The 54,695-nt window shown below is 72.0% G+C and carries 59 protein-coding genes and 1 pseudogene (1 of these 60 running past the window's edge); 16 read left to right on the top strand and 44 right to left on the bottom strand.

The features are described 5' to 3' along the window. The 6 genes from rnr to MFF40_RS28820 all read left to right on the top strand — a co-directional run. A protein-coding gene (rnr, locus tag MFF40_RS06270; protein ID WP_238259958.1) for a ribonuclease R crosses the window boundary here: on the top strand, positions 1-2,144 show its 3' portion. The gene continues 184 nt to the left of window position 1, outside the view; the window shows 2,144 of its 2,328 coding nt (coding positions 185-2,328); the start codon falls outside the window, past its left edge; it ends in the stop codon at positions 2,142-2,144. Between the two features lie 23 nt (positions 2,145-2,167). Next, entirely contained in the window at positions 2,168-2,638 is a 471-nt protein-coding gene (locus MFF40_RS06265) for a DUF983 domain-containing protein (RefSeq protein WP_147856616.1), read from the top strand. After that, positions 2,589-3,338 (top strand): NUDIX hydrolase, encoded by a 750-nt coding sequence (locus MFF40_RS06260; RefSeq protein WP_147856617.1) that lies wholly within the window; start codon positions 2,589-2,591, stop codon positions 3,336-3,338. Before MFF40_RS06265 ends, MFF40_RS06260 begins: the two co-directional genes overlap by 50 nt. Continuing rightward, positions 3,335-4,525, top strand: coding sequence for an MFS transporter (locus MFF40_RS06255; protein ID WP_238259956.1), 1,191 nt, complete (start codon positions 3,335-3,337; stop codon positions 4,523-4,525). The genes MFF40_RS06260 and MFF40_RS06255 overlap by 4 nt, the downstream gene beginning before the upstream one ends. Positions 4,526-4,631: 106 nt before the next feature. Then, complete coding sequence (gene rpmG / locus MFF40_RS06250; RefSeq protein WP_020092568.1) at positions 4,632-4,799, top strand: 50S ribosomal protein L33; 168 nt, start codon at positions 4,632-4,634, stop codon at positions 4,797-4,799. 228 nt (positions 4,800-5,027) lie between these two features. After that, positions 5,028-5,156: a hypothetical protein gene (locus MFF40_RS28820; RefSeq protein WP_283206090.1), complete on the top strand. Its 129-nt coding sequence runs from the start codon at positions 5,028-5,030 to the stop codon at positions 5,154-5,156. 12 nt (positions 5,157-5,168) lie between these two features. On the opposite strand, the gene MFF40_RS06245 is transcribed toward MFF40_RS28820, so the two are convergent. The 13 genes from MFF40_RS06245 to MFF40_RS06185 form a co-directional block, all read right to left on the bottom strand. Beyond that, positions 5,169-6,098 (bottom strand): LysR family transcriptional regulator, encoded by a 930-nt coding sequence (locus MFF40_RS06245; RefSeq protein WP_147856608.1) that lies wholly within the window; start codon positions 6,096-6,098, stop codon positions 5,169-5,171. A 91-nt stretch (positions 6,099-6,189) separates the two neighbouring features. Further along, positions 6,190-7,851, bottom strand: coding sequence for an OFA family MFS transporter (locus tag MFF40_RS06240; RefSeq protein ID WP_147856607.1), 1,662 nt, complete (start codon positions 7,849-7,851; stop codon positions 6,190-6,192). Positions 7,852-8,149: 298 nt separating this feature from the next. Further along, entirely contained in the window at positions 8,150-8,443 is a 294-nt protein-coding gene (locus MFF40_RS06235) for a formate dehydrogenase subunit delta (protein WP_058192067.1), read from the bottom strand. 4 nt (positions 8,444-8,447) lie between these two features. Continuing rightward, entirely contained in the window at positions 8,448-11,309 is a 2,862-nt protein-coding gene (fdhF, locus tag MFF40_RS06230) for a formate dehydrogenase subunit alpha (protein WP_147856518.1), read from the bottom strand. Between the two features lie 11 nt (positions 11,310-11,320). Beyond that, a complete protein-coding gene (locus tag MFF40_RS06225) occupies positions 11,321-12,880 on the bottom strand; it encodes a formate dehydrogenase beta subunit (RefSeq protein WP_147899027.1) in 1,560 nt (519 codons plus the stop codon). Further along, positions 12,877-13,362, bottom strand: coding sequence for a formate dehydrogenase subunit gamma (locus tag MFF40_RS06220; RefSeq protein WP_147857421.1), 486 nt, complete (start codon positions 13,360-13,362; stop codon positions 12,877-12,879). Before MFF40_RS06220 ends, MFF40_RS06225 begins: the two co-directional genes overlap by 4 nt. Positions 13,363-13,619: 257 nt before the next feature. Next, entirely contained in the window at positions 13,620-14,276 is a 657-nt protein-coding gene (locus tag MFF40_RS06215) for a glutathione S-transferase family protein (protein WP_147857422.1), read from the bottom strand. 96 nt (positions 14,277-14,372) lie between these two features. Next, positions 14,373-14,813: a cytochrome c-type biogenesis protein gene (locus MFF40_RS06210; protein WP_147899026.1), complete on the bottom strand. Its 441-nt coding sequence runs from the start codon at positions 14,811-14,813 to the stop codon at positions 14,373-14,375. Between the two features lie 227 nt (positions 14,814-15,040). Then, a complete protein-coding gene (locus MFF40_RS06205; protein ID WP_147899051.1) occupies positions 15,041-17,047 on the bottom strand; it encodes a heme lyase CcmF/NrfE family subunit in 2,007 nt (668 codons plus the stop codon). A gap of 9 nt (positions 17,048-17,056) precedes the next feature. After that, positions 17,057-17,572: a cytochrome c maturation protein CcmE gene (ccmE, locus tag MFF40_RS06200; RefSeq protein ID WP_147899050.1), complete on the bottom strand. Its 516-nt coding sequence runs from the start codon at positions 17,570-17,572 to the stop codon at positions 17,057-17,059. Between the two features lie 157 nt (positions 17,573-17,729). Further along, a complete protein-coding gene (gene ccmI / locus MFF40_RS06195) occupies positions 17,730-19,229 on the bottom strand; it encodes a c-type cytochrome biogenesis protein CcmI (RefSeq protein WP_147899049.1) in 1,500 nt (499 codons plus the stop codon). Between the two features lie 175 nt (positions 19,230-19,404). Beyond that, a complete protein-coding gene (locus MFF40_RS06190) occupies positions 19,405-20,823 on the bottom strand; it encodes a sensor histidine kinase (protein WP_147899048.1) in 1,419 nt (472 codons plus the stop codon). A 30-nt stretch (positions 20,824-20,853) separates the two neighbouring features. After that, a complete protein-coding gene (locus MFF40_RS06185; protein WP_147856457.1) occupies positions 20,854-21,078 on the bottom strand; it encodes a hypothetical protein in 225 nt (74 codons plus the stop codon). 114 nt (positions 21,079-21,192) lie between these two features. Between MFF40_RS06185 and MFF40_RS06180 the strand changes: the two genes are divergently transcribed. Further along, on the top strand, positions 21,193-21,762 hold the full coding sequence (locus tag MFF40_RS06180; RefSeq protein WP_238259955.1) for a GNAT family N-acetyltransferase: 570 nt from the start codon (positions 21,193-21,195) through the stop codon (positions 21,760-21,762). A 242-nt stretch (positions 21,763-22,004) separates the two neighbouring features. Here the strand turns inward: MFF40_RS06180 and MFF40_RS06175 are convergent, their stop codons facing one another. From MFF40_RS06175 to MFF40_RS06145, 7 genes are all read right to left on the bottom strand, one after another. Further along, positions 22,005-23,234 carry a 2-methylaconitate cis-trans isomerase PrpF family protein gene (locus MFF40_RS06175; protein WP_238259954.1) on the bottom strand — a complete coding sequence of 410 codons (1,230 nt, stop codon included), beginning with the start codon at positions 23,232-23,234 and terminating at the stop codon, positions 22,005-22,007. Next, entirely contained in the window at positions 23,231-23,908 is a 678-nt protein-coding gene (locus MFF40_RS06170) for a response regulator transcription factor (protein ID WP_007565778.1), read from the bottom strand. Before MFF40_RS06170 ends, MFF40_RS06175 begins: the two co-directional genes overlap by 4 nt. Before the next feature lie 35 nt (positions 23,909-23,943). Further along, positions 23,944-24,315, bottom strand: coding sequence for a PepSY domain-containing protein (locus MFF40_RS06165; protein WP_147856021.1), 372 nt, complete (start codon positions 24,313-24,315; stop codon positions 23,944-23,946). A 248-nt stretch (positions 24,316-24,563) separates the two neighbouring features. Further along, positions 24,564-24,767, bottom strand: coding sequence for a hypothetical protein (locus MFF40_RS06160; protein ID WP_147856022.1), 204 nt, complete (start codon positions 24,765-24,767; stop codon positions 24,564-24,566). Further along, positions 24,764-25,084 carry a hypothetical protein gene (locus MFF40_RS06155; RefSeq protein WP_147856023.1) on the bottom strand — a complete coding sequence of 107 codons (321 nt, stop codon included), beginning with the start codon at positions 25,082-25,084 and terminating at the stop codon, positions 24,764-24,766. The genes MFF40_RS06160 and MFF40_RS06155 overlap by 4 nt, the downstream gene beginning before the upstream one ends. Positions 25,085-25,213: 129 nt before the next feature. Next, positions 25,214-25,741, bottom strand: a complete 528-nt coding sequence (locus MFF40_RS06150; protein WP_147899047.1) for a hypothetical protein — start codon at positions 25,739-25,741, stop codon at positions 25,214-25,216. Beyond that, the gene (locus MFF40_RS06145; RefSeq protein WP_147899046.1) at positions 25,738-26,289 is read right to left on the bottom strand and encodes a phage tail tip lysozyme; all 552 of its coding nucleotides are present in this window, start codon (positions 26,287-26,289) and stop codon (positions 25,738-25,740) included. The genes MFF40_RS06150 and MFF40_RS06145 overlap by 4 nt, the downstream gene beginning before the upstream one ends. Positions 26,290-26,344: 55 nt before the next feature. On the opposite strand from MFF40_RS06145, the gene MFF40_RS06140 reads away from it, so the two are divergent. After that, positions 26,345-26,908 (top strand): GDSL-type esterase/lipase family protein, encoded by a 564-nt coding sequence (locus MFF40_RS06140; RefSeq protein WP_238259953.1) that lies wholly within the window; start codon positions 26,345-26,347, stop codon positions 26,906-26,908. Between the two features lie 86 nt (positions 26,909-26,994). Here the strand turns inward: MFF40_RS06140 and MFF40_RS06135 are convergent, their stop codons facing one another. Next, positions 26,995-28,251 carry a DUF2793 domain-containing protein gene (locus MFF40_RS06135; protein ID WP_238259952.1) on the bottom strand — a complete coding sequence of 419 codons (1,257 nt, stop codon included), beginning with the start codon at positions 28,249-28,251 and terminating at the stop codon, positions 26,995-26,997. Positions 28,252-28,520: 269 nt separating this feature from the next. Then, positions 28,521-32,417, bottom strand: a complete 3,897-nt coding sequence (locus MFF40_RS06130) for a baseplate multidomain protein megatron (protein ID WP_238259951.1) — start codon at positions 32,415-32,417, stop codon at positions 28,521-28,523. 97 nt (positions 32,418-32,514) lie between these two features. Between MFF40_RS06130 and MFF40_RS06125 the strand changes: the two genes are divergently transcribed. Together MFF40_RS06125 and MFF40_RS06120 are read left to right on the top strand one after the other, a co-directional pair. After that, complete coding sequence (locus MFF40_RS06125; RefSeq protein ID WP_147857503.1) at positions 32,515-32,853, top strand: type II toxin-antitoxin system RelE/ParE family toxin; 339 nt, start codon at positions 32,515-32,517, stop codon at positions 32,851-32,853. After that, the gene (locus MFF40_RS06120; RefSeq protein ID WP_147857502.1) at positions 32,853-33,134 is read left to right on the top strand and encodes a helix-turn-helix domain-containing protein; all 282 of its coding nucleotides are present in this window, start codon (positions 32,853-32,855) and stop codon (positions 33,132-33,134) included. The genes MFF40_RS06125 and MFF40_RS06120 overlap by 1 nt, the downstream gene beginning before the upstream one ends. 121 nt (positions 33,135-33,255) lie before the next feature. Here the strand turns inward: MFF40_RS06120 and MFF40_RS06115 are convergent, their stop codons facing one another. The 3 genes from MFF40_RS06115 to MFF40_RS06105 form a co-directional block, all read right to left on the bottom strand. Continuing rightward, complete coding sequence (locus MFF40_RS06115) at positions 33,256-33,804, bottom strand: NlpC/P60 family protein (RefSeq protein WP_147857501.1); 549 nt, start codon at positions 33,802-33,804, stop codon at positions 33,256-33,258. Continuing rightward, positions 33,801-34,676, bottom strand: a complete 876-nt coding sequence (locus MFF40_RS06110; RefSeq protein ID WP_147899064.1) for a phage/gene transfer agent baseplate hub protein — start codon at positions 34,674-34,676, stop codon at positions 33,801-33,803. The genes MFF40_RS06115 and MFF40_RS06110 overlap by 4 nt, the downstream gene beginning before the upstream one ends. Before the next feature lie 214 nt (positions 34,677-34,890). Further along, a complete protein-coding gene (locus MFF40_RS06105) occupies positions 34,891-35,532 on the bottom strand; it encodes a DUF2460 domain-containing protein (RefSeq protein WP_238259950.1) in 642 nt (213 codons plus the stop codon). Positions 35,533-35,772: 240 nt separating this feature from the next. Here MFF40_RS06105 and MFF40_RS06100 point away from each other — a divergent pair, with 240 nt between their 5' ends. Next, the gene (locus tag MFF40_RS06100) at positions 35,773-36,681 is read left to right on the top strand and encodes a TauD/TfdA dioxygenase family protein (protein ID WP_147857225.1); all 909 of its coding nucleotides are present in this window, start codon (positions 35,773-35,775) and stop codon (positions 36,679-36,681) included. 81 nt (positions 36,682-36,762) lie between these two features. On the opposite strand, the gene MFF40_RS06095 is transcribed toward MFF40_RS06100, so the two are convergent. The 9 genes and pseudogenes from MFF40_RS06095 to MFF40_RS06055 form a co-directional block, all read right to left on the bottom strand. Next, a complete protein-coding gene (locus tag MFF40_RS06095; RefSeq protein ID WP_147899067.1) occupies positions 36,763-37,335 on the bottom strand; it encodes a GNAT family N-acetyltransferase in 573 nt (190 codons plus the stop codon). After that, entirely contained in the window at positions 37,307-37,504 is a 198-nt protein-coding gene (locus MFF40_RS06090; RefSeq protein ID WP_147899068.1) for a hypothetical protein, read from the bottom strand. The genes MFF40_RS06095 and MFF40_RS06090 overlap by 29 nt, the downstream gene beginning before the upstream one ends. A 109-nt stretch (positions 37,505-37,613) precedes the next feature. Next, positions 37,614-38,192 (bottom strand): phage tail tape measure protein, encoded by a 579-nt coding sequence (locus tag MFF40_RS06085; protein ID WP_147899069.1) that lies wholly within the window; start codon positions 38,190-38,192, stop codon positions 37,614-37,616. A 103-nt stretch (positions 38,193-38,295) separates the two neighbouring features. Next, positions 38,296-38,463 (bottom strand): annotated as a pseudogene (locus MFF40_RS06080) (phage tail assembly chaperone); the annotation flags it as partial. 59 nt (positions 38,464-38,522) lie between these two features. Beyond that, positions 38,523-38,855 carry a gene transfer agent family protein gene (locus MFF40_RS06075; RefSeq protein WP_147899070.1) on the bottom strand — a complete coding sequence of 111 codons (333 nt, stop codon included), beginning with the start codon at positions 38,853-38,855 and terminating at the stop codon, positions 38,523-38,525. A 3-nt stretch (positions 38,856-38,858) separates the two neighbouring features. Further along, on the bottom strand, positions 38,859-39,269 hold the full coding sequence (locus MFF40_RS06070) for a phage major tail protein, TP901-1 family (protein ID WP_147857901.1): 411 nt from the start codon (positions 39,267-39,269) through the stop codon (positions 38,859-38,861). Between the two features lie 102 nt (positions 39,270-39,371). After that, positions 39,372-39,788, bottom strand: coding sequence for a DUF3168 domain-containing protein (locus MFF40_RS06065; RefSeq protein WP_147899071.1), 417 nt, complete (start codon positions 39,786-39,788; stop codon positions 39,372-39,374). Next, on the bottom strand, positions 39,785-40,138 hold the full coding sequence (locus MFF40_RS06060; RefSeq protein ID WP_147899072.1) for a head-tail adaptor protein: 354 nt from the start codon (positions 40,136-40,138) through the stop codon (positions 39,785-39,787). The genes MFF40_RS06065 and MFF40_RS06060 overlap by 4 nt, the downstream gene beginning before the upstream one ends. Before the next feature lie 41 nt (positions 40,139-40,179). Then, positions 40,180-40,740, bottom strand: a complete 561-nt coding sequence (locus tag MFF40_RS06055) for a head-tail connector protein (protein ID WP_147899073.1) — start codon at positions 40,738-40,740, stop codon at positions 40,180-40,182. A 28-nt stretch (positions 40,741-40,768) separates the two neighbouring features. Between MFF40_RS06055 and MFF40_RS06050 the strand changes: the two genes are divergently transcribed. The 3 genes from MFF40_RS06050 (at position 40,769) to dps (ending at position 43,463) form a co-directional block, all read left to right on the top strand. Continuing rightward, the gene (locus tag MFF40_RS06050) at positions 40,769-41,518 is read left to right on the top strand and encodes a trypsin-like serine protease (protein ID WP_147899074.1); all 750 of its coding nucleotides are present in this window, start codon (positions 40,769-40,771) and stop codon (positions 41,516-41,518) included. Positions 41,519-41,847: 329 nt separating this feature from the next. Next, entirely contained in the window at positions 41,848-42,744 is an 897-nt protein-coding gene (locus MFF40_RS06045) for a S1 family peptidase (protein ID WP_147857306.1), read from the top strand. A 173-nt stretch (positions 42,745-42,917) separates the two neighbouring features. Then, positions 42,918-43,463, top strand: a complete 546-nt coding sequence (gene dps, locus MFF40_RS06040) for a DNA starvation/stationary phase protection protein Dps (protein ID WP_147857305.1) — start codon at positions 42,918-42,920, stop codon at positions 43,461-43,463. Positions 43,464-43,707: 244 nt separating this feature from the next. On the opposite strand, the gene MFF40_RS06035 is transcribed toward dps, so the two are convergent. The 7 genes from MFF40_RS06035 to MFF40_RS06005 all read right to left on the bottom strand — a co-directional run bounded on the left by MFF40_RS06035 (position 43,708) and on the right by MFF40_RS06005 (position 50,366). Continuing rightward, the gene (locus MFF40_RS06035; protein WP_147899631.1) at positions 43,708-45,003 is read right to left on the bottom strand and encodes a phage major capsid protein; all 1,296 of its coding nucleotides are present in this window, start codon (positions 45,001-45,003) and stop codon (positions 43,708-43,710) included. Then, positions 45,000-45,539 (bottom strand): HK97 family phage prohead protease, encoded by a 540-nt coding sequence (locus MFF40_RS06030; RefSeq protein ID WP_238259949.1) that lies wholly within the window; start codon positions 45,537-45,539, stop codon positions 45,000-45,002. The genes MFF40_RS06035 and MFF40_RS06030 overlap by 4 nt, the downstream gene beginning before the upstream one ends. A 329-nt stretch (positions 45,540-45,868) precedes the next feature. Beyond that, on the bottom strand, positions 45,869-47,059 hold the full coding sequence (locus MFF40_RS06025; RefSeq protein ID WP_238260049.1) for a phage portal protein: 1,191 nt from the start codon (positions 47,057-47,059) through the stop codon (positions 45,869-45,871). A gap of 535 nt (positions 47,060-47,594) precedes the next feature. Beyond that, positions 47,595-47,786, bottom strand: a complete 192-nt coding sequence (locus tag MFF40_RS06020; protein ID WP_147857707.1) for a hypothetical protein — start codon at positions 47,784-47,786, stop codon at positions 47,595-47,597. A 166-nt stretch (positions 47,787-47,952) separates the two neighbouring features. Beyond that, positions 47,953-49,176 (bottom strand): DNA-packaging protein, encoded by a 1,224-nt coding sequence (locus MFF40_RS06015; RefSeq protein ID WP_498043398.1) that lies wholly within the window; start codon positions 49,174-49,176, stop codon positions 47,953-47,955. Then, positions 49,107-49,964, bottom strand: coding sequence for a hypothetical protein (locus MFF40_RS06010; RefSeq protein ID WP_238259947.1), 858 nt, complete (start codon positions 49,962-49,964; stop codon positions 49,107-49,109). Before MFF40_RS06010 ends, MFF40_RS06015 begins: the two co-directional genes overlap by 70 nt. Positions 49,965-50,078: 114 nt before the next feature. Further along, positions 50,079-50,366, bottom strand: coding sequence for a DUF3761 domain-containing protein (locus tag MFF40_RS06005; RefSeq protein ID WP_147857426.1), 288 nt, complete (start codon positions 50,364-50,366; stop codon positions 50,079-50,081). Positions 50,367-51,232: 866 nt separating this feature from the next. Here MFF40_RS06005 and MFF40_RS06000 point away from each other — a divergent pair. Together MFF40_RS06000 and MFF40_RS05995 are read left to right on the top strand one after the other, a co-directional pair. Next, entirely contained in the window at positions 51,233-51,487 is a 255-nt protein-coding gene (locus MFF40_RS06000) for a hypothetical protein (protein ID WP_147898984.1), read from the top strand. A 133-nt stretch (positions 51,488-51,620) separates the two neighbouring features. After that, positions 51,621-51,965: a hypothetical protein gene (locus tag MFF40_RS05995; RefSeq protein ID WP_147898985.1), complete on the top strand. Its 345-nt coding sequence runs from the start codon at positions 51,621-51,623 to the stop codon at positions 51,963-51,965. A gap of 15 nt (positions 51,966-51,980) precedes the next feature. On the opposite strand, the gene MFF40_RS05990 is transcribed toward MFF40_RS05995, so the two are convergent. The 3 genes from MFF40_RS05990 to MFF40_RS05980 are packed head-to-tail and all read right to left on the bottom strand — an operon-like array spanning position 51,981 to position 54,416. After that, the gene (locus MFF40_RS05990; RefSeq protein WP_147898986.1) at positions 51,981-53,078 is read right to left on the bottom strand and encodes a protein-glutamate methylesterase/protein-glutamine glutaminase; all 1,098 of its coding nucleotides are present in this window, start codon (positions 53,076-53,078) and stop codon (positions 51,981-51,983) included. Beyond that, complete coding sequence (locus tag MFF40_RS05985; protein ID WP_147857523.1) at positions 53,075-53,920, bottom strand: CheR family methyltransferase; 846 nt, start codon at positions 53,918-53,920, stop codon at positions 53,075-53,077. Before MFF40_RS05985 ends, MFF40_RS05990 begins: the two co-directional genes overlap by 4 nt. A 22-nt stretch (positions 53,921-53,942) precedes the next feature. Further along, a complete protein-coding gene (locus tag MFF40_RS05980; protein ID WP_147857524.1) occupies positions 53,943-54,416 on the bottom strand; it encodes a chemotaxis protein CheW in 474 nt (157 codons plus the stop codon). Between the last annotated feature and the right edge of the window lie 279 nt (positions 54,417-54,695).

The raw sequence follows: 54,695 nt of genomic DNA, 5'->3' as shown, positions 1-54,695 counted from the left end.
AGGAGGATGGCGGCCTCGATCGTGGGCGCGGCGGCCTTGCGACCGCCGGCCGCCTGCCGCCGGTGGTGCTGAGCGACATCCGCTCGCGCGACCGGCACGGCGACTTCCTGGCGGTCCCGGTGGAGTGGACCGGCACCGGCAAGCCGCCGGCAATCGTGCTCACGCAGAGCCGCGGCCCGCGCAAGGGCAACCGCCCGGCCGCCGGGATCGGCGACCGGGCCCTCGTCCGGGTCGAGCGCGACGCCGAGGGCGGCTATACCGGCCGGGTCATCAAGGTCATCGGAAAGAACAAGGCCGAGATCATCGGCGTCTACCGCGCCGGCGCGCAGGGCGGCCGGATCGTCCCCGTCGAGAAGCGCTCACAGGGCCGCGAGATCCTGATCCCGCCCGGCGAGGAGGGTCAGGCCCGGGACGGCGACCTCGTCAGCGTCTCGCTGGAGCGGGAGACGCGCTTCGGCCTGCCGCGGGGCCGCGTGCGGGAACGGCTCGGCTCGCTCGGCTCCGAGAAGGCCGTCAGCCTGATCGCGCTGCACCTGCACAACATCCCGCACGTCTTTTCGGACGCGACCCTGGCCGAGGCCGACGCTGCGGCCCCTGCCTCGCTCAAGGGTCGCGAGGATTGGCGCGATCGCCCGCTGCTGACCATCGATCCGCCGGACGCCAAGGACCACGACGACGCCGTGATGGCGGAGCCCGATTCCGACCCGGCCAATCCGGGCGGCTTCATCGTCACGGTCGCGATCGCGGATGTCGCGGCCTATGTCCGCCCCGGCTCGAGCCTCGACCGCGAGGCGCTGGAGCGGGGCAACTCGGTCTACTTCCCCGACCGCGTCGTGCCGATGCTGCCGGAGCGGATCTCGAACGATCTCTGCTCCCTGCGCGAGGGCGAGGACCGTCCGGCCATCGCGGTCCGGATGGTGGTCGCCGCCGACGGGGTGAAGCGCCGCCACACGTTCCACCGGGTGATGATGCGCTCGCGCGCCAAGCTCGCCTACGCGCAGGCGCAGGCCGCCATCGACGGGCAGGCGGACGCCGCAGCCGCGCCGCTGCTGGAGACGGTGCTGCGCCCGCTCTGGGCGGCCTACGCGGCCCTGCGCGAAGCCCGGGACCATCGCGGGCCGCTGGCCCTCGATTTGCCCGAGCGCAAGGTGCTGCTCTCGCCCGAGGGCGCGGTCGACCGGGTGATCGTGCCGGAACGCCTCGACGCGCACCGGCTGATCGAGGAGTTCATGATCCAGGCCAACGTCGCCGCCGCTGAGACCCTGGAGGCGGCCAAGCAGGCGCTGATCTACCGGGTGCACGACGAGCCGGCGCAGGAGAAGATGCAGGCGCTCGGTGAGGTCCTGGCCTCGGTCGGGATCAAGCTGCCCAAGGAAGGGGCGCTGCGCCCCGCCCTGTTCAACCGCATCCTCGGGTCGGTGGCCGGCAGCGAGCACGCGACCTTCATCAACGAGGTGGTGCTGCGCTCCCAGGCCCAGGCCATCTACGCCTCCGAGAATCTCGGCCATTTCGGGCTGAACCTGCGCCGCTACGCGCATTTCACCTCGCCGATCCGCCGCTACGCCGACCTGATCGTCCACCGGGCGCTGATCAGCGCCTGCCGCCTCGGCGCGGACGGCCTGCCCGCGGAGGTGTCGGCGGGCGAACTCGCGCAGATCGGCGAGCAGATCTCGGCGGCCGAACGCCGCGCCATGGCGGCGGAGCGGGAGACCATCGACCGGCTGATCGCGCACCATCTGGTCGACCGGATCGGAGCGACCTTCACGGGCCAGATCGCGGGCGTCACCCGGTCCGGCCTGTTCATCAAGCTCGACGAGACCGGGGCGGACGGGTTCGTGCCGATCTCGCAGCTCGGCGCCGACTATTTCCGCCACGAGGAGGCCCGGCACGCCCTGGTGGGCGAACGCAGCGGCGAGACCTTCCGATTGGGCGACAGGGTCGAAGTCCGCCTGGTCGAGGCCGCGCCGGTGGCCGGTGCGCTCCGGTTCGAGCTGCTCAGCGAGGGCAAGACCCGTTCCGGGCCCGGCGGAAAGGATGGCGGCGGCCGGAAGCCCGGCGGCGGCCGCCCGTTTAAGGCCGCTCCCTCCGGGCGCCCGCCCGGCATCCGCAACTCCGGTACGCGCCATCGCGGCTCGCGCCGGTGACCCGCCCGGTGTAGACCCTGGTCATGGCCACCGACGCGATTCCCATGCGCACCCGCCTGATCCCCGCGATGGCGCGCGGCTTCATCGGCCGCTGTCCGCATTGCGGGGAGGGCCGGATCTTCGGGCGCTTCCTGAAGGTGCGTCCGGAATGCGACGCCTGCGGGCTGGAACTGCACCATCACCGCGCGGACGATCTGCCGCCCTACGTGGTGATCTTCATCGTCGCCCACATCGTCGGCTACCTGATCCTGGAGACCGAGACCGCCTACGATGTCCCCTTGTGGGTCGAGATGGGCGTCTGGCCGGTCTTCACGCTCCTGTTCGCTCTCGCGTTGCTCCAGCCGGTCAAGGGTGCCGTCGTCGGGTTGCAATACGCCCTTGGCATGCACGGCTTCGCCACGTTACCGCGGGGCCGCCCCGTTTCGGGGTTGAAGGAGACACGCCTTGCCGCAGCCGGAGCCGCAGCAGGAATCCGAGATCGCGACCAGCGCTGAGCGGCCGCCGTCCCCGGCGCGCCTGCGCCCGCGGGACGCCGCAACCCTGATCGTGCTGGACCGGCGCGGAAAGGGCGGCCCGAAGGTCCTGATGGGCCGCCGCAACCCACGGCTCGCCTTCATGCCCGGGCAGTTCGTGTTCCCCGGGGGCCGGATCGAACTCGGCGACCGCCACATGCCGGTGGCCGGCGCCCTGCCCGACTATGCCGAGGCCGCGTTGACCCGTCAGGTCTCCCGGCAGCCGCACCATCTCGGCCGGGCGCTGGCGCTGGCCGCCATCCGGGAGACCTACGAGGAGACCGGCCTGCTGCTCGGTACGAGCGAGCACGGCCCCCCGGAGAGCGCCCCCACGGGCTGGGAGGCCTTCGCCCGGCACGGGATCCTACCGGACCTGGAGGCGCTGCACTTGGTGGCCCGGGCGATCACCCCGCCCAAGCGCGTGCGCCGGTTCGATACGCGGTTCTTCGCTGTCGATCGCCGCATGGTCGCGGCCGAGGAGACCGGCCGGGTCAGCCCGGAGGCCGAGTTCACCGAACTCGCCTGGGTCCGCCTCGACGCGGCGCGCAAGCTCGACCTGCCCTTCATCACCCGCGCCATCCTGGACGATCTGGAGGCGCAGATCGCGGCCGATTTCGCGCCGCACCGGATGATCCCTTTCCACTACGAGCGCTACGGGCGCCGGGAACGAGTCGCTCTGTGAATGTTTCGGAAAGACCGGACCGGATCGTCGCGCCAAGCGGGATCGGGCCGGACACCGTGGCGGCGATCACCGCCGCCATCGCCTGCGTCACCGTGGTCGGGATCGGCCTCAGCCTGTCGATCCCGCTCCTGTCGATCGAGCTGGAGCGGCGCGGCGCGTCGAGCACGCTGATCGGGCTCAACACCGCGGTCGCCGGCATCGCCAGCATCTGCACGGTGCCGTTCGTGCCGCGGCTCGCGTCCCGGATCGGCGTCGCGCGGCTGCTCTGCCTGGCGCTGGTCGTGGGGGCGGTGAGCCTCGCCGCCTTCCCGATGGTGCCGGGCATCGCCCTGTGGTTTCCGCTGCGCTTCGTGTTCTCGGCGACGCTCGGCGCGCTGTTCGTGCTGTCCGAGTACTGGATCAACGCCGCCGCCCCGCCGGAGCGCCGCGGCCTGGTGATGGGCATCTACGCCACCGTGCTGGCGGCGGGCTTCGCGGTGGGCCCGGCGCTCCTGGCGCTGGTCGGGACCGAAGGCTTGCCCCCCTACCTGACCGGTGCCGCCCTGATGCTGGCCGGCGGCCTTCCGATCGTCCTCGCCCGGGGGCTATCGCCGACCATCGAGCACGGCTCCGGGCGCAGCATCCTCGCCTATCTCCGGTTCGCCCCCGGGGCGCTGCTCGCCGCCCTCGCGTACGGGGCGGTGGAGACCGGGATCTTCGCGATCCTGCCGCTCTACGGCCTGCGCCTGGGCTACGACGCGCAGGGCGCGGCCGGCCTCGTCAGCCTGATCGCGCTCGGCAACGTGCTGTTCCAGATCCCGTTCGGCTGGCTCGCGGACCGCGTCGACCGGCGCGCGGTGCTCCTCGGCGCGGGCCTCGCCGGGGCGACGGGCTCAGCCCTGATCCCGCTGGCCTCCGGGTCGCCGATGGCGCTCGGCCTGGTCCTGTTCGCCTGGGGCGGCATCGCCGGGACGCTCTACACGGTCGGCCTGACCACATTGGGCGACCGGGTCCCGGCCTCCGACCTCGCGGGCGCCAACGCGGCCTTCGTGGTGCTGTACAATGTCGGCCTGATGCTCGGGCCGCCGCTGATCGGCGGCGGGCTCGACCTGGTGCCGCCGCACGGCTTCGCGTGGGCGCTGCTGGCGCTGTTCCTGGCCTTCTCGCTGAGCCTCGCCACGATGGAGCGATCGGCCGCGCGGTCTTGACCTGCCGGGTCCGATCGGGCATTGACCGGCCCGTATTCGGCCGGGCCTTCCCGGCCATTTGCGTTTCGCTCACGCGGAATGCCGCACCCTGCAGGAGCGCCGCGCCATGGCCAAGGCCGTCACCGTCAAGATCAAGCTCGTCTCCACCGCCGACACGGGCTATTTCTACGTCACCAAGAAGAACTCCCGCACGCAGACCGAGAAGCTGACGATGCGCAAGTACGATCCGGTCGCGCGCAAGCACGTCGACTTCAAGGAAACCAAGATCAAGTAAGCCCGCGGGACCCATCCCGGTCCAGCTGCTACCGCAAGGCCGCTCCGGAGACGGGGCGGCTTTTTTCGCGCCGTGCCGGGACGGGGTGACGAACGATCCTGCCCGGCGCCGTGGACGGCGCCGGGGCGACGCCGGACCATAGTCTCGCCGCGTTCCGGGCGCTGCCTGACCCGGCGCCGGGATTCGTCTCCCTCCGCACTGGCCGGACCGGCCACGGGAGCGCGCACGGTGTTCAGAATTCTGCTGACGATCCTGACCGTCCTGACGGTGCTCACGGCCCGCCTCGTCCTCAAGCTGCCGCTGATTCCCTATCGGGCCGTCCGCGGGCTGGTGCGGGGCCTGTTCGCGCCGGCCTGAACGCGCCCCCTCTCACGCATCCGGCGCCGCGCCGGAGAAGCCGGAGAGCTCCGGATCCAGCGTCCGCGCCAGGGTCCGGGCGATGGCGACCAGGGCGGTCACCATCGGGGTCGAGGGCTCACGGCGCGGGGCGACGAGGCCGATCGTGTGCTCCAGGTCCGGGGCGGTGATCGGGATCGCCCGCACCCCCGCCATGGGCCCGAGGGCATCGACCAGAATCTCCGGCATGATCGAGGCCCAGCGCAGGGTGCGCACGTGGGTCATCAGCACGATCATCGAGTTCGATTCGAGGGTCGCGGCCGGATCGGCGCCTGCGTCCCGGATCTGCTGGTCGATGATCCGCCGGTTCTGCATGTTCGGGGTCAGCAGGCAGAGCGGCAGGCGGCCGGTCTCCGCCCAGGTGACGCTGGCGCGGCCGTCGAACGGGCCGCCGTCCGCCGTGACCAGGCGGTAGCGCTCCCGGTAGAGCGGCACCGACACGACCCGGCCGAGCGGCTCGTTGTCGAGGTAGGTCAGCCCGGCATCGGCCTCCAGGTTCTCGATCAGCGAGAAGATGTCGGCGGAGGCAGCGGATTCGACCGTGAGCCGCACGCCCGGGTGGCGCTCGCCGTAGGGGGTGGTCAGGCTCACGATCATCGGCAGGGCCGTGGGGATCGCGGCGATGCGCAGGTGCCCGGTCAAGCCGCGGCGCAGGCCCGTGACCTCCTCGTGCATCGCCCGCGCGTCGGCCACGATGCGGCGCGCCCATTCGAGCACCCGCTCGCCCTCCGGGGTGAAGCCCTGGAAGCGCGAGCCGCGCAGCACGAGCTGCACGCCGAAGCGGTTCTCCAGCTGCTTCACGCCGGCCGAGAGGGTCTGCTGCGTCACCCCGCAGGTCTCGGCCGCATGGCCGAAATGCTGCTCGCGGGCGAGCGCGAGCAGGAAGTCGAGCTTGTCGATCACGGAGGCATTCCGAGCGGTGCGCGCCCCGCAGGTTGGGATGCCGAAACCTAGTGGCCCGCCCGTCCGGCCACAACCGGCGGCGGGCGCACGCTCAGCGGAACAGGATGAACGCCTTCGACAGGGTGATGCCGATCCCCCAGAGGATCGGAATGCCCACCACCGCCCAGGCCAGTGCAGCCGCGGCGCTGAACCCGCCCCGGTCGATGCCGAACGAGCCCGACGACCGGACGGCAGGGGCGGCGCCGCGGACGTCGAGGGCGGCGCGCTCGGAATCGGACATGAACCACCGCCCGGCGAGCGGCCGGATCAACAGGTTGCAGACGAACCCGGCGGCCAGGAACGCGGCCAGCACGTACATGGTCCGCCCGTAGAGGTCCGCGCCCTGAACGCCGGCTGCGGCCTGCGCTTCCCGGATCTTGGTGACCACGAACGGCCCGACGATGCCGGCGGTCGACCACGCGGTCAGCAGGCGGCCGTGGATCGCGCCGACGAACTGCGTGCCGAACACGTCGGCGAGGTAGGCCGGGATCGTCGCGAAGCCGCCGCCATACATGGACAGGATCACGCAGAAGAACGCGACGAACAGAGCTTGCGAGCCGATCCCGGCGGCCCAGGGGGCGGCTGCGTAGAGCGCGCCGCCCAGGGCGAAGAAGATCGCGTAGGTGAGCTTGCGGCCGATCCGGTCCGACATCGAGGCCCAGAAGAACCGGCCCAGGATGTTGAACAGCGACAGCAAGCCGACGAAGCCGGCCGCGATCGCGGCGATCTGGGTTTTCTGGCCGGCGTCGAGCGCAGCGAAGCCGGTGCCGGGCAGCCCGATCAGGGAGCCGCCGAAGATCTCCTGGAGCATCGGCGAAGCGAGCGCCAGCACGCCGATCCCGGCCGAGACGTTGAGGCAGAGCACCAGCCAGATCATCCAGAACTGGAAGGTCTTGTGCGCGTCCCGCAGGTGGACGTGACCCGAGGCGATCATGGCGTTCCTGGATGCGGGCGGCGTCCAGCCGGTCGGACGCCAATTGGCGGGCGGGACCCGGTAGCCGAAGGCGCCGCCCAGCATGAACACGATGTAGCCGACGCCCATCACGGCGAGCGTCTGCCAGACGCCGACGGAATCGGCGCTGCGGAAGGTCTTGATCAGGCCGTCGGCCAGGGGGGAACCGATCATCGCGCCGCCGCCGAAGCCCATGATCGCCATGCCGGTGGCCATGCCGCGCCGGTCGGGGAACCACTTGATCAGGGTCGAGACCGGGGAGATGTAGCCGAGGCCCAGCCCGATGCCGCCGATCAGGCCCATGCCGAGCCAGACCAGCCAGAGCTGGTGGAGGTAGACGCCCAGCGCGCCGATCAGGAAGCCGCCGCCCCAGCACAGGGCGGCCACGATGCCGGCCTTGCGCGGACCCGCTCGCTCCAGCCAGCCACCGAACAGGGCGGCCGACAGGCCGAGCACCACGATCCCGATGGAGAAGACCGTGACCAGGTCGCTGACGCGCCAGTCGCAGGTGGTGGTGAACAGCGCCGTCATCACGCCCATGTCGGGGCAGGCGGCGGGGGCAGGCTGGCCGACCGAGAGGGCCCGGCTCAGCGGCAGCCAGAACACCGAAAGCCCGTAGGCCATGCCGATGCAGAGATGGATCGCCAGGGCCGCGGGCGGAACCAGCCAGCGGTTGAAGCCCGGTTTGGCGACGATGCGCTCACGGGACAGCCAGCCGTGATCGCTCCCGGGCGCGACCGCGCCCGCCAGGTCTGAACGCATCGAGATTCCTCCGGACACGACTTCGTTGCGTGAGTCGTGTTGCTGAGGAAGCTTAGTCGTTCAACTTGGCCGGTGCCAGCGCGCGAACGGCGTCCGACCTGTCATCGGTACCGGTTCCGCATACAACTCGAGGGCGACGTATACGGAGATACCCAAATCGGCGTGCCCTGCATTCATTCAAAGGGCCGGCGCGCAGGGTGTAAGCCCTCAGGCACTCTTCGGGGGAGTCGCCGCCCCGCTCAGGGCGACCGCGTTCGACCGGTGCCCGGATGGGCCGATCGAACGCCACGATGGCGGTTCAGCCGGCGTCGCTGGCGCCCTCGCCGAGCTTCTGCGGGTCGCGGGTCGCCGGGCGCACCGGGCTCTCGGCCTGGGGCTCGGCCCCGCGCAGGGCCTGCTGCACCAGGCTGTCGGCCCGGTCGCCCATCTCCGGCAGGGCGGCCTCGAGCTTCGAGACCATCTTGGGCGTCCAGAACGCCGTGATGTGCTTGTGCACCCCGGCCACCGCCTCGTCCTCCGGGTAGGACCGGAAGAACGTGGCGATCTGGTTCGCCATCCGGAGGAGCTTGTCCTCCTGGGTCTGTGCGCTCATCGATTCACTCCGCCGCGTCGAGGCGCTGGGCGATGCGCGTCAGCGAGAAATCCTCCTCGTAGAACTTCGCCTGCCAGTCGGACGGCCGGTTTGTCCGCCGGATCTGCACCGCCGTGACCTTGTACTCGGGACAGTTGGTCGCCCAATCCGAGTAGTCGGTGGTGATCACGTTGGCGCCGGTCTTGGCGTGGTGGAACGTGGTGTAGACCACGCCGGGCTGCATCCGCTCCGAGACCTTGGCCTTCAGGGCGATGTCGCCGGACCGGCTCTCCAGGGAGACCAGGTCGCCGTCGACGATGCCGCGCAGTTCCGCGTCGAACGGGTGGATCTCCAGCACGTCCTCCTCGTGCCAGCGCGAGTTCTCGGTGCGCCGGGTCTGCGCGCCGACATTGTACTGGGACAGGATCCGGCCCGTGGTCAGGATCAGCGGGAACTTCGCCCCCGTGCGCTCCTCGGTGGCCACGAACTCGGTGATCATGAACCGGCCCTTGCCGCGGACGAAGCGGTCCACGTGCATCATCGGCGTGCCGAGCGGCGCCTTCTCGTTGCAGGGCCACTGCACCGAGCCCAGCTCGTCGAGCTTGGCGTAGGACACGCCGGTGAAGCTCGGAGTCAGGCCGGCGATCTCGTCCATGATCTGGGACGGGTGGCTGTACTCCATCTTGTAGCCCAGAGCATTGGAGAGCAGCACCGTGCCCTCCCAGTCACCGTAGCCGCCCATCGGGGGCATCACCTTGCGGACGCGGGAGATGCGACGCTCGGCGTTGGTGAAGGTGCCGTCCTTCTCGAGGAACGAGGCGCCTGGCAGGAAGACGTGGGCGTATTTCGCGGTCTCGTTCAGGAACAGGTCCTGGATGACGATGCATTCCATCGCCTTGAGGCCGGACGTGACGTGGTGCGTGTCGGGATCCGACTGCGCGATGTCCTCGCCCTGGATGTAGAGGCCCTTGAAGCTGCCATCGACGGCCTCGTCCAGCATGTTGGTGATGCGCAGGCCCGGCGCGCCGTCGAGCTTGGCGCCCCAGAGGGCCTCGAAGCTCTCACGGGTGGCGTCGTCCGAGACGTGGCGGTAGCCGGTGAACTCGTGCGGGAACGAGCCCATGTCGCAGGAGCCCTGGACGTTGTTCTGGCCGCGCAGCGGGTTCACGCCGGCCCCGAGCTTGCCGATGTTGCCGGTGGCCATGGCGATGTTGGCCATGCCCATCACCATGGTCGAGCCCTGGCTGTGCTCGGTGACACCGAGGCCGTAGTAGATGCCGGCCGCGCCGCCCGTGGCGTAGAGCCGGGCGGCAGCCCGAACCTCCGCCGGGTCGAGGCCGGTGAACGATTGCTGGTTCTCGGGCGAATGCCGCTCCTCGGCGATGAACCGGGCCCAGGACTCGAACTCGGCGAGGTCGCAGCGCTCGCGGACATACGCTTCGTCGATCAGCCCCTCGGTGACGATGACGTGCGCCAGCGAATTGATGAAGGCGACGTTGGAGCCGGGCTTCAGGGGCAGGTGGTGATCGGCCTTGATGTGGGGCGACTTCACCAAGTCGATCTTGCGCGGATCGGCGACGATCAGCTTGGCGCCCTCGCGCAGGCGCTTCTTCATGCGCGAGCCGAAGACCGGGTGCCCGTCGGTCGGGTTGGCGCCGATCACCAGGATCACGTCGGACTGCTCGACCGACTTGAAGTCCTGGGTGCCGGCCGAGGTGCCGAGCGTCGACATCAGCCCGTAGCCGGTGGGCGAGTGGCAGACGCGGGCGCAGGTGTCGACGTTGTTGTTGCCGAAGGCGGCGCGCACGAGCTTCTGGACGAGGTAGGCCTCCTCGTTGGTGCAGCGCGACGAGGTGATGCCGCCGACCGAATCCTTGCCGTAGGTCGCCTGGATCCGCTTGAACTCGGAGGCGGCGTGGCCGATCGCCTCCTCCCAGGACACTTCGCGCCACGGATCCGTGATCTTGGCGCGGATCATCGGCTTGGTGATGCGGTCCTTGTGGGTGGCGTAGCCGTAGGCGAAGCGGCCCTTGACGCAGCTATGGCCCTCGTTGGCCTTGCCGGCCTTGTACGGCACCATGCGGACGACGCGGGTGCCCTGCATCTCGGCCTTGAAGGAGCAGCCGACGCCGCAATACGCGCAGGTCGTCACCTCCGCGTGCTCGGGCTGGCCGAACTCGTGGATCGACTTCTCCTGCAGCGTGGCCGTGGGGCAGGCCTGCACGCAGGCGCCGCAGGAGACGCACTCCGACTCCATGAAGTTGGTCGGGCCCGCCGCCACGCGGCTGTCGAAGCCGCGGCCCGCGATGGTCAGCGCGAAGGTGCCCTGCACCTCCTCGCAGGCGCGGACGCAACGGTTGCAGACGATGCACTTCGACGGATCGTAGGTGAAGTACGGGTTCGACTCGTCCTTGGGCAGGTACTTCTCGGCGCTCGGCACGACATGGTTGTCGCCCTCGTAACCGTAGCGGACGTCGCGCAGGCCGACGACGCCGGCCATGTCCTGCAATTCGCAATCGCCGTTGGCCGCGCAGGTCAGGCAGGTCAGCGGGTGATCGGAGATGTAGAGCTCCATCACGCCCTTGCGGAGCTTGTGGAGCTTGTCGGTCTGCGTGCGCACGACCATGCCGTTCTCGGCCGGGGTGGTGCAGGAGGCCGGCGTCCCGCGCCGTCCCTCGATCTCCACGAGGCAGAGCCGGCAGGAGCCGAACGGCTCCAGGCTGTCGGTGGCGCACAGCTTCGGGATCTGCGTGCCGGCATGCATCGCCGCCGCCATCACCGAAGTGCCGGCCGGCACGGTCACGTCCATGCCGTCGATCGTCAGGGTGACGGTCTGCTCCGCCACGCGGATTGGCGTGCCGTAGTCGATCTCCTTGATCAGGCCCATCGACGTCTCCTTCACTCGGCCGCGACCGGCAGATCGCCGGCGCGCCTGAAATCTTCAGGGAAGTGGGTGATCGCGCTCATCACGGGCATCGGCGTGAGCCCGCCCATGGCGCAGAGCGACCCATCGGTCATGACCTCGCAGAGGTCCTCGATCAGCTTCAGGTTCGTCTCCGGCCGGATGCCGGCGATGACCTTGTCCATGGTCTCGACGCCCCGGGTCGCGCCGATCCGGCAGGGGGTGCACTTGCCGCAGGATTCGGTGGCGCAGAACTCGAAGGCGAAGCGGGCTTGGCTCGCCATGTCGACGGTGTCGTCGAACACCACGATGCCGCCGTGGCCGACGAGGCCCTTCTTGGCCGCCATCGCCTCGTAGTCGAGGGGCGTGTCGAGCAAATGGTCGGGGAAGTAGGCCCCGAGCGGCCCGCCGACCTGCACGGCCCGGACCGGCCTCCCCGAGCGGGTGCCGCCGCCGTAATCCTCGATCACCTCGCGCAGGGTCACCCCGAAGGCGAGTTCGATCAGGCCGCCGTGCTTGATGTTGCCGGCAAGCTGGATCGGCAGCGTGCCGAGCGAGCGGCCCATGCCGTAATCGGCGTAGGCTCCGGCGCCGTTCTCGAGGATCCACGGCACGGCCGTAAAGGTCATGACGTTGTTGACGAGCGTCGGCTTGCCGAGGAAGCCCTTGAGCGCCGGGATCGGCGGCTTGGCCCGCACGATGCCGCGCTTGCCCTCCAGGCTCTCCAGCAGCGACGTCTCCTCGCCGCAGATATAGGCGCCCGCCCCGAGCCGGACCTCCAGGTGGAAGGCCTTGCCCGAACCCAGGATATCGGCGCCGAGCACGCCGGCCTCGATGCCGTTGGCGATCGCCTCCTTCAGGGTGGCGAAGGCCTGCGGGTATTCGGAGCGCAGGTAGATGTAGCCCCGGGTCGCGCCGGTCGCGATCGCCGCGATGGTCATGCCCTCGATGAGGTTGAAGGGGTCGCCCTCCATCATCATCCGGTCGGCGAAGGTGCCGGAATCGCCCTCGTCGGCGTTGCAGACGACGTATTTCTGCTCGCCCTTGGCGAGCATCACGGTGTTCCACTTGATGCCGGCCGGGAAGCCGGCGCCGCCGCGGCCGCGCAGGCCGGAATCGCGCACCGCCGCGACGATGCCCTCGGCGTCGAGCTTCAGCGCCGCCTCGAGCCCGCGATAGCCGCCATGGGCCCGGTAATCGGCCACCGAGACCGGATCGACAACGCCGCAGCGGTGGAAGGTCAGGCGCTGCTGACGGGCGAGGAACGGGATCTTTTCGGGGTCGCCGAGGCGCAGGGCATGCGCGCCGCCGGTGGCGAGCCCGGCATCCAGCAGGGCATCGACATCCGAGACCTTGACGGGACCGTAGGCGACCCGGCCCTCGGGCGTGGCGACTTCCACCATCGGCTCCAGCCAGAACAGGCCGCGCGAGCCGGTGCGCACGATGGTCACGTCGAGGCCGCGGCGCTCCGCGCCCGCGAACAGGGCCCGGGCGACCTTGTTGGCGCCGAGGCCCAAAGCCACGGCGTCCCGGGGGACGTAAAGGGTGACGCTCACTGGCGGGTCTCCCGCTTGGTTTCGGCCAGCGCCTCGTCGAGGCCGTCGGCGGTCAGGTGGGCCACCGGCTCGCCGTCGATCAGGGCCGCGGGGCCGTTGGCGCAGAGGCCGAGGCAGTAGACCGGCTCGACCGTGGCGCTGCCGTCGGCGGTGGTCTCGTGCCAGTCGCAGCCGAGGCGGCCGAGGATCTCGCGGTGGATCTTGTCCGAGCCCATGGCCTGGCATGCCTCGGCCCGGCACAGCTTCACCTCATGGCGGCCGGCCGGATGGGCGCGGAAGTCGTGGTAGAACGTGATGCAGCCATGCACCTCGGCGCGCGACAGGTTCAGCGCGTCGGCGATGAGCGGCACGGCGCCGCCGTCGACGTAGCCGAAGGTCGCCTGCAGCGCGTGCAGGATCGGCAGCGTCGCGCCTTCGAGATGGGTATGCTCAGCAATGATCCCGGTGGCGCGTTCCGCGCTCCAGGGCTCGTGACGCGTCATGGTTTCCAGCCCAGTCTGTTCCTTTTCTAATGCGAAGTGGAACAGAAATGCCGAACACCATCAATCGTGCAGTCCGGTCGCCTGACAAAGGATCCCTGTCAGACTGTCACCCGCGGTGGCCCGCCAGGCGACCCCTGCAGTAAGCCTTTCTCAACGCATCGGTTTCCGCCGCCTGGAAGCCGTCTAAAAAACTTGCGTGCGGCGCAACATCGTCTTGTGCCCTGCAAGAAAGTTCATCTGCCGTGTGGTCCGGAGCATCAGAACTCCATGTCGAGCTCTTCGATCTCGTCCGGCTCGTCGGCGGCGGCCTCGGCCCATTCGATCATCAGCGGCCAGTGCAGGATCGCGTCCCGGTAGGCTGCGGCCCGGGGCGGCAGCGCGACGTCGTAGGTGCGGAAGCGCGTGCAGACCGGGGCGTAGAGCGCGTCGGCGAGGCCGGGGCGGTCACCGAACAGGAACGGTCCGTCGTAGCGGTCGAGGCAATCGTCGAAGATCGTGACGATGCGCTCGATATCGGCCTTGGCGCCGTTGAACACGCGAAAGCCCGGATGGAACGCCCGCAGGTTCATCGGCAGCGCCGAGCGCAGGTTGACGAAGCCCGAATGCATCTCCCCGGAGATGGAGCGGCAATGGGCGCGCTCGGCCACCTCGCGCGGCAGCAGGCCGGCGTCGGGAAAGGTCTCGCTGAGGTATTCGGCGATCGCCAGGATGTCCCAGACCACCACGTCGCCATGCCGCAGGCGCGGCACCAGGAAGGATGGGGACAGGTGCAGCAGCTCCGCCCGGCTGGTGGCGTCCGTGCCCGACAGGACTTCGGTGTCGAAGGCGAGACCCGCCATCCGGCAGATCAGCCAGCCCCGCAGGGACCAGGAGGAGTAGTTGCGGCTGGAGATGGTGAGCGTGGCGGCGGTCATCGTCTTCACCCCGGGCGCGTCGCCGATCATGCGATCTGCGCCGCCGGATCCAAGACTCGTGCCGGATCGGACTGGCGAATCGCAACGCGCCGAAGACTACTCCCGACGGAGCAGCGCGGCGACCTCCGCCTGCTCGGCCGGGGACAGGGTCCGGACCGGCGCGGCCGGCCGCCGGCGCGCGAGGCGCCAGATCCCGAAGGCGCCGAGCAGGACCGCCAGGATCGGGGTCAGCCACAGCAGCAGGGTGTGCAGGGCGAAGACCGGACGCAGCAGCACGAACTCGCCGTAGCGGTCCACGACGTAGCGCAGCACCGCCGGGTCGCTGTCGCCCTTCTGCAGGCGCTCGCGCACGATCACGCGCAGGTCCTTGGCCAGCGGCGCGTCGGAATCGTCGATCGACTGGTTCTGGCAGACGAGGCAGCGCAATTCCGAGGAAATCTCCCGGGCGCGATGCTCCAGCGCCGGATCCTTCAGCACCTCGTCGGGCTGGACGGCGTGGGCCGGGGCGGCGAGCGTAACAAGCAGCGCAAAAGCCAAACAGGCACGAACGCGCGCCCTCCCTCCCCCCTCTGCGGGGGAGGGTACCCTGCGCAGCAGGGGGGGAGAGGGGCAGCGCGACGGTCGAGGATGGGACTCCCGGCGCGACCTCTCCGGATACCGCGCTCCCCTCTCCCGACCCGGCCTGACGGCCGGCCCACCCTCCCCCGCAGAGGGGGGAGGGACTGCGCAGCGGCCGATGGCGCCCAAGGTCATGACCCAGGCCCTCACTCGGCCGGCACCACGGCCGCGTTCGGCATCGCCCGCGCCCGCGCCTTGGCCGGCACGCCGACGCGCATCCGGCGGTCGGTGAGGGACAGCCCCCCGCCCAGAGCCATCACGACCGCGCCGAGCCAGATCATCAGCACCAGCGGCTTGTAGTAGAGGCGCACGCCGACGCCGCCGTCCTGGCCGATCTCGCCGAGGCTGGCATAGACCTGGCTCGCCCCGATGGTCAGCAGGCCGGATTCCGTCACCGACATCTTGCGGCTCGGGTAGAAGCGCTTCCCGGTCTCGACGCGGCCGACCTCGTCGCCGGAGCGGGTTCGGATCGTCAGAAAGGCCGCGGCCTCCTCGTAGTTCGGGCCGGCCCGGGGGGCGACTCGGTCGAGGGTCGCGGTGTAGGGGCCGGTCGACAGGGTCTGGCCGGGCTTGAGCGTCGCCAGCCCCTCGGTGGCCCACCCTTGCGCGGCGATGCCGATCACCACCACGCCGACGCCGGCATGGGCGAGCGCCGTGCCCCAGGCCGAGCGCGGCAGGCCGATGGCCCGGCGGCCGATCTGGCCGACGTCGCGCGTCCGGCTGGACCCGAAGCCCCGGGCCCGGGAGACGATTTCCAGAGCCGAGCCGATCAGCAGGTAGGCGCCGAGCCCGATCCCGACCGGCGCCATCACGGGGCCGCCCCAGGTCAGCGCCAGGACCGCGAAGCCGACCACCAGGGCGACGGCGAGCGCCGCGAACAGGCGCTGCGAGGCCGCGAGCACGTCCCCGCGCTTCCAGGCGAGCGCCTGACCGAAGGGCACGATCAGCAGGAGCGGGATCGCCAGCGGGATGAAGGTCGCGTTGAAGAAGGGCGGCCCGACGGTGATCTTCTCCCCGGTCAGCATCTCCAACAGGAGCGGATAGAGCGTCCCCACCAGCACCGTGGCGCAGGCGGCCACCAGGAACAGGTTGTTGAGGACGAGCGCGCCCTCCCGGGAGATCGGCGCGAACAGGCCGCCCTGCCGCAGCAGCGGCGCCCGCCAGGCGAACAGCGTCAGCGAGCCGCCGATGAACAGGATCAGGATCGCGAGGATGAAGACGCCGCGGGTCGGGTCGGTGGCGAAGGAATGCACCGAGGTGATCACCCCGGAGCGGACCAGGAAGGTGCCGATCAGCGACAGCGAGAAGGTCAGGATGGCGAGCAGCACCGTCCAGACCTTCAGGGCGTCGCGCTTCTCCATCACCACGGTGGAGTGCAGCAGCGCCGTGCCGGCGATCCAGGGCATCAGGGAGGCGTTCTCGACCGGATCCCAGAACCACCAGCCGCCCCACCCGAGCTCGTAATAGGCCCAGTAGGAGCCCATCGCGATGCCGAGCGTCAGGAACGACCAGGCGGCGAGCGTCCAGGGGCGCACGGCCCGCGCCCAGACCGCGTCGATCCGCCCGTCGATCAGGGCGGCGACCGCGAAGGCGAAGCTGATCGAGAAGCCGACATAGCCGACGTAGAGGAGCGGCGGGTGGATCGCCAACCCGACATCCTGCAGCAGCGGGTTGAGGTCGTTGCCCTCGAGCGGCGCCGGGACCACGCGACTGAACGGGTTCGAGGTCGTGATGATGAACAGCACGAACACGAAGGTGATCAGCCCCTGCACGCCGAGCGTGTTGGCCCGCAGGCGCGGCGGCACGGAATTCTTGGCCACGGCCACGCAGGCGCCGAACAGGGTCAGGATCAGGACCCAGAGGAGCATCGAGCCCTCGTGGTTCCCCCAGACGCCGGAGAACTTGTAGATCAGCGGCTTCTGCGTGTGCGAGTTCTCGACGACGTTCTGGACCGAGAAGTCCGAGGTGACGTGCGCCCAGGTCAGGGCCGCGAAGGCGAACAGCACGCACGCGAAGGCACCCAAGGCCGCCTGCGAGGCGGCCTGGCGCAGGGCCGGGTCGCCCGAGCGCGCCGCCCAGACCGGCATCACCATCTGGACAAGGGAGATCGCCAGCGCGAGCGCAAGCGCGAAATGGCCGGTCTCGACGATCATCCGGTTTCCTTACCGCTCACTGCGGGGGCCGAGGGTCCCGCCATTCGAGGCGGTGACGGGCTTCGGCGCAACCTTGGCGCCGCCCTTCGCGCCACCCTCCTGCCAGCGCCCCTGTGCCTTCAGGGCGTCGGCGACCTCCCGGGGCATGTACGATTCGTCATGCTTGGCCAGCACGGTGTCGGCCCGGAACCGGCCGCCCGGCTCCAGCATGCCCTCGGCCACCACGCCCTGTCCCTCGCGGAACAGGTCGGGCAGCAGGCCCTTGTACTGGACCTCGACGGTGGCGTTGGTGTCGGTCACGGCGAAATCCACCGTCTGGTCGGGCCCGCGCCGAAGCGAGCCGTCCTTCACCAGGCCGCCGAGCCGCATCCGGGTCCCGGGGGGTATGGCCTGCTGGGCGATGTCGGTGGGCGAGCGGAAGAACACGATCGAGCCGCTCATGGCGAACAGGATCAGCCCCACGGCGAGCGCGAGCACGCTGCCGCAGGCAGTGATCAGGATCAGGCGGCGGCTCTTGCGCGTCACGATTCTTCCACCCCGGGATCCGACGGGCTTTGGCCCGAGCAGACCTAAACCGTTCTCATTCCAGCCTGCAGGGTGTCGGCCCGGCAGCCGCGCCGGTCAAGGGCGTCGGGCAGGACCGATTGTCGTACGAACAGCCGCGAGGAGCCCCTCGGCGCCGTCAGGGATTGGATTTGGCGGTCAGATCGAGCTCCCGGGCGAGCCCGTCGAGCCGGCTCACCGCCTCGGCGTTGGTGGCGAGCGCCATCCGGGCGCGGTCGAGGGCCTTGATCGCCTGATCGCGATCGCCGAGTGCGCTGTAGGAGCGCACGAGCCGCAGCCACTCGTCCGGTGTGCCGCCCCGGGCCGCGAGACGCCGGTCGAGCCCGTCGACCATGCCGCGGATCGCGGCGTCGCGCTCGGCCGGCGATAGCGCCTGCATGGCGGCGGCCGCCGATTCGGTGTCCGACCGCGGCGCGGGTCCGGACATGGAGCCGGCCATGGGACCGGGGGCCGCCGGAGGCGCCGGCTTGCCGGGATCGAGACCCAGGATGCGGGCGCCCTCCTCCACCTGCGCGAGCCCCTGCGGATTGCCGGCCAGCGCCACCCGGGCACGGGCCAGGGCATCGATCGCCTGGTCGCGCTCGCCGAGCACCGCCCGGGAGCGGGTGAGCCGCAGCCACTCGTCCGGCGTGCCGCCGCCCGCCTTGAGCCGGGCGTCGAGCCCATCGACCATGCCGCGGATCGCCGCCTGCTGCTCGGCCGGGATCTTCGGGGGAGCCAGAGGCGCGGCGGCCGGCGCCGCCTCGCCCTTGAGCCGGGCCAGGTTCTGCCGGACCAGCCCGAGCCAGGGCGCGTCGGCGGGGCTGGCGGCCTCCAGGGCGGAGAGCTGGCGGATCGCCTCGGCGGTATCGCCGGCCTGCTCGGCCGCGCGCGCGAGATAGAAGCGGGGCTTCGGCGCGTTCTGGTCCTTGGCCTGGGCCTTCTCGAACAGGGCCTTGGCCTCGGGGGTGACGGTGCCTTCGCCTGCCGCCGCCAGAGCCTCGCCCCAATCGGACAGGACGTCGGCGGTCTCGCCTTTCAGCCGGGCGATGTTGGCGAAGGCGCGGGCCGCGTCGTCGAACCGGCCGGTGCGCATGTAGACCGGGGCGAGCACGGCCCAGCCTCGGGCGTCGTTCGGGTCGCGGGCGAGGCGGGCCTCGATCTGGCCGACCGCCTTCATCAGGTCCTCGGTGCCGCCGCGGGCGGCCTGCCGGTCGGCGTCGGTCTGCGCCGGCAGCTCCGGCGAGCCGTAGAGCCCGTAGGCGATCAACGCGACCAGGGGAATCGTGGACAGCGCGAAGGCGGAGGCCGCCCGGCGCCGGCGCAACCGCGGCTCGGCGGGACGCGCGGCCTCGTCCGCGCCGGCATCCTCGGCGTCGCGCCGCGCATCGCGGCTGGCCCGCAACAGCCGCCGGGCAGCCTCGGCGCGGGCGGTCTCGGCCTCGTCCGGAGCGATCAGGCCGCGGTCCAGATCGCAGTCGATCTCGGCGATCTGATCCTCGTAGAACGCGGTCTCGGTATCGACGCTGGAACTGCCGCCCTCGCCGACCGGAACGGCCGTGCGCCGCGACATCGGCCAGAGCAGGCCGAGCACGGCCGCAGCGGTCATGCCCGCCAGGATGAACCAGATCGCCGTCATCGAACCTTTGCCAGCGAGCCCGACCGACCCGCATGTCTCCACGCCATGTGGAGCCAGCCGCGGGACGCCACGACGCCCTCCGGCGGCGCAACGGTGTCACGCAACTTAGGCACGATGACAAGAGGCGGGATCAGGCCATGAAGCCGCGTTCTGCGACGTGAAAACGTCCACCGGATCAATGGTTGGCCGGCCCGACCGGCGCGTCGCCCGGCACTTCCAACACCGCCCGCAGGCCGCCGAGGGCCGCCTCCTCCAGGGTGAAGCGCCCCCGGTACAGGGCGGCGAGGTCCGCCACGATGGACAGGCCGAGGCCCGAGCCGGGCTTCGACTCGTCGAGGCGCCGGCCCCGGCCGAGCACGGCCTGGCGGGCCTCCGGGGGCAGGCCGGGGCCGTCGTCCTCGATGGCGACCACGAGATGGGGATAATCGTTCCGGGCCACCGCCTCGGCCCGGATCGCAACCCGGCCGTGGGCCCATTTCGAGGCGTTGTCGACGAGGTTGCCGACCATCTCCTCGAAATCCTGGCGCTCGCCCCGGAAGCGCAGGCCCGGGGGAACGTGGACGTCGTAGGCGATGTCCTTGTCCCGGTAGATCTTTCCGAACGTGCGCACGAGGCCGGCCAGAGCCGGCTCGACCTCCGTGGAGGTGCCCAGCGTACCGGCGAGCGCGGCCGCGCGGGCGCGGTCGAGGTGATAGTTCACCTGGTCGCGCATCACCGCCGCCTGCTCGCGGATCTTCTGCGACAGCTCCTCCGGGGCGTCCGAGGCGCCGACCTCGTTGACGATGATCGAGAGCGGCGTCTTGAGCGCGTGGGCGAGGTTGCCGACCTGGGTGCGGGCGCGCTCCAGGATCTCCCGGTTGGTCTCGATCAGGAGGTTCACCTCGCCGGTGAGCGGGGCGATGTCGCGCGGGTAGGTGCCGGTGATCCGGTCGGCCTCGCCGCGGCGGACGGCGCCGAGCGCGGCGCGCATCTTCTTCAGGGGCGCCAGGCCGAACCGGATCTGCAGCAGCGTCGTGATCGCCAGCGACAGGCCGAGCAGCCCGAACGTGATCGTCAGCGAATTGCGGAACCGGTCGACGTCGTTGACGATCTCGTCCGCCGGGCCGGCCACCCGCACGGTGTAGCGGCCCTCCTCGCCGAGATCGACGTCGCGCTCCATGATCCGCAGCAGGCGGCCGTCCTGACCCTTGCCGTAGCCCTGGCGGATCTGGCCGACCCCGACCTTGCCGTCGGCATCGGTGGCGGGCCCCAGCGGCACGCCGACGAGCGAGCGCGAGGTGCGCAGGTCCCGGGGCTTCGCGTCGGGCTTGCCGACCTGCCAGTACCAGCCGGACAGGGGCAGATCGAAGCGCGGATCGCCGAGCGAGAAGGTCCGGCTCTCGGGATCGTTGGGGGAGACCAGGTCGGTGGCGAGGTTGTTGGTGAAGACCAGGAGCCGGCTGTCGAAGGCGCGCTCGGTGGTCTCCCGGTAGAGGGTCGTGAGGATCCAGGCCGCGATCAGCAGGATCGCCGAGCTCGACAGGAACGCCGACACGGCCAGCCGCACCGCGATCGAGCGGCGGCGCAGGGAGAAGAGACCGATCAGGGTTTTCATCGACCCGAGGCTGGCTGGGGATGTGATGGGCTAGTCCCGCTTGATCGATTCACGCACCGCCCCGTGCGCGATCACGCCGCGCAGATCGTCGCCGATGCGGCGAGCGTCACCCCGCAGGGCCTCGGTCTCGTCGCGATGCGGATACCGGATCGGCTCGTATCGGAAGGACCAGAAGGACGCCAAGGCATCCAGGCGCGTCCACGGCTTGAACCGGCGTGTCCGCGACGCCGGACCGCGTCTGTCGGCGGGTGTCATAGCGAGGGGCAAATCCGTGGGGCGCAGACTGGCCTCATGTAGAACGATTGACGACAGCGCGACAACAACCGCACGCTCGGAGAAAGGACGACGCAAGACGTGGAAGTGATTCCTATGGAAACGCGGGATCTTGGGTTGGAGGAACCCCCTCCCCTCGGCCCCCTCGAACGATTGACGGAAGAGCATGAGCTGATCGGCTTCGCCGGAGGATCCGACGACGTCGGCGATCAGGCCGGTTGGCTCAGGAGCCAAGCTCTTGCGAACGATCGCGAGGGCTACACGCGCGCGTTCGTCGCCTGCTTTCCAGGCACCAAGCGCGTTGGAGCGTTCTTCGGACTGTCATCCGCTGTGGTAGCCCGAAGCAATCTCCCCAAGCGGGCGCAACCGCACGGAACGCCCAGAGTCGTGCCCGCGGCCTTGATCGGGCGCCTCGCCCTTCACGCGGACCTGCAAGGGCGCCGGTTGGGCCTAGAAATTCTCATCGCCGCGATCGAGCAATGCGTCGTGGCGTCCGAGCAGATCGCTTTCCGGTTGATCATCGTCGACGCCGCAAGCCCCAAGGCTCGGAGGCTTTATGAAAAAGTCGACTTTAGGCCGATCGCCAATCTGGAGCTTCCGAACCGGTTATTCTTACCGGTCAAAACAGCGACGGCGATGATCAAGCCTAAAACTGAGAAGCAGTAGCGCGTTCTGCTTGTGCCTAGCGTCGCCATGAGCGTGCGCGCGCAACAGCCTGCCTAGCGCCCTCCGAAGGTGCCGGCGGCGTATCGAGGACATCCGTCAGGGCATCGAAAGCGGCCTTCGACAGCAGTACAAGATGCGGATCATGCGCCGTCTGACGATAAGCGCCGACAGGCGCAGGCACGGTCTTGTCAACGCCGACGCGGCCGCTGACGAACGGCTTCACGGATCGCTGCCGATGGGTGCTATCTTTGACCGGTCGCTTGTTCATGAGACTCACCACCTGAAAGTTTAGCGCGTGTCCTCTCCATTTGCACCTGCGTGCGAGGCTCATAATACACCGCGCCCCGCATCAGTGGCCGCGCGGTGCGGAAGAACGCGCCGCGCTCCGCCCGCCAACCGTCCCCATCCCGCGAAACGGTGGCGTCCGCGGTGAGGATGCCCGAAGGCATGCCGACGCGCAGGGCGCCATCGCCGGTGGCGCGCGCGGCCTCGTGGACCAGGCTGCCCGCGATCCGGGCGGCCACCGCGAGGCACAGGGTGGCGGTGAGCGGCAGGGCCTGGTGCGGCACCCCGTTCGAGATCACCCGGGCGGTCAGGTCGACATCCCCGGCGCGGATCGCCGCCCCGGACAGGCTGGACGCATCCAGCGGCGGCGCGACCAGGCCGACGAACGGCACGTGGACGATCCGGGCTGCGGCGTCGAGATCCGGCGCGATGCCCATCGCCACCGAGGCGGCCCGGCGGATCCGCGCCAACCGGTCGAGGAGGCCGGGCACGGCGTCCAGGGCGGCGGGCAGCTCGGTCCCGGCGAGCCCGAGATCGGCGGCGCGGACGAACACGCAGGCGTTGGCCGCGTCCACCAGCGAGACCTCAACGGGGCCGAGGCCCGGCACGTCGAGGGTTTGCCGCACCGAGCCGGTGGGGAGCAGCAGCCCGGTGGTGGCGCCGCCCGGATCGACGAAGTCCAGGCGGATCGGCGCCCCGGTGCCGGTGACGCCGGGGATGGCGAGGTCGCCGCGGTAGACGGTCCGCCCGTCCCGGACCTCGAAGCCGGCTTCGATCCGCTTGGCGGTGTTGGTGTTGTAGATCCGTAGGCGCACCGGGCCGTCGGCAACCTCCACCAAGCCCTCGTCCACCGCGAAGGGACCAACGGCGGAGAGCATGTTCCCGCAGTTGCCGGACAGGTCGATCCGCCCGTCGCGGACCACGACCTGCACGAAGGTGTAGTCGATGTCGGCATCCGGCCGGCGCGACCGCTCCACGATGCAGATCTTCGACACCGAGGAGACGCCGCCGCCCATTCCGTTGAGCTGGCGCCCGAACGGGTCGGGGCTGTCCATCGCGGACAGGAAGGCCGGCTCCCAGGCGGCGAGGTCGCCCGGCACGTCCCGGCGATGCAGCATCAGCGCCTTGCTGGTGCCGCCGCGCATGAACACGGCCGGCAGCATGCCGGACGCCGGCACCGCGGTCACACCCGCGCCGGCGGCTGGTTGGGATCCACAAGGTAGCCCAGCCCGCGCACGGTCTGGATCAGGTCCACGGCGAGCTTCTTGCGCAATCGCCCGACGAACACCTCGATGGTGTTCGAATCCCGGTCGAAATCCTGGTCGTAGAGGTGCTCGGTCAGCTCGGCCCGGGAGACCACCCGGCCGGTATGATGCATCAGGTAGGAGAGCAGCCGGTATTCGTGGCTGGTGAGCTTCACCTGGGCGCCGTCCACGAACACCTTGCCGGAGCGCGTATCGAGGGTGACCGGCCCGCAGGCGATCTGGCTGGAGGCGTGCCCCGCCGCCCGGCGCAGGAGCGCCCGGACCCGGGCCATCAACTCCTCCATGTGGAACGGCTTGGTGACGTAGTCGTCGGCGCCGGCATCGAAGCCGTCGACCTTGTCGGACCAGCGGTCCCGGGCGGTGAGGATGATCACCGGGGTCTTCACCCCGGCCCGCCGCCACTTCTGCAGCACCGAGACGCCGTCGGCCTTCGGCAGGCCCATGTCGAGGATGATCGCGTCGTAAGGCTCGCTCTCCCCGAGATAGCCACCCTCCTCGCCGTCATAGGCCTTGTCGGCGACGTAGCCGGCCTCCTCCAGCGCGGCGACCACCTGCCGGTTGATGTCCCGGTCATCCTCCACGACGAGCAGTCGCACGGCTCACTCCATTCCACTGCGGGTGTGAAGCCCGGTCAGTATTGGCCCGCGACCTTGCCGGTGCGGGCATCCACGATCACGTGCACGAAATGCCCGTCCCGGCGCAAGGCGGTCAGCATGTAGACGAGCCCGTCCTCGTGGCGGCACAGGCTCGCGCGCTGGATCTCGGCCCGGGGAATCACCGTGCGGGCCGCCCGGATCGCCGCCACCGGGGCGATCACGCGCCGCTCGCCGACCTCCTCGCGCATGTCGGCCGGCGACAGGCAGGACTCGATCCGCTGGGGCGTCGGATCCGCCACCTGGGCCGTCTGCGGGGCCGGTCCGTCATCGGCCATGGAGCCGAGGCCGCTGGCGGCGAGGGCCGCGGCGGTCAGGCTGATGGCAACGAGGGCGATGGCGTAGCGCATTGCCAGGAGATTTGCGCCGAGGGCACTGAATGCGCCCTGAATACGTAGCTGTAATTGCCCCGACGCGAGTTCGGACTGGCGCCCGCAACGGTAAGATGTGAGCTGTTTCGTTGTGGATGCCATCGTGCCGGCACTACGGCCGACGGGCTTTTCGGGTTCCACCGCCGAGGTCGCGCCGCACAGGCGATTGCGCACGCCGAAGTGCCCGATCCAGAGCGCTCGCGGCCGCAGAGGAGACCGGTTCGACGTCAGCGAGCGCGTCGAATCAGGGACTGAGAGCCGTCCCGGCATACGGACGGCACCGAAGCGGCGGCCTGCGCGGACAGGACGGCGTCGATCGGCCAGGGGCGCGCCCCGAGCCGCGCACCCAGCTGGAGCGTGACGGCGATCACCGCCGCCCCCGACAGGGTCAGCCAGACGCGGTCGAGGACCCGATCCCGCCGCAAGCTCATCGTGAACCTCCCGTGATCAGCGACCAGAACGCCCGCAGGGCCGGCATGCGCTCGACCAGCCAGGCGATCTGGTCCGAGAACCAATGCGCGGCCGCCGCCGCGGTGACGAAGGTGAACAGGGCCGCGTGCCTGAGGCGCCGGACATAGCGGCGCAGCACCCGCCGCTCGACATGCGCGTCCACGAGTTCGTCGAGGACCGCCAGGCGCGGCGCGGTCTGGCGGGCGACGTAGGCCTGCCAGAACGGCGGGAACCGGATCGTCCGCGCCCGACCACCGGGGCCGGGCGCGTCCTCGGGGGAATGGTGGCCCGCGTTCATGGCTTCCTCCCCGGACCCACTCCGGCCCCGCACGATGCCGCGCGCCTGCCGCCTCATGTCCCGGCTCGCCCCATCCGGGACAGGGGGCCCGCGCCCCCGTGTTGAGACGGGTGAGGTCGGAGAACGCCGTCAGGCCCGATGCGCCGCGTCCCCCTCCCGGAGCGCCCGCAGCGCCGGCGCCAGGACGTTGCCGGCGCTGGCCTGCGGGTCGAGCGGCAGGGCCCGGAAGATCCGGGCGGCGACGCCCTCGGCACCGCCCGCGCTCCGGACGACGTGGGCCGGCGCGGTCGCGACGACGTGCCGGACGCCGGCCGCCACCACCGCGGAGCCGAGATCGACGCTCACGGTCCGGCCCCGCGCGGCGCCGGCCACGGCGTTCTGGCCGTACTCGGCCCCGGCCCGGATCGCGGCCTCGACCCGTTCCCGGGTCAGGAGCGAGGCCGCCCACGGCGCGACCCGGGCGATCCCGGCCGTGACCGCCGCGGCGGCGACCGGCACCAGGACGGCCGAGACCGGCTGCAGCAGCCCGACCAGCCAGTCGCCCCAGGGGATCGCCACGCCGCCCGCCTGGGCGGAGGCTAGAGCCGGGCAGACCAGAGCGACGAACGGGATCGCGGCGCCGGCCAGCGCCAGCCCGGCACGGAAGAGGTGCGTCATGATCGATCTCCGGAGTTGCGCGCGCGGCGGACCCGGCCGGCTCGGGATTCGGGGTTGAGCGGCCCGGCGGCGCCCGCGCGCAGGGCCGAGAGCGCCCGGCGGGCCCAGGCCAGCCGGCTCGCCAGCGCGATCACGCCCGGCCGCTCGAAGTGCCGGCACACGCTCTCGGTGGCGGCCTCCAGGGTCGGAGCCTGCCGCAGGGCTGCGAGCGCCGCCGCCTCGGTGGTGCGCAGCTCCGTGCAGAGGTAGCCGTACTGGGCCTCGGGGGCGGCCGGATCGAGGGTGTGCGCCCGGCACCAGGCCTCCATGGCCACGCGCCGGGGGCCGGTCCATTGCGCCAGGCCCCAGCCGCCCCGAGACCCGGCCACCGCCGGGGCGACCTCCTGGAGCTGGCGGAAGCCGCCGCTCTCGTGGCCGAGATTGCCCAGGAGCCCGGCGGCCTGCAGATCGGTGAGGCCGAGATCGCGCATCAGGCGCGGCCCCAGGCTCCGGCAGCCGGCCGCGAAGGCGTCGCCCGGCCCCCGGGCCGGACCAGTGGTTGCGGACATCGGGACTCTCCGGGCATGGGTCCGCGCGACGCGGACGGGGGACGGATTGGGCCACGTGGGACACGGACAGGACCGGCCGCTGGTGTTCATCGGCGATTCGATCACCGCCGGCTGGGGCGCGGCCCGGGCCGAGACCTTCGCGCGGCACGGCTTCGTGGCCCGGGGCGTCCCGGGTCAGACGAGCGGTGAGATCCGCGCCCGCTTCCTCCGCGACGCGGCCGGCGCCCGGGGCGTCCACCTGCTGTGCGGGATCAACGACATCGCCGAGATCGGCGGCCCGGTCTCGGACGGGGCGATCCGCGACAACATCGCCGCCATGGCGCGGCTGGCCTTCGAGGCCGGGCTGCCGCTGTGGATCGGCACCGTGATGCCGAGCGATTTCCGGGGGTGGCGCCCCGAACTCAGGCCCGTGGCGCGCATCCACGCCCTGAACCGCTGGATCCGGGCTCATTGCGCCGCCAGCGCCGCGGCGCGCATCGACTATCACACGCCGCTCGCCACCCCGTCGGGCGCGCTCCGGCCGGACTTCACCGCGGACGGCATCCACCTCAACGGAGCGGGCTACGCGGCGATCGAGCCGGCGATGCTGGCGGCCCTGGCGCCGGGGGCCGGCCGGTGAGGCGGGGCGGGCGGACCCACAGGCCTATCGCGACGGCAAAGTTGGCGCCCCCTCCCCCCGCACCGTTCGCTTCAGGACCATGCCCCTCAAGACCCCAATCCCAACCAATAGGTTGAAACATTCCCGGCGCCGGTCACCGCGCCGCCGGTGTCGCGGCGGTTGCGGAGCGTGAACCCGGTCGCGGACACGTCGCTGACCTGGCTGGCGTAGAGCGTCCCGGCATCCCGGGCGACCGGCTGGGCCCAGACCCCCAGGCACGCGCTCGGAAAGGCGGGGCTGAACGAGACGGAGACATCGGCGTCCGCGCCGGTCGCGAGGCCCCATTGCAGGATGAGCCCGTTGGCGAGCCGGGCGTAGCCGTTCGGAGCGAGCGCCTGGGTGCCCAGCGCCAGCGGCGTCCCGTCGGCGCGCTGGTAATGGCGCACGCGCCACCGGCCGGCGCCGTCCGAGGCGGCCAGGCAGGTGTCGTCGGCGGCCGTGACGATGTCGGCCCGGGTCGGCAGGGCGAGCTGCTCGGGATCGTGGACCAGGGTGGCGGCGCCGGAAAAGCGCACGAGCCGCTCCCGGTCGGCGCCGGTGCCGAAGCGGGTGATCCGGGCCGTGCCGGCAATCAGCACACGCCGCGTGCCGGCACCGCCGAGATCCGTGGTCGCCGCAGCGGCCAGCACGGTCTCGGTGGAGGCGAAATCGATCCCGCCCTTCGCCGCGGAAGCGGTGAGCGCGGTACTGAAGGCGGACCCGTCGGGCGAGACCTTCAGGGAGAAGTCGTCGCCGCCCAGAAGGCCCAGCAGGGCGCGGGCGGAATAGCCGGTCTGGAGGATCAGGGCGGCGTCCCGGGCCGGGGCCTGCTTGTTGACCGAGATCCGCATGTCGCCGGAGCCCGGAGTCGCGTCGTCCCAGGTGAGCAGGGCCGCGTCCGACTTGACCGCGAGGCGGTTGGTGGCATCCGCCCCGGTGTTGACGCCGAGCCGGCTCACGCTCTGGATCGCGGTCAGCGTCCGGCGGAAGCTTCCCCAGGCGCTGCCGTCGAACACGTAGAGGTCGGCCTCGTCGATCAGGTAGGCGAACCAGCCGGCCCGGGGCACCGCGCCGACCCAGACGCCGTCGGCGTAGCGCACGACCTGGCCGGCGAGCCCGGCCCAGGCGCCCCCCGGGTTCGACGTGACCACGAGGTAGCGGTCGCCGTCGGCAGGGTTCCTGGGTGGCGCGGTGAGGTCCTTGTCCAGGAAGGCGAGCTGGACCAGGGCGTCGAGGAGGCCGAGCGCCTCGTTGTGGGTGACGTGCTTCTGGGCCTGGCTCGCCGCGATCAGCGGCAGGCCGAGGCGGGGCGTGATGTCGGACATCGGGGGCTCCGTGGGCGGAAACTCTAGCCGTGACCATCGGCGCAGCCGTCGCCGGCGGGTGAAGCGCGCCCCTTTCCCGGACGCCTGGAACGTCAGCGGAAGGTGATCCGGGACCCAGCGCAGACAGCGCCGCGCAGCGGCACGATCGTCAAACCATACGGACGCTTCGCGTCTCGTCCTGCTGGGTCCCGGGTCGCATTCCGCTGACGCTGCATGCGCCCGGGAAAGGGTGCTGCGGGAACGACGCCGTTCCGCAGAGCGATTTCCGTTCAGGCGCTTCGGACCGGGATGCGGGCGCGGCACGCCGGGCCGGGGCCTGCGACCGCGCCGATCTGCGCCACGGCGACGTCGAGGCTGGCCTGGGGGCCGCCGAAATCGGCCGCCTCGTCGGCGTAGAGGAGCTGCTGCGCCACGGCCCGGAGCTGGCGCAGGGGCGTGCCGGCACCGGAGAACACCGTGACCGCGTAGGCCTCCGGCTCGTCGAGGGGGATCTCGGCGGGGGCCCAGGCGTCGCCGTCGCGGCGCGCCCGGCGGATCCAGGAGAGCCGCACCCCCGACGCGTCCCGCCGCGCCCGCAGGTGGACCGGCCGCAGGGGGAGGAGCGAACCCAGCCCGGCCGTCGCGGCGAATTCCGACACCGCCGGATCGCCCGGGTCGGCGGAGGCCGGGCCGACCCGGTAGCGGAAGCCCCGTCCGGCCTCGTCCAGCCGCTCGACCAAGGGCACCACCGCGCCGTCGTCGAGGCGCACGAGCAGGCTGCCCGCCGGGGTGGCACGCCCGGCGGCCGGCTCGCTGCCCGCGAGCCCGCGCAGGAGCCCGGAGAGGCGGTAGGTCTCGGAGCCGGTCAGCACCGCGTCGGCCGCGCAGAGCAGCTCGACGGTGCCGTCCGGCCCGACCAGGGCGAACAGGTTGCCGCCGGCCAGCATCGCGGCCTCGCCGATCGATCCGAGCGCCCCGCCCCGGCGCAGGGTGACGTCGAGGGAGGCGCCGCGCTGCAGCCGCCAGAGCGGCCCGGCGGGCAGGTCCGAAAGGGTCCGGCCGAGGCAGGCCGGGTAGTCGACCAGGCCGTGGAGGGTGAGCGGCCCCGTTCCTTCCGCCCGCCACACCGCCGCCTCCCCGGGCCAGGGCTCCGCCGCGACCGCGAGGTATTGCAGCACCGTCGGGCTGCCGCGATCCACCGGCAGGTCGAGGGCGAGCGCGAAGGGCGGCCCCGGGAAGGCCGGGGTCGCGCCGGCCGGCAGGGCTTGGCTGCGGGGCAGGCCGCGCGGGGGGCCGCCCCGGGGCGGGACGCCGCCCGCCTCGATCCGGCGGCCGGTGGGGGCGTCGTCGATCCGGTCGATCCTGCGCAGCACCGTCCCGCCCGGCACGTCGGCCGGCACCGCCAGCAGGTCGCCGGGCTCAAGCTCGACCCGGCGCGGGCTCACCGTGAAGACCGCGCTGTCCCGGGCCGCGATGACCCGGTCGAGCATCGCCTCGGCGAGGTCGTCGCCGGTCTCCCGGCGGGTGACGATCGCCGCCTCGATCCGGGTCTCGCGCCGCCGCTGGCCCACCGGCCGGATCGCGGCGGCCGCGGCGCGGCGGTAATCCGGACTCTCGGAATCGGTGATGCCGAAGGTGACCGAGCGCGGCAGGGCGCTCTCCTCGGCCCGCACCTGCCGCAGGACCGGCTTGTCCTCCGACAGGCGGACGAGGTCGGCTTCCGCCAGCACCACCGGCCGGTCGCGGCGGGGCCCGCGCAGGTGCAGGCGCCCGGCCACCGCCGAGACGTCGAGGCCGTAGACCTGCGCCAGGGTCTCCAGGGCGGCGCGTGCCGAGAGCGGCCGGTCGACGACGTAGCCGTCGAGGAAGGCGGCGGCCTCCACGGCGACCGGCGCGTCGAAGCCGAGCTCCGCCAGGATCTTCAGGACCAGCAGGTCGAGGTCGCAGCCCTCGATCCGTCCCGTGATCCAATGGCCGACCCGCCAGTTGGCGGTGTCGGCCCAGACCTTCTGAACCGCCGGGAAGGCGGGGAACGGCCGCGCGTCCCAGGACCAGACGAAGATCGATCCCGGATCGACCATCCGGCCGCCATAGACCGGCGAGACCGGGTTGTCGGCCTCCGCGAAGCCCGCCGCTTCCGGGTCGAACCGGGCGATCACGGCCTCGAGCCCGCGCAGCTGGATCAGCTCGTCGCGCAGGGCCCGCGATTCCGGCGGGTAGGCGCCCTCGGCGGATTTCGGGTCGGGGAAGACGTTGGGGCCGTTGGTGCCCTTGTCCACCGCCGGCACCCCGACCTCGGTGAGCCAGATCGGCTTGGCCTTCGGCACCCAGGCGGTGGCCCGGGTCTCGACGCCGCCGTCGCGCTCGACATGCGGGTTCGACCACCAGCCGATGAGGTCCTTGGGCCGGAAGATCCACGGCTTGCCGTAGGCGCCGTCCCGGATCGGCCGGCGGTCCTGGGCGGCGCGCCCGGCGGCGTCGGCGTAGTACCAGTCGAACGCCTCGCCGGAGGCGACCCGGGCCTTCAGGTAGGCGCGGTCGGCGATGTCGCCCGCGACCGCGAGGTCGGCGTGCTCCGGCGCGTCGCGCCAATCGGTGACCGGCGGATACCAGTCGATCCCGACCGCGCCGATGTTGGGGTCGGCGAACAGGTCGTCCAGCGGGAAGCGGATCGTGGTGCCCCCGTCCCGGACATGGGCGCCGTACTCGGTCCAGTCCGCGCCGTAGACCAGCGTGACGCCGGACCCGAGCCGGCCGCGCAGATCCGCGGCGAGGGACCGGAGGGCCTGGACAGCCGGGTAGCCGGCGGCACCCTGCACCCGGGTGAGGCCGACGAGCTCGCTGCCGATCACGAAGCCGGCGATCCGGACACCGGAGGCCGCCCACAGGGCTGCGAGGCCGGCATAATGCAGCACCGCCGCGCGGTAGCCGTTCGCGAAGAAACCCTGGACCTGCGCCTCCGCGGCGGCGGTGCCGTCCGGGCTTCCGGAGACGCCCGGGGCCGGGTCGCAGGTGATGCGCCCGCGCCAGGGATAGGGCGGCTGGGTTCCACCGGGCACGCGCGGATCGGGCAGGCCGTTGTCGGCCGGTACGTCCATCATCACGAACGGGTAGAGCAGCACGTCCAGGCCGCGGGCGGCGAGCTCGGCCACCAGCCGGGTCAGACCGGCATCCGAGGGGGTGCCGCCATAGGCGGGCGTACCGTCCGGCAGGGTCGAGACCACGTCCGCCTTGTCGCGGGTGATCCCGGCGACGCTCCAGGCCTCCGGCGTGGTGCGCTTGCCCCGGGTCTCGACCTTCGGCACCACCCGGCAGGCGCCGGCGCGCAGATCGGTGCCGAACCACGTCGCCACCACGGCGACCCGGCGCAGGTTCGGGCACAGGGCCTGAAGCGCGTCGAGGGAGGCGGTGACGTCGGTGGCGCGCTGGAGCTGGTGCCGGTTGGCCGCCTCGGTCCGGCCGAGGCCGAGATCGACGGTGACGCGGTTCGGATCGAGGGCGAACTCGCCGGCCCCCGGGATCAGGTCGACGGCGCGGATCCGGTGGTACAGGCCGTTGACCGGGCGGACCACCTCGAAGGCGAACTGCGGCACGCGGTTGCCGAAATCGGCGAGCGGCAGGTTCTCGAACACCACGTAGGCGAGGCCGCGATAGGCCGGGGCGTTCTCGGCGCCTTCTTTCGCGACGATCAGCGGGTCCGGCGCCTGGTCGGGGCCGCCGGCATGGACCCGCAGGGTGATCCCAACCTGATCGATCTCCCTGCCGTCCGCCCAGATCCGGCGGACCATCGCGATCTCGCCCTCGCACAGGCCGACCGCGAGGTTGGCGAAGTAGGCGTAGCGGGTGCGCACGGTCTTCTGGCCGCCCGCGCCCTTGGAGGCGGAGGCCGCGCGCTCCACCGTCGTGTTGGCGACCTCGCGGGCGCGCGTCGCCCAGATCAGGCTGCCGCCGATCTTCGCCCGCCCGTAGACCCGCGGGATGGGATCGCCCTCCGTGGAGGACAGGCCGGCGACGTCGGCGAGCCGCGGCCCCTCGACGAAGCGCGTGTGCCGCCCGGAGCCCGACAGCATCCCGTCGAGCCCCGCCCCCGCGGCCGCCCCGAGCACGCGCCCGACCACGGATCCGATCGGGCCGCCGAGCGCGGTCCCCACCGCGGCGCCCGCCGTGGATAGGATCAGGGTGGCCATGGCGGGCTCCGGGGCGGGGGTGGTTCGCAGCGATTGCGGAAATATACAAGTTCTTGTATAAATCGTGGTCTGAGGCGTCGATGAGCTGGATGGCGTCGTGGTCGAGCGGCCCAAAGGCGTGGTGTTTCGCGGGGGTGCGCTCGACGACCTGCGCGCCTTTCCCAGGGATGCGCGCCGCGCCGCCGGACATCAGATCGATCGCGTTCAGTCCGGCCTTGATCCGGACGACTGGAAACCGATGTCGACGATCGGTTCGGGCGTCCGCGAGATCCGCATCCGGGAGCCGGATGGCGCCTTCCGGGTGATCTACGTGGCCAAGTTTTCCGGCACCGTGGTCGTCCTGCATTGCTTCCGCAAGACGACCCGGAAAACGACACTTGCCGACATCGCCACGGCCAAACGCCGCTACGCCGAGTACGTCCAGGAGTTACTGTGATGACGGAGACACGCTTCGACAGCGTCTGGGACGCGATCGAGGATACGCCGGCGGAGGCCGCGCATATGCGCCTCCGCTCGCAGTTGATGATGGCTCTGCGCAATCACATCGAACAATCCGGCCTGAACCAGTCGCAGGCTGCGAAGATCCTGGGTGTCACCCAGCCGCGCGTCTCGGATTTGATGCGTGGCAAGATCGACCTGTTCGCGATCGACACGCTGGTCGCGATGCTCGATGCGGCCGGGCTGCACGTCGAGCTGCGCGTCGCCACGGCGGCCTGACTTGCCTGATGCGGTGTGCGTTCGCAGTGATCGCCACCGCCTCAACCGTCATTGCGAGCGTAGCGGAGCAACTCAGTGCCGCGCGCGATCTCGAAGGGTGGCGTGTCCCTGGGTCGCTTCGCTACGCTCGCGATGACGGCGCGGGAAGCCTCGACATGGACGCGCTCGGCGTCAAGCTGACCGTGGCGACCGGCACCTCGTAAGGGGCCTGCGGAAACCGGAACACCCCGGTCAGGTGCCGGCGCCACCACGCCGTGAGCGCGACCTCGGCGACCGTGGCGTGGTCGTGGGCGTGGATCATGGCGTCGTCGCCGGTGGCGATGGCGCAGTGGCGGGCCGGGAGGTGGCGGCGGAAGGCGAAGAGCAGCACGTCGCCCGGCCGAGGTGGATCGCCGACGGAGGGCACCGGCACGAGGTGGCGCGCCGCCGCCTCGGTGAGGGGATCGGTCCCCGCGGCGGCGGATTCGGCCCAGGTGGCGGCATAGGGCGGCACCGGTTCCGGCTCGGCGCCGTAGAGCCCGCGCCAGACCCCGCGCAGCAGGCCCAGGCAGTCGCAGCCGACCCCGCGCAGGGAGGCCTGGTGCCGGTAGGGCGTGCCGAGCCACAGCCGCGCCTCGCCGAGGGCGGCCGCGCCCATGTCCGGGCCGATATCCCTTGGCATCGCGCTCATCGGAACAGGCTCCCGCCGTCGAGGACGGGCTCCGAGCCCGGCACCGCCCGCATCACCGCGTCGTTGCCGGGCATGTGCGGGAAGCCCTGGAAGTTGACCGCGTTGGCGAAGCGGTCCCGGCAGGTCGCCAGCCGCTTGTCGCAGCCGGCGGTGAGGCTGAACGCATCGCCCGCCGCCACCGGCCGGGGCGGCGCGGTCCACAATTCGAGGAGCGCGTCGAGCTGGAGCCGCACATCGGCCTTGAGGCCGGCATTGGCGCCGGCCGTCCAGGTGAGCGTTCCGCCGGTGAACAGCCCGTCCGCGAAGCTGCCGGCCAGGGCCACCGCGAGGGTCGCGGGTTCGGGCAGGCCGGTGACCCGTCCGGTTGTGCGCCAGGCCGCGAGATCGACCCGGCAGCGGCCATCGCCGAGATCGGCGCCGCAGGTCGCCCGGAAGGTCCGGCCGCGCTCGGCCCCGAGCCGGTGGGCGAGGCCGCGCAGCTCCGCCACGAAGGCGTCGCCCTCCCGGCGCACCTCGCCGATCGTGCCGACATCGAGCAGCAGGCGCGTCCCGGGATTGGTCCAGTCGACCAGCCAGGTCTCCACCGTGGCGCCGTCGTAGAGGCCGCCGGCGATGTCGGCCTCGGTCAGCCCCAGGGAACTCAGCGCCCCGGCCACATCGCCGCCGGAGACCGCGAAGCCGGATTCGGCGCTGGCCTCGGCGGCCTCCAGCCCGGTGCGGGCGGCGTGGACCAGGCCCGCGAGGGTCAGGTCGCGGTCATGGTCGGTGAAGCCCAGCGCGACGCCGTCCCGCCGGTGCAGGGTCCAGCACCGGCACAGGGTGGTGACGCCGCCCGCGAGATGGGCCGCAAAGGCACTTGGAATATCGCGCATCTTTTTCCCCTTAAGGCACCTACGGGCGACTCCAGTTTGAGGCGCGACAGCTTTTGCAGAGCTCGACGCGCGCCCTCTCCCGTGCGGGAGAGGGCTGGGGTGAGGGGTCAGGTCTGTCCGGAGAGGTCGCACCCCTCACCCTGTCCCTCTCCCGCACGGGAGAGGGGACCCGCGCCTTTTCGCGGCCGATCGGACGATCCGAAATCTGCGTCCCTCACGGCACGATCTCGACCAGCGGCACCTTGGGGATCTCGCCGGCCGTGAAGGCTGCGAGGTCGATGGTGAGGTCGTCGGTGTCGAACCGGACCGGCACGTCGAAGGCGAAGCCCGCCGTGACGGCGGCGCCCTTGGCGGGGACGTGCCCGCCCGCGAAGGTCACGAGCCCGGTGGCCGGGTCGCACGCGAAGGCGTCGGCGCCGACCTCCCGGCCGGCCACCGCCACCCGGACGCTGCCGGACACCGGCTTGGCGATGCGCCGGCGATAGGGCGCGAAGCCGGACCCGTAGGACTTGGTCAGCGCGAACGCCGCCGTGGCGCCGTCGCCGGTGCCGAGCGGCTGGTCCAGGGGGCCGATCGCCCGCCCGGGCGGCCCGGAGCGGAAATCGACGCGGTCGCGGTAGCGGAAGCCGTAGAGCCTCCCGCGGCGCTCCTCGAAGAAGGCCAGCACGGCGTGGAGCGCATCGAGCCCGCGCACCCCGAACCCGGCATCGTAGCGGCGGCGGGAATCGGCCCAGCGGCCGTTGCGGTGCTCCCGCCCCGAGGCCAGCGTGACGATCTCGGTGAGCCGCTGCGGCCCGCCGCTGCCGCGCAGCGACACGTCGAGGGGAAACAGCACCTCGTGGAAGGCTTCGGCCATGGCGCGATGATCCCGGAGATGGGGTCGGAGAAGGCACGTCCTGCCGGCCACCGCCGGCCGGGAAGAGTCTTTTGGAAACGGGCGAAACTTCGGAAACGCCGTTCATCGACAACCGACCGCGCCAGGGCGAAGATCATCGAAGACGACGGACGCTTCTTCGAAGACCTTGATCTCCGGCAGATCTCGCAAGATCTTTCCCGGCAGGCGTACGTCGTCCCCGATCCACCGAGGAGCCTTACGATGAGCGCCGTCCCGCAGCCGCTGCACCCCAACCTCGACATCCGCCGGGTCGCCGGCCGCATCGGCGCGGAGATCCGCGGCGTCGCGCTCTCGGGCGACCTCGACGCCGGGACGGTGGCGGCGATCCGCCAGGCGCTGGTCACCCACAAGGTGGTGTTCTTCCGCGACCAGAGCCTCGACGAGGCCGGCCAGGAGGCGTTCGGCCGGCGGCTCGGCGACCTCGTCCCACACCCGACCGTGCCGTCGCTCGCCGGCACGTCCGGCGTCCTCGACCTCGACGGCAGCCGGGGCGAGCGGGCGAGTTCCTGGCACACCGACGTGACCTTCGTGCCGGCCTATCCGGCGATCTCGATCCTGCGGGCCGTGACCCTGCCGGCCTATGGCGGCGACACCCTCTGGGCCAACACGGCGGCGGCCTACGCGGAGCTGCCCGAGACATTGCGCGACCTCGCCGACCGGCTCTGGGCGCTGCATTCCAATGTCTACGATTACGTCGGCGGGCGCGTGAACGCCCCGGAGGCCGGCCGCCAGCGCTACAACGAGGTCTTCACCCGGACCGTCTACGAGACCGAGCACCCGCTGGTGCACGTCCATCCGGAGACCGGCGAGCGCTCGCTGATCGTCGGGCACTTCATCCAGCGCATCCTCGGGCTCACGACCTCGGATTCGCAGCACCTGCTCGCGATCTTCACCGACCACGCGACCCGGCCCGAGAACACGGTGCGCTGGTCCTGGCGGCTGGGCGACGTGGCGATCTGGGACAACCGGGCGACGGTGCACCGCGCGGTGGACGATTATGGCGACCAGCCCCGGGTGGTGCGCCGGGTCACCATCGAAGGCGTCCCCCCGGTCAGCGTCGACGGACGCCGCAGCCGCGCCCGCGAGGCGGCGGCCAGCAAGGCGGCGTGAGAAGGGGCGATCACGTCGCCCGGTCGTGACAGGCGGGGCGACGTGCAGGCGCTCGCTCGCGCGCCGTCGTGAGCAGACGACTCAACCCGAGCTTGATACGTAGGGCTGAAGGTCCAGCCACATGACTGGCGCGGGCGAGGCACGGTTGCTGTCGGTATCCAGCATCGTGAAGCCCTGCTTGTCGTAGAAGCCCACGGATTCCTGCTTGGCGTTCGTGATCAGGAAGCGGCAGCCGACGCTGGTGCAAACTCGATCGACGGCGATGCTGAGTGACAAAGACAGGAGATCTCGGCCGATTCCACTTCCGCGCGTACCGTCCGCAACCGCCAAACGGGCAATCCGAATGGCGGGCTGGCTGGGATAGCGGTCAGCCCTCGGCTTTCCTTTGACGGAGTAGGTCCCGCCCAAGGCGATCTCCGCGCTCATCAGGCTGATGAAGCCGAGGATGCGCCTATCCGCGGGATCCTCCGGGACTGCGACGTAGGTCTGCGTGATCAGCTGAGCGCTGGCACGCTCCGAATCTCTGCGAAAGAATATCTTCAACGGCTTGTGCCGCTCGTCCGCAAGGGCAAATGCCACTTTGCAGTCGCCCTGTCGCATAGGACGAATAATATAGGGCGAATGATTACTTACCGCCGGCGTCGTTTCCTGCATCGACAGCGACCTTGCCCGTTTCGGTCATCGATCGCTGCAGTTTACGCCCTCTCTCGAGCGAGGCCAGCACAACCTGTTGCTTCTCGCTCGAGGCCACTTGGCGCAGGAACGTCTCCGCATCGCGGCCGGACAGCTTCACCCCGCCGAAATCTCGGGACAGGATAGCCATCGGCTCCTCCTCTCGACTGCACTGAGAACGACGTAGCAGGGCCTCCGCGTCTCGACAATGCGCGGACCCGGCACAGGACCAATTCCAGGCTTGTCCAACAGGTATGCCCTTACGTCGCCCGCTGCCCTCGCGCCACGGCGCGGGCGAGGCTCGCCGTCACCTGCGCCTCCGAACGGCGGAAGGCGCCGGGGTCGGGGGTGGCGATGTTGACCGTCACCGAGACCGGCCGGGAAGCGGGGGCGCCGGCAGCGACGCCGAGGCGGCCGTCCGGGCCGCGGTTGAGCGGCAGGATCGCCTCGGGGCCGGCCTCGCCCATCAGGCCGGCCCCGTTCGCCATCGGGAAGTAGGTCGGCGCGGCCACGACCCCGCCGGCCGCGAAGGGCTGGACCTGCCCGCCCCGGAGCACGCCGCCCCGGGCGAAGCCGGTCTCGCTGCCGGCGCCCGCCCCGAGCACGGCGTTGACCAGGCCGGTGATGCCGGAGCGGATCGGGCCGGAGGCCGCCCGGGCCGCCGCGCCGGCGAGCTTGCTGCCGATCGTGCCGAGCACGCCGTCGAGGCTGCGTCCCGAGGCGGCCCCGCGGGTGAGCGCCGAATCCAGGCTGCGTCCGAAATTCTTGGCGAGCTGGTCCAAGGTCGCGAGCTGCTTGATCCGGGCGGCATCCTGCGGATCGGGGTCGGCGTCGCTCATCGGGCGGCCCTCCTGGTTGGTCGGGGTTAGCGTGGCGCCGAAACCCGGGATCCCAAAGGGCTCGGCCCTTTGGCGGGGTGCCGGGGCAGAGCCCCGGCTCCGTTCACGGGCCCGGATCCGGATAGGCGGCGAGCAGGCGCTCGAACGCGGCGCGGCTCAGGGGCTCCGGGCCGCGCCGGCGGCCGAGCGCGGCGGCGAACTCCCGGGGCGTCGCCGCCCAGAAGGCGGCCGGGCTCCAGCCGAGCGCGCCGAGGCCGAGAGTCAGGGCGTCGTCCCACGGGAAGGCCGAGGTTCGAGCCGGCGCCGACGCAAAACCGTCTGGCGCCGGCCCTACCGAGGGTTTGCGAGGCCCGGCGCCTCCCCGAAGGCGGCGGCGAGGACTTCGGCCAGGGCGGTCGAGACCGCGTCCAGCCCACCGGCGAGGGGCAGGCGCGCCACCGCGTCGTCGTCGAGGGCGTGGCCGCCGCCGCGCAGGGCCGCGCCCAGCAGGGCGATCAGGTCCCGGGCCGAGACCCGGCCGCCGTCGAAGCGCTCGGCCAGGCCGACGAGGTCGCCGGCCTTGAGCGCGCCCTCCAGCTCGGCCAGCGCGCCGAGGGTCAGGCACAGGGTGTAGCGCTGGCCGGCGAGCTGAAGCGGCACCTCGCCGCGAATCCGGTTGGCCATGGCTCAGGCCGCCGTGAAGGCGAGCACGCCCGCCGAGTCGAGGCTGATGTCGAAGGTGACCTCGCCGGCATGGTCGCCCCGGTATTCGAGGCTCGCGATCTGGAACGGGCCCTCCAGGGTTCCGAAGGCCGGCACGACCACCTGGAAGGTCTCGATCGCGCCCTCGAAGAAGATCAGCCGCAACCGAATGTCCGAGGCCTGATCGCGAAAAACCCCGGATCCGGCGATCGCGGCCCGGCGCACGCCGGCGCCCGCCAGCAGCTCGCGCCAGCGGCCGGTGGAGTCCGCGTTGGTGACATCCACGGTCTCGGCGTTGAGGGTGATCTGCCGGGTGCGCAGGCCCGCCACCGCCACAAAACCGCCCGCGCCGTCGCCGGCCCGGAGCAGCAGGTCCTTGCCCTTCTGTGCGCCCATCGGGCCCTCCCCATGCTTTGGAATCGAACGTCGTCGCATCGCCTTCCACTGGCGTTCCAGGCGTCCGGGAACGAGGCGTGGGGGGCAGGCACCGCGCCCACCTCAAAGAACCTCGGTGACGGCCTCGATCGTCAGGGTGGCGCGGGCCTCGCCGGTGCGGGCGTCGCGGCTCGCCGTGATCGCCCGCACCCGCAGGGTGACGAGGCGGCAGCCCTGGAGCGGCGGGGCGGCGTCGGTGAGGAGCGCGGCCATGCGCGCGGCCGCGTCCAGCGCGGTGCGGACCGAGCCGGGCTTGGCGATCACCGCGATGGCGTGGCTGTGGCGATGGCGCTCGGCGCCGTCGACGGAATCGTCCACGCTCTCGGTGTCGCCGAACAGGGCGTAGACCGGCACCGAACCCCGGGGCGGCTCGTCGTGGAGCCGGACTTTTCCGCCGAGCAGGGCGGCCAGCGCGGCGTCGCCGGAGAAGCGGGCGATCAGGCCGGCGCGCAGGGCCAGGAGCGGGCTGGGGTCGCTCACGACGCGCTCTCCCGGGCCAGCTCCTCGACGTGGCAGACGCGGTCGCGGCCCCTCGCGTCCGGCTCGCTGACCGCGCGGATCGCGAAGCGGCGCGGGCCGGCGGCCAGCCGCATGGTCGGGTCGAGGGCGACCCCGGCGCGCAGGGTGACTCGGTAGGCGGGCAGCGTGTCGGTCCGGCCCCCCGCCGGGCGGTCGGCGAGGCCCGCCGGGGTGATCGCGCCCCACAGGACCGGGCCGGCCACGAAGCGGCGCAGCACGCCCCCGAACCCGTCGGGCTGCTCCAGGGGCCGTTCGAGCACGAAGCGGCGGCGCCGGGCGCCGAGCGTAGGGTGGTGCGGATTGGGCGCCATCGGGGCTGCTCCGGTCGGTCGCATGCGGGCGGGGCGGCGGATCACAGGCGCATCCGTCGGAACGGTGCGGCGAGGTCGGCGGCATCGGTGCGGGCGGCATCCGCCTCGTCGCCGCGATGCTCGTAGCGGGCGGCGGCGAGCCGCAGGATCGCGAGCCGGAGCGGCGCCGGCAGCGGCGGGCCGTCGCCCCCGAACCCGGCCGCGACCTCGATCAGGATCGTCCGGCCGGCCGGGTCCGGCACGCCTGCATCGATCAGCAGGCCCGGCGCCTCCACCGGCTCCGGCCCGAGGCGGACCAGGCCGGCGGCGAGTTCGGTGACGCCCTTGGCGTCCGCGAAGCCGGCGCGGACGAGCGCCACGAGCGGGCTCAGCGGCACGGCCAGCCGGCCGTTGGCGGGCCAGGCATCGAGGGCGATCCGGTAGCGGCCCGGGACCAGGATGCGGCGGGCCTCGATCTCCAGGCTGGCCCGGACCGCGGTGATCAGGGCCTGGAGCAGCCCATCCTCGGTGCCGCCGTCGTCGGCGTCGAGGCGCAGGTAGGCCCGCAGCTCGGCCACGCTCACCGGCTCGACCACGGCCCCGTCGGCGCGTATCGGGATCATCGCGTTGCCCCCTCGCTGGATGTCTCGAATGCCGGTCCCGAAGCGCCGCCGGGCGGCCCTCACCGTCCCGGCCACCGTCCTGGCTGCGGCCCTGTCGCTGGCGGCCGGCCCGGCGCGCGCGATCGTCGGCGGCGCCGAGGCGCAGGCCGGCGGAGCCGTGATGGTCCTGTCGTCGAAGGGCGGCGTCTGCACCGGCGTGGTGCTCGCCCCCGACACGGTGCTGACCGCCGCCCATTGCGCCGCCGCCGGGCAGGAGCACCGGATCCATTTTCGCGACGAGGCCGGGGCGCCGGTCCTGGTCGAGGTGGCGGCCCGGGCGATCCATCCGGGCTACGATGCCGGCGGCGCCTCGGGCCGCCGGCGGTCCATCGACCTCGCGCTCCTGCGCACCGCGACGCCGCTGCCGGCGCGCTTCGCCCCGGTGACCTTGAGCGCCGCGCTACCCCGGGCCGGCGAACGCCTGACCCTGTCGGGCTACGGCGCCGCCAAGTCCGGCGACCCGCGCTCGACCGGAACCTACCGCAGCGTCGGCTTGCCGGTGATCGAGCCGCACGGGCCGAGCCGCATCCTGGTCTGGCTGAAGGGTGCGGCCGGTGGGGGCTGCCAGGGCGATTCCGGCGGCCCGATCACCGGTCCGGACGGCGCCGTCCTGGCGCTGGCCGCCTGGATCGGCGGGACCTGCGGCGGCCTCACCCAGGGTGTCCTGGTGGGACCGCAGCGCGGCTGGATCGACCGGGTGTTGGTGGGATGGGGCCGGGATGCGCGGTGGGGCGGCTGACGGGCCGCCCGTGGCGTGCAATCGCGAGGCAAGGCCGCGGTTCGCGCTCTCGTGAGTCGAGACGACGGCCGAGAACTCAAATCGTCATTCCGGGGCGCCGCAGGCGAGCCCGGAATGACGGGGTCGGGGTGTGAGCCGACAGATCCACCGTTGCTCGGCCACGCGATCGAAGCTCCACCGCTGCCGATCAAAGTCTTCTTCCAACTCGCATCACCTGCCCATCCGGAACCGCAGCTTGGCCGGTTCATTGCCTTGCTCTAGGCTCCCTCGGCGCCGCGCCCCTGGCCGCGGCGTCCCACCTTGCGCCGCGAGCGCCCCCGGAGTGCCCGATGTTCCGTCGCCCGATGCGCAAGGCCGGCCCCCGTGAGCGTCTGTTCGGCCTGGGGCTCGGCAGCGCCCTGCTGGGCGCCGTGGCCGGACTGATGCCGGCGCCCGCGTCCGCGGTGATCAACGGCACCACCACCCGCGACCCCAACGGCGCCCGGACCTTCGCGGTGCGGATCGAGAGCACCGAGGGCGAGATCTGCTCGGGCACGCTGATCGCCCAGGACCTCGTGCTCACCGCCGCCCACTGCGTGATGCGCCCGGCCGGCTACACCGTCATCAGCGTGGACCGCGGCTTCCGCCAGCACCGCACCCAGGTCATCGCCGCGACCATGCATCCGGACTTCGTGCCCGGCACGACCCCGGAGGACCAGCCGGGCGTCGATCTCGCCCTGCTCAAGCTGGAAGCGCCGCTCGGCGCCGACTACGTGCCCCTCGATCCGCGCGGGGCCGCCTCGATCGACACCGGCGCGCCGGTGGACATCGCGGGCTTCGGCGTCGTGGCCGAGAACCGGCGCGACTCCGCGCGGATCCTGCGGCTGGCGCACCTCGTGTCCATCGGCTCGCTGCAGGTCGCCAACAGGGTGACCGTGGTGACCGACCGGCGGCGGATGGCCGAGACTTCGGGCGCCGGCGCGTGCCTGGGCGATTCCGGCGGCCCGATCCTGGTCGGCGGCCCCGGCGGCTACCGGATCGTCGGCGTGGTCAGCTGGTCGAGCGGCGCCCTGCAGCAGGGTGCGCGCCGGACCGCCTGCGGCGGCTTCACCGCGGTGACCCCGGTGGCGGAGCATACCGGCTGGATCGCCACCCGGTCGGCCGAACTGTCGCGGATCCCGGTCGGCGAGGCCCTGCCCCGGGGCAACCGCTCCGACTGGATGGCCAAACCCGGCCGGCACCGCTGAGCGCCGAGGGGGCTGCGCCGGATTCCGGGACGAAACGCGGCGCCCGGACGTGCGGATGCTCGGAACACCGGGCGCGCCGTCGCGTTTGTGCAACGCAATCGCGTTAGATGAGGACCCGCGGCCGTACCGGCATATTCGCGACCGTCCGCACGCATGTTCACGGAGTAGATTTCATGGCTGAGACCGGCAAAGGCGACACCGTTCGCTCGCACAAGACCCGTAACAACACCGATTCGAACGCCAAGCAGGTCTCGGTCGAAGCGCTCAACGCCCGGCTGGCGGACGGCATCGACCTCGCCCTGGCGATCAAGCAGGCGCACTGGAACCTCAAGGGCCCGCAGTTCATCGGCATCCACGAGATGCTGGACGGCTTCCGCACCGAACTCGACGACTTCAACGACAAGGTCGCGGAGCGCGCGGTGCAGCTCGGCGCCACGGCCTTCGGCTCGACCCAGGCGGTCGCCGAGAAGACCAAGCTGCCGGCCTACCCGACCGGCATCTACGCCATCGCCGACCACGTCGCCGCGCTGATCGACAGCTACGCCGCCTACGCCAACGCGGTGCGCGAGAACATCGACGAGACCGACGAGGCCGGCGACGACGGCACGTCCGACCTGTTCACCGAGATCTCGCGGGCGGTCGACAAGCACCTCTGGTTCCTCGAGGCTCACGTCCAGGAGCCGACTGGCACCCTGCGCGACGGCAACCCGGGTCGGTAAGCGCTTCGGTCGAGAGCCAAGCGGATTCGGTAAGTGCACGCTCCTTCCCTCCCCCCCTCTGCGGGGGAGGGTGGGCCGGCCGTTAGGCCGGGTCGGGAGAGGGGCGGCGTGACGGTGCAGGAGTTCGCGCCCGTCGCGTCCTTTGCGGAGGCGTCGCTCCCCTCTCCCGACCCCTGCTGACGCAGGCGCCACCCTCCCCCGCAAAGGGGGAAGGGTCCGACGCGCGTGTCAGCCACGCCAAGGCTTACCCAAACTTCAAAACCTTGATCGCATCGAAGTCCTGCACCCCGCCGCCGACGCGCTTGGTGGTGTAGAACAGCACGTAGGGCTTGGCCGAGTACGGGTCGCGCAGCACCCGCAGGCCTGTGCGGTCCACCACCAGGTAACCCCGGCGGAAGTCGCCGAACGCCACCGACAGGCTGCCCGCCGCGATCTCCGGCATCGCCTCCGCCTCCGTCACGGGGAACCCGATCAGCGTCGCGGATTGGGCGGCCGTGAGCGGCGGGTGCCAGAGGTAGTTGCCCTGCGCGTCCTTGAACTTGCGGATCGCGCTCTGGGTGCGCCGGTTCATCACGAAGCCGGCATTCTGGCGGTAGCCCGCACGCAGGGCGTAGACCAGGTCGAACAGCACGTCGGACGGGTTGGTCGATGGGAACGCCCCGGCCGCTCCCGTGGCGACGAAGCCGAGCTTGCCCGGCACCCAGGCGGTGTTGGCCACGGTGTCGTAGCTCAAGAAGCCGCGCGGTCGGCTGGCGCCGTTGCCGGTGACGAAGGCCACCCCCTCCTGCTCGGCGAAGGCCATCTCGACCTCGGCCGAGAGCCAGGCGTCGAGGTCGACCACGGCATCGTCCAGCAGCGTCTGGGTCGCGGCCGGCATGGCGTAGAGTTCCATGGCCGGGAACGCGATCTCGGACAGGACCGGCCCGTCGGTGCCGGGGCGCGGCGCGGTCTCGGCGACCCAGCCGGTCACCGGGGCGCCGACCGCGGCGGCGCGCTTGTACTGGGCGCCGGAGATCTGCTGCACGCTGGCGATGGACCGGATCGGCGAGACCTGGGCGAGGCGGGCCAGCACGGTCCGCTCGATGGTCTGGGGCACGAGATAGCCGCCGTCCGGCCCCGATCCGGCCGACAGGGCCTTGGCCTCCAGACGCTTCAGCCCCGCGCTCTCGCCGGCCCGGACGTAGAGGTCGAAGGCCGCCTTGTGCTCCTGCGCGGCCCCGTCCTCCCGGGGTCCCGGCTGGCCGAGCGCCGGCCGGGCGCGGTCGAGGCCGACCCGCTCGAGCCGGGTCTTGGCGGCGTCCAGCGCCGCGTCGATCCGGGCGAGCTTCTCCTCGGTGAGCACGTCGGTGCCGAGCCGGCCCTCGATCTGGGCGATGCGGATCTCGTTGGTCTCCTTGAACGCCTCGAAGGCGGTGGCGAGTTCGTCGAGCGCCGGCTGGACCGGTTCGGCCCCGGGGCGGCCGGCCTTGTTCTCCAGGCCGGGCAGCGCGGCCTTGGTCTCCGGGGCGGGGCTCGACGGCGCGGCGGTGTGGGACATCATCGGACGACCTCGTGGCTGGGGTGGGTGAAGCGGGACCGGGCCGCCGGGCTCGGGCAAGGGGCGCGGCGGGCGGCGGGAACGGGGGCGATCCTCCGGGCGAGGCCGCGGATCTCCTCGGCCGAGGGCGTGCGGTCCGGGCTCGCCCGGGCCTGCGGCTGCAGCGGGAAGGTCACCAGGGAAATCTCCCAGAGGTCGACCCGCTGAAGCCGGCGCTCGCCGGCCGGGCCCTTGCGGGCCAGCAGGGTGCGGAAGCCGATCGACAGCCCGTCGAGGCCGCCGCCGCGCATCAGCGCGTCGATCTCCCGGGCGCGCTGCACCGCGAGGTTGAGCTGCCCCTCGGCGAACAGGCCGCGGGCATCCTCGCGCAGCGACAGCCAGCGCCCGATCGGCTCGGCCGGATCGTGCTGGAACAGCAGCCGCACCCCCGCCGCCCCGCGCCGGGCCAGGCTGGCCGCGAACGCGCCCGGCACCACCACGTCGCGGCCGAGATCGGGCACGCCGAACACGCTGGCGTAGCCGGAGAAATGGCCATCCATCGACAGGGTCCTCGGTTGGTTTTTTTGGGATGGGCTGAGAGGCCGTGGCTTCAAGGACAGCCAGTCCAGGAAGGGCAGGCGCTCTCCCCCCCCCCTCTGCGGGCTACGATGTTCACACCTCGGCTTGCGAAAGCCGCCACGCGCCCCCTCTCCCGTGCGGGAGAGGGTTGGGGTGAGGGGACAGGTCTTTCCGGAAAGCGCGCATCCCTCACCCTGTCCCTCTCCCGCACGGGAGAGGGGAACCGCGCCACATCCGGGGATGGGTGAATCCGATAGCCCGCAGAGGGGGAAGGGAGAGCGCGCGGATCTGGGCAGGCGGCGCGCGCCCTTCACCCGCCCGCCTCCGGCTCCGGCGGGTAGCCCACCGCGGCGCGCTTCTCGGAGGCCGACAGGAACCCGGCCGCCTCGACCCGGCGCCACAGGGATTCCCGCTCCCCCGACAGGGCCTCGATCCGGTCGAGGTCGGGTTCGAGGTCCAGGGCCCCGAAGGCCGGCTCCAGCCAGCCGGCCAGCGCCTGGGCGGTGCGGGCGGCGAGCGGGATCAGGGTCTGGCGGTAGAGCGCCCGGTTCGCCTCGGCGTAGTTGGCGTGGGTGCTGTCGCCGGGCAGCCCCAGCAGCAGGGGCGGCACCCCGAACGCCAGGGCGATCTCCCGGGCGGCGGCGTTCTTGGCCTCGACGAAGTCCATGTCCCGGGGCGACAGCGCCAGGGGCTTCCAGTCCAGGCCGCCCTCCAGGAGCAGCGGCCGGCCGGCATTGGCCGCCCCCTGGTAATTCGCCTCCAGCTCGGCCTTCAGCCGGTCGAACTGCGGCTCGGTGAGCGCCGCGCCGGCGAAGACCAGCGCACCCGAAGGCCGCGCCGCGTTGTCGAGCAGCCCCTTGTTCCAGGCGCTCGCGGCGTTGTGGATGTCGAGGGCGGTGGCGGCGGCCTCGATCGGGGCGAGGCCGGCATAGTCGTCGTCCGGGTGGAACAGGCTGAGCGCCAGGATCGGGGCCACCTCGGGGGCGCCGGGAGCCGGCAGGTCGAACCGCCGGCTGTTGCCGCCCACCGTGTAGACGTAAGCGACGGGCCAGCCGTCCGGCCCCGGCAGCATCCGCATCCGGCCGGGCCGCAGACTCTGCAGGGCCGCGATCCGCCCGTCGAGGCTCACCGCCTCCAGGTAGGCGGTGCCGCTGAGCGTCAGGTCCGCGTAGACGGTCTCGAGCAGGCGCGTGCCGCTCTCGCGCGGGTTCGGCCGGGCGAGCAGCGCCAGGAGATCGGCCGCATGGCCGGCGCCCGGTCCGGTGGCCATGAGCGGCAGGCTGGCCGCCCCCTCGGCGACCAGCCGGACCGCCCGGTGCACGATCGGGTTGCGCTGGTAGCCGGCCCGCGCCAGAGCCGCCGGGTCCCGGGCGGTCCAACTCGCCCGCCCGTCGGTATAGAGCGCGAAGGCCGGGGCGGCCTTGGTGACGAGGGCCGGTTCCGGAGGAGCCCCGGCGGCGCGGCGCGCCACCCGCGCCATCCGATCGAGGAAGGTCGCCATGCCGGTCCGCTCCTGCGCCATGATGATGTCGCTCTCCGATCGTCGACGGCCCGGGACGGCCGGACGGGATCGGGAGGCTTGGGATTCTCTCGGCCTGCGCCCGCGGGCACCATTGCGGCTGCGGCGAATACACCGCACCCGAGCCGGCACCGTGGCGACAGCGCTACAGCCCGGACGGGCGAAGTCGTGTATTCAGGATGCAGTTCGTTCCAGAGACCACGAACCGACTCCCGGCGCGCTTCCCGCAGAGGCGCGCCGTATTGTTTTGTGCCCGCCTCGACGGCACGGCTACGATCCGGCGCCCTGCGCGCGCGGGCCATCCCAGCCGCGCTCCGGGACCCCGAAGCGCCGGGTCGGCAGCCGACGCGCGCAGGCGATGCGGAACGGGCGCCATGCGCCGCCGCCGACCGAGAGACTTACCGCCTCAGGCTGCAGGGTATTCCGATTCGAGGAATGCAGGGCTCAGGCGTCGTCCCGAACGATGGCCGCCGCGTTTCGGATGATGCGGGGCGAAAACCGAACGCATCGACGCCGATCAGACGGCCTCGACTTCACGGCCGACGCCGTTGGCGGCTTCCCGGGCGCAGCGGAGAACCGCGGCCCGGTCGGTCTCGCTCGCGATCGCGTTCCACAGGCGCAGCAGCTCGACCGTCGCACTCAGGTCGGGGCGGACCGTCGCCGCACCGTAGAAATCGCCCACCGGGCAGCCGAGGGTCTCGGCGATCATCCGGAGGCGCCGTTGGGCCCCGTCGGGTAGACAGCTCTCAGGATTAACATCCGAGCTCACGGGCCACCCTCCGATGTACACGGGTTTATAGCAGTCGCTCCGAGTGTATGCAATTTAAGGATGAAGTCTGGCGTCACGTTCCCGTGTGACAGCGCACGAGGCGGCCTCAGAGGCCGCGGATCCGCGGCGCGCGGGGCGCGTCGAGCAGCAGGTGCGTCACCGCCCAGACCAGGGCGTCGAGGCGATCGGGCGAGCCACCGCTCGACAGGCCGTCCGGACCGAAATCGCACAGCTCGTCCTCCAGGGCCGGGAAGGCCCCGACATGGTGGACGAGGCCGCGGGCGTAGAGCAGCGACACCGGCTCGGCACGCAGGTACTTGCCCCGCGTCGCGCGGACGGGCGTGACCGGCACCGCCGGGTCGCACTGGGCCAGCACCGCGGCGGCCATCTCGCCGCCCTGGTTGACCTCGACCACCAGGGCGTCGGCCCCGAGCCGGTGATAGAGCGCCAGCGCCGCCCCGGCCCAGGCCTGGGGGCTCGCCCGGGCGAGGCTCGCATCGGCCAGCACGTAGGCCTGGGCGCCGGCCCGGCCTGCGGCCACGATCCCGCAGGCATCCGAGCGCGTCCCCGAGGTCGCGGGCGGATCCACGGCCACCACGATCCGGGCGAGGTCCGGCGCGGCGCCGACCCGGCCGGCCTCCAGGGCGGCACGCTCCCACAGGGCATCGTCCCGGTCGGCGATCAGCTCGCCGTCGAGCTCCTGGCGGCCGAGGCGGGTGCCGGCATAGCGCCCGACCACCTGCTCCAGGAAATCCGGGGCGAGGTGCCGGGCGTTGTCGTGGGTGCGGGCGCGGCTGACCACGGTGCGCGGGTCGGCGAGCAGGCGGCGGATCAGCGGCACCGGCCGGGGCGTGGTGGTGACGAGGTTGCGCGGGCGGGAGCCCAGCCGCAGCCCGAATTGCAGCATGTCGAACGCGGCCTCGGGCCGACGCCACTTGGCCGCCTCGTCGCACCACGCGGCCCCGAATTGCGGGCCGCGCAGCGCGTCGGGCTCCTCCGCCGAGAAGGCCTGCGCCACCGCGCCGTTGTCCCAGGCGAGCCGGCGCAGGCTCGGCGACCAGCGCGGGCGCGCCCGGCCCCGGGCCGGCAGGTTGAGCAGGCCGGACGGCCCCTCGACCATCACGTCGCGCACGTCGAGATGGGTCTCGCCCACGAGCGCGATGCGTCCGACCGGCTCCGGCGTGAAGGCCGGGTCGCCCCGGGCCAGGGCGTCGACCCATTCGGCCCCGGTGCGGGTCTTGCCGCAGCCGCGGCCGCCGATCACCGCCCAGGTGGTCCAGGGCGTCGCGGTCTCGGCCGGCGGCAGCTGGTCGGGGCGGGCCTGATGCAGCCAGTCGTCGGCCAGGGCGCAGACCAGCGGCGCCGGCAGGGTCGCGAGGAAGTCAGGCAGCCTTCCGGTCGCGGACAAAGCCAGCATAGCGGCGCGCGATCTCCGTGCGGAGCGCAGGCAGGTCGGGTCCGGTCCCGCCATCGCTCCCCTCCCCCCCCTGCCTGCCCGCCAGCCTGCCCGCCAGCCTGCCCGCCAGCCTGCCACGGGGCGATCTCGTCGAGCAGCCGCTTGAGGCCGCCGAGGTCGCGCAGCACCCGGGCGGAATCCAGCACCGCCGCGCCCTGGCCGTTCAAGGCGGCGTCGAAGGCGGCGATCTGGCGGGCGATGTGGGCGCGCAGATGCGCCCGCAGGATCGGCGGATCCGCCGCCGAATCCGGATCGAGGATCCCAAGCTCGGCCGGCGCCTCCGAAGGCTCGAATTCGGGCTCGAATTCGGGCTCGAACTCGGGCCCGGCCGCCGGCTCGGGCCGGGCCACGCCGCAGACCGCCATCAGCCGGACGGCGGCGTCGCGCCCGATCCCGACCGCCTCGGCGACGTCGCCGGGATCGTTCTGCGCCGCGCCGATGAGGCGGGTGAGCGCCGCCCGGCGCGACTCCGGCCAGCGCGTCACCAGGTCCTGCCGCCAGCGCCGCGGCCTCAGCCAGCCGGACCGGGCGTTCCAGGTGGAGATCGTGGCCGGCTTGACGCCGGTGCGGGCGCCGATCTCGTCGAGCGTCAACGCGGTCTCGCGCAGGAGCTGCTCGGCCAGGGCGCGCCGCTCCGCGGGAAGCGCATCGAAGGACCGCATCGCCGCCGCTCCGCACACTTCTCGACCGTGCCCGTCTCGTAGCCGAGGAGCGCGACGGTGTCAATCTATAAAATCCTAGGTTCGGATTTTAGGCCGATTTTTGGCGCCCTGGCCTCACCCCTCCCACCGCGCCACGCCGCCGTGGCCGGAGCAGGTGCCGCGCCGTGTGTGGCTGAAGCTCCAGGTGTCGTCGCGGCACTTGGCCGTGGCGCCGGCCGGCTTGCCGCCGTCGCGGGTCTTGGCCGGGCGATGCACCTCGGAGCCGTCGCGGCTGCGGTAATGGCCGTGCCGGTCCAGGGTCGATTCGTCCGGCTCGCGGACATCCCGGGCGCAGGCGGCGCCCGAGAGTCCCAGAAGCACGGCACCGGCCAGCGCCAGCCGCGCGCAGGCATGCGGGCTCACCGGTCGGCATCGCGTTGGGCGACCGGGCCTGGCGATCGCGCCGGCATGCGGAGTGCCGCTACCCCGGGGCCCGGAACCGTCGCGCGCAGTGCCGTTCGACCCGGTGACGCTCCGCCCGCGACCGCCGCCGAATCCTCGGGCGGGCGCGGCGTCGGCCGACGGCAAAACCCCGGGGCGGATCGGGTTCGGTCTCACAGGGCACCCTATGGGTTGTGTCTATTGGCATCAGACACAACCCATGCGGGACGTCACGCACGATCTCGGGTGATCTTTAAATATTTCGCACGTTGTCATCGTGGGCGACGAGGCCGCGACGGTCGCGCCGCGTCCCAGGCGAGACCCGGCCTGCCCCGCGCGGCACCGCGACGGCGCGCGAGGGCGAAATTCCCTTGCGGGACCGGGTGTTGCGCAGGGATCCGGCCACATCGGCTGAGCGAGATCCCCCACCGTCGACGGCCCTTCGATGCCATCGACGGTGGTTCTTTCGGGTCCCGGCGATGCCCGCGGCGCCCGAGAGCGGCAGCGCTGTCGATGGCGCCGGCGCAGGCCTCCAGAGCAGAGCGACAGGTCCGGGACTGCACGCGATCGAGACAGACCTTCGCGTATGCGGTGGCTCGGCGCCCATTGGACACCGAGCACAGGTCTAGCAAAAGTCTTGAGGCACCCCGAAATCGAGCGCGATACTTTATTGGTCGATCCGTGCTTTCGCTGCAATCACCCGCGTCCGATCTGCGTATTGGACATGGAGCGAGCGGTTTTCGTCGCGTGTCCTGCAAAAATACCGGGGTTGCCGGGATGACCTGTGCGGCGGTAATCTATGCGACTGGCGCGTCGGCGGCGCGTTCGAAAATGAATACGGGGGCGAAGTGTTCGTTCTGGTTCTGGCCACCCTGGCGGGTGGCATCCTGACCTGTGTCGGCGCATGGCCTTGGTTCGGCCTCGGCGCGCTCCTCCTGGGTCCGTTCGGCGCCGGAAGCGCTGCGGTCTTCGCCGGCCTCCTCCTCGCCGCCCTGCGCAGCCGGCATCCCGCCGCCGCGCACAAGCCGATGGTGAACATCCAGTCCGAGGCGCCCCGCGCCGTCGCCAACGATACGCTGTCGGGCCAGCGCCGCCGGGCCTGACCCGCGGCCTGGACATCGGACGCGGGAGGTTCGACCCGACCCAGATTGCGCGGATCGCCCGCAGGCTCGGGGAGGCGCCGCTCGGCCTGTTCGGCACGCGCGGCTCTTCGAGCGCCGGGGTCGGCCCCGCACGGTGGCGGACCTCGACGCGCACGACGTCCTCGGCTTCGACCGCAGCGACGCCCTGTTGCGGGCCTATGCCGCCCACGGGCTCCGGGCGACGCGCACGGATTTCCCGATCCGCTGCGACGACCAGATGGCCTACTGGACCCTGATGCGGGCCGGGGCCGGCCTCGGCTTCGCCCAGGTCGTCCTGGCGGCGCGCCACCCCGAGCTGGAGCGGGCGGAGATCGGCCTCGCCCTGGCACCGCTGCCGGCCTGGCTGGTCCTGCACGAGGAGGTGCGCGGCAACGCCCGGATCCGCCGCGTCGCCGATTGTCTCACGGACGCGCTCGGCGTCCTGTTGCGCGGCGGCTGAGGCCGCCCCTCCGGCTCACGCCGGCTGGCGCTGGGCGGGGGCGTGGCCGAAGCGGATGATCTCGTGGGACAGCCGCTCCAGCGGCAGGACCTTGGCGGCGGCGCCGCGCTCGATCGCCTCCTTGGGCATGCCGAACACCACGCAGCTCTCCTCGTCCTGCGCCACCGTGAGGGCGCCGGCCCGGCGCATCTCCAGGAGGCCGTTGGCGCCGTCGTCGCCCATGCCGGTCATGAGGATGCCGAGCGCGTTGGCGCCGGCGCATTGCGCGGCCCCGCGGAACAGCACGTCCACCGACGGGCGGTGGCGCGAGACCAGCGGGCCGTCCTTCACCGCCACGGTGTAGCGGATGCCGCTGCGTTGGAGCAGCAGGTGCCGCCCGCCCGGGGCGATCAGGGCCCGCCCGGGGATTACCGCGTCGCCGTCCTCCGCCTCCTTCACCGCGATGGCGCAGAGCCCATCCAGACGCCTGGCGAAGGCCGCCGTGAAGTGCTCGGGCATGTGCTGGACGATGATCAGCCCCGGGCAATCCGGCGGCAGCGCCTCCAGCACGTCGCGCAGGGATTCGGTGCCGCCCGTGGACGCGCCGATGCAGACGATCGGCTCGGTCCCGGCCAGGGCCCGGGGGCGGGCGCTGAGCGGCAGCACGGCGTCGGCGGTGAGCTTGGCCTCCACCGGCCGGGGGGCCGGACGGCCGGGGCGCAGCCTCGCCCGGGCGGCGGCCCGGACGGCGTCGCAGACCCGCACGGAGGATTCCATCAGGAACTGACGGGTGTCGATGCGGGGCTTCGGGAAGACGTCGACCGCCCCCGCCTCCAGCACCTCGAACAGGGTCCGCGAGCCGTCCTCGGTGAGCGTCGAGCAGATGATCACCGGGATCGGCCGCTGCGCCATGATCTTGCGCAGGAAGGTCAGCCCGTCCATCCGGGGCATCTCGAGGTCGAGGATGATGACGTCCGGCACCTCGTCGTGGATGCGCCGCGCCGCGATGAACGGGTCGGCCGCCGTGCCCAGCACGGTGATGTCGGGGGCCGCCTCCAGGATGCCCACCAGGGTCTGCCGGACCGAGGCGGAATCGTCCACGATCAGGACGCGGATCGGCGCGCCCCGCCTCACGCGACCGCGCCCGGGGTCCGGCCGAAGATGGTCGAGGAGACCTGCGTCAGGCCCGGCACCCCGGCCCCGGCCATCGATTCCGAATGGCCCACCACCAGGAAGCCGCCGGGGCGCAGATGCGTGGCGAGCCGGGACAGCACCGCCCGCTGGGTGTCCTTGTCGAAGTAGATCAGCACGTTGCGGCAGAAGATGATGTCCACGTCGCGATCGACCGGATACTGGGCGTTCATCAGGTTGAGGTGCTTGAAATGCACCCGGCTGCGCAGCTCCGGCACGATCCGCCCGACCTTCCAGGACGGGTTGCGGGCGTTCATCACGTAGCGCCTGCGGAAATGCGGCGGCACCGCCTGCAGGACGTCGTCCGGATAGATGCCGTCGGCGGCCACCCGCAGCACCTCCGTGGAGACGTCGGTGCCGAGGATCGCGTAGTCGAGGGCGTGCCCGGCCATCGCCATGTCGTGCAGCACCATCGCGAGGGTGTAGGCCTCCGCCCCCGTGGAGGCGGCCGCACTCCACAGCTTGAGCCGCGCCTGCGTGATGCCGTTCCGGCGCAGCATCGGGATCAGCTCGTCCCGGAGCTGGTCGAAATGCGCCGGCTCGCGGAAGAAGTCGGTCTTGTTGGTGGTGACGCAATCGACGATGTGCACGAACTCTTCGGCGAGGTGACCCTGCTCGAAGACGTGCCGCCCGTATTCCGTCAGGGTCTCGATATCGAGCGCGCGCATGCGCTTGCGCAGCCGGCCCTCCACCATGGTGCGCTTGGCCGGTGGGATCTGGATTCCGACCCGGTCCTGGATCATCTCCGCGACGGTCTCGAAATGGCGGTCGTTCAGGCGCGGCATGGTGTGGCTCCCGGTGGGGCGATCAGGCCGCGAGCGAAGGCAACAGGAGCGCCGGGTCTTCCCCGGCCATCAGCGCCCGGAGGTCGAACACCACCACGAAGGCGTCGCCCTTGCGGCCGATGCCGGCGATGTAGGTCGAGCGCCAGCGCCCCCCGACATCGGGGGCGGGCTCCAGCTCGGCGCTGTCGAGCTCGGTCACCTCGATGACCCGGTCGGCCACGAAGCCGACCCGCATCGGCCGGTCGCCCATGGGGATGTTCAGCAGGATGATCCGGGTCGCCGGGGTCACCGGGATCGCCGGCAGGCCGAGCTTGGTCCGCAGGTCCACCACCGGGTAGCTCTGGCCGCGCACGTCGATCATGCCGACCAGGAACGGCGGCGCCTGCGGCAGGGCCGCCGGCGGGCGGTAGTCCAGGATCTCGTGCACGGATTCGATGTCGATCCCGAAGATCTCGCGATCGAGGCCGAGGGTCAGGTATTGCCACACGCTGGACATGCTGGTCTCCGGCTGGGCCGCTGCCGGCCGGGTCCCGCGCAGGTCGGGGGACACGGGGCATCGCTGCGGCGGCATGATGATCGGGCGTCTCGAAAGGAGGCGCCGCGCGGGGGGACCCGCGCGGTGCCGGGGCCGCTCAGGCGGCGCGGACGAAGTCGGCGTCGCGGGCGTCGCCCTCGCCCATGTCCAGGGCGAAGCCCCCGCCCGGGGCCAGGGTCGGCCGGCCGCAGGGCGATCGCTTGAAGGGGATCAGGCGGTCTGAGTGACGATGGCTCTGAG

Origin of the sequence: Methylobacterium mesophilicum (genome assembly GCF_022179445.1) — a bacterium.
GTDB classification, from domain to species: domain Bacteria; phylum Pseudomonadota; class Alphaproteobacteria; order Rhizobiales; family Beijerinckiaceae; genus Methylobacterium; species Methylobacterium mesophilicum.
The sequence above is the reverse complement of the archived record's forward strand: the minus strand, read 5'-3'. Positions and strand labels throughout refer to the sequence as shown.

What these genes read in the sequence shown, in the direction of transcription:
- MFF40_RS06265 (WP_147856616.1), top strand. Translation starts at nt 2,168, where the DNA reads ATGGCCACCGACGCGATTCCCATGCGCACCCGCCTGATCCCCGCGATG.
- rpmG (WP_020092568.1), top strand. Translation starts at nt 4,632, where the DNA reads ATGGCCAAGGCCGTCACCGTCAAGATCAAGCTCGTCTCCACCGCCGAC.
- MFF40_RS06240 (WP_147856607.1), bottom strand. Translation starts at nt 7,851, where the DNA reads ATGCGTTCAGACCTGGCGGGCGCGGTCGCGCCCGGGAGCGATCACGGC.
- MFF40_RS06235 (WP_058192067.1), bottom strand. Translation starts at nt 8,443, where the DNA reads ATGAGCGCACAGACCCAGGAGGACAAGCTCCTCCGGATGGCGAACCAG.
- fdhF (WP_147856518.1), bottom strand. Translation starts at nt 11,309, where the DNA reads ATGGGCCTGATCAAGGAGATCGACTACGGCACGCCAATCCGCGTGGCG.
- MFF40_RS06220 (WP_147857421.1), bottom strand. Translation starts at nt 13,362, where the DNA reads ATGACGCGTCACGAGCCCTGGAGCGCGGAACGCGCCACCGGGATCATT.
- MFF40_RS06215 (WP_147857422.1), bottom strand. Translation starts at nt 14,276, where the DNA reads ATGACCGCCGCCACGCTCACCATCTCCAGCCGCAACTACTCCTCCTGG.
- MFF40_RS06205 (WP_147899051.1), bottom strand. Translation starts at nt 17,047, where the DNA reads ATGATCGTCGAGACCGGCCATTTCGCGCTTGCGCTCGCGCTGGCGATC.
- ccmI (WP_147899049.1), bottom strand. Translation starts at nt 19,229, where the DNA reads ATGACGGCGATCTGGTTCATCCTGGCGGGCATGACCGCTGCGGCCGTG.
- MFF40_RS06190 (WP_147899048.1), bottom strand. Translation starts at nt 20,823, where the DNA reads ATGAAAACCCTGATCGGTCTCTTCTCCCTGCGCCGCCGCTCGATCGCG.
- MFF40_RS06185 (WP_147856457.1), bottom strand. Translation starts at nt 21,078, where the DNA reads ATGACACCCGCCGACAGACGCGGTCCGGCGTCGCGGACACGCCGGTTC.
- MFF40_RS06180 (WP_238259955.1), top strand. Translation starts at nt 21,193, where the DNA reads ATGGAAACGCGGGATCTTGGGTTGGAGGAACCCCCTCCCCTCGGCCCC.
- MFF40_RS06165 (WP_147856021.1), bottom strand. Translation starts at nt 24,315, where the DNA reads ATGCGCTACGCCATCGCCCTCGTTGCCATCAGCCTGACCGCCGCGGCC.
- MFF40_RS06160 (WP_147856022.1), bottom strand. Translation starts at nt 24,767, where the DNA reads ATGAGCTTGCGGCGGGATCGGGTCCTCGACCGCGTCTGGCTGACCCTG.
- MFF40_RS06155 (WP_147856023.1), bottom strand. Translation starts at nt 25,084, where the DNA reads ATGAACGCGGGCCACCATTCCCCCGAGGACGCGCCCGGCCCCGGTGGT.
- MFF40_RS06150 (WP_147899047.1), bottom strand. Translation starts at nt 25,741, where the DNA reads ATGACGCACCTCTTCCGTGCCGGGCTGGCGCTGGCCGGCGCCGCGATC.
- MFF40_RS06145 (WP_147899046.1), bottom strand. Translation starts at nt 26,289, where the DNA reads ATGTCCGCAACCACTGGTCCGGCCCGGGGGCCGGGCGACGCCTTCGCG.
- MFF40_RS06135 (WP_238259952.1), bottom strand. Translation starts at nt 28,251, where the DNA reads ATGTCCGACATCACGCCCCGCCTCGGCCTGCCGCTGATCGCGGCGAGC.
- MFF40_RS06130 (WP_238259951.1), bottom strand. Translation starts at nt 32,417, where the DNA reads ATGGCCACCCTGATCCTATCCACGGCGGGCGCCGCGGTGGGGACCGCG.
- MFF40_RS06120 (WP_147857502.1), top strand. Translation starts at nt 32,853, where the DNA reads ATGACGGAGACACGCTTCGACAGCGTCTGGGACGCGATCGAGGATACG.
- MFF40_RS06115 (WP_147857501.1), bottom strand. Translation starts at nt 33,804, where the DNA reads ATGAGCGCGATGCCAAGGGATATCGGCCCGGACATGGGCGCGGCCGCC.
- MFF40_RS06110 (WP_147899064.1), bottom strand. Translation starts at nt 34,676, where the DNA reads ATGCGCGATATTCCAAGTGCCTTTGCGGCCCATCTCGCGGGCGGCGTC.
- MFF40_RS06105 (WP_238259950.1), bottom strand. Translation starts at nt 35,532, where the DNA reads ATGGCCGAAGCCTTCCACGAGGTGCTGTTTCCCCTCGACGTGTCGCTG.
- MFF40_RS06100 (WP_147857225.1), top strand. Translation starts at nt 35,773, where the DNA reads ATGAGCGCCGTCCCGCAGCCGCTGCACCCCAACCTCGACATCCGCCGG.
- MFF40_RS06095 (WP_147899067.1), bottom strand. Translation starts at nt 37,335, where the DNA reads ATGCAGGAAACGACGCCGGCGGTAAGTAATCATTCGCCCTATATTATT.
- MFF40_RS06090 (WP_147899068.1), bottom strand. Translation starts at nt 37,504, where the DNA reads ATGGCTATCCTGTCCCGAGATTTCGGCGGGGTGAAGCTGTCCGGCCGC.
- MFF40_RS06085 (WP_147899069.1), bottom strand. Translation starts at nt 38,192, where the DNA reads ATGAGCGACGCCGACCCCGATCCGCAGGATGCCGCCCGGATCAAGCAG.
- MFF40_RS06075 (WP_147899070.1), bottom strand. Translation starts at nt 38,855, where the DNA reads ATGGCCAACCGGATTCGCGGCGAGGTGCCGCTTCAGCTCGCCGGCCAG.
- MFF40_RS06070 (WP_147857901.1), bottom strand. Translation starts at nt 39,269, where the DNA reads ATGGGCGCACAGAAGGGCAAGGACCTGCTGCTCCGGGCCGGCGACGGC.
- MFF40_RS06060 (WP_147899072.1), bottom strand. Translation starts at nt 40,138, where the DNA reads ATGGCGCCCAATCCGCACCACCCTACGCTCGGCGCCCGGCGCCGCCGC.
- MFF40_RS06055 (WP_147899073.1), bottom strand. Translation starts at nt 40,740, where the DNA reads ATGATCCCGATACGCGCCGACGGGGCCGTGGTCGAGCCGGTGAGCGTG.
- MFF40_RS06050 (WP_147899074.1), top strand. Translation starts at nt 40,769, where the DNA reads ATGCCGGTCCCGAAGCGCCGCCGGGCGGCCCTCACCGTCCCGGCCACC.
- MFF40_RS06045 (WP_147857306.1), top strand. Translation starts at nt 41,848, where the DNA reads ATGTTCCGTCGCCCGATGCGCAAGGCCGGCCCCCGTGAGCGTCTGTTC.
- dps (WP_147857305.1), top strand. Translation starts at nt 42,918, where the DNA reads ATGGCTGAGACCGGCAAAGGCGACACCGTTCGCTCGCACAAGACCCGT.
- MFF40_RS06035 (WP_147899631.1), bottom strand. Translation starts at nt 45,003, where the DNA reads ATGATGTCCCACACCGCCGCGCCGTCGAGCCCCGCCCCGGAGACCAAG.
- MFF40_RS06030 (WP_238259949.1), bottom strand. Translation starts at nt 45,539, where the DNA reads ATGGATGGCCATTTCTCCGGCTACGCCAGCGTGTTCGGCGTGCCCGAT.
- MFF40_RS06025 (WP_238260049.1), bottom strand. Translation starts at nt 47,059, where the DNA reads ATGGCGACCTTCCTCGATCGGATGGCGCGGGTGGCGCGCCGCGCCGCC.
- MFF40_RS06020 (WP_147857707.1), bottom strand. Translation starts at nt 47,786, where the DNA reads ATGATCGCCGAGACCCTCGGCTGCCCGGTGGGCGATTTCTACGGTGCG.
- MFF40_RS06010 (WP_238259947.1), bottom strand. Translation starts at nt 49,964, where the DNA reads ATGCGGTCCTTCGATGCGCTTCCCGCGGAGCGGCGCGCCCTGGCCGAG.
- MFF40_RS05985 (WP_147857523.1), bottom strand. Translation starts at nt 53,920, where the DNA reads ATGCCGCGCCTGAACGACCGCCATTTCGAGACCGTCGCGGAGATGATC.
- MFF40_RS05980 (WP_147857524.1), bottom strand. Translation starts at nt 54,416, where the DNA reads ATGTCCAGCGTGTGGCAATACCTGACCCTCGGCCTCGATCGCGAGATC.